The organism is Lentzea sp. NBRC 105346 (assembly GCF_030269605.1).
GTDB lineage: Bacteria > Actinomycetota > Actinomycetes > Mycobacteriales > Pseudonocardiaceae > Lentzea.
Genome location: NZ_BSTQ01000020.1, coordinates 166138 through 207349, shown reverse-complemented (window position 1 = coordinate 207349; position 41212 = coordinate 166138). Strand labels below are relative to the sequence as shown.

The 41212-nt window shown below is 66.7% G+C and carries 33 protein-coding genes, 1 tRNA gene and 1 pseudogene (1 of these 35 cut by a window edge); 14 read left to right on the top strand and 21 right to left on the bottom strand.

Annotated features, from left to right (window positions below; all coding sequences use genetic code 11):
* Nucleotides 1-150 precede the first annotated feature (150 nt).
* Both QSK35_RS35635 and QSK35_RS35630 read right to left on the bottom strand, forming a co-directional pair.
* Nucleotides 151-999: an SDR family oxidoreductase gene (locus QSK35_RS35635; protein ID WP_285752103.1), complete on the bottom strand. Its 849-nt coding sequence runs from the start codon at nt 997-999 to the stop codon at nt 151-153.
* A gap of 132 nt (nt 1000-1131) precedes the next feature.
* Complete coding sequence (locus QSK35_RS35630) at nt 1132-1773, bottom strand: PadR family transcriptional regulator (protein ID WP_285752102.1); 642 nt, start codon at nt 1771-1773, stop codon at nt 1132-1134.
* Nucleotides 1774-1924: 151 nt separating this feature from the next.
* On the opposite strand from QSK35_RS35630, the gene QSK35_RS35625 reads away from it, so the two are divergent.
* The 4 genes from QSK35_RS35625 (at nt 1925) to QSK35_RS35610 (ending at nt 7282) form a co-directional block, all read left to right on the top strand.
* Nucleotides 1925-2440 carry a sigma-70 family RNA polymerase sigma factor gene (locus QSK35_RS35625; protein WP_285752101.1) on the top strand — a complete coding sequence of 172 codons (516 nt, stop codon included), beginning with the start codon at nt 1925-1927 and terminating at the stop codon, nt 2438-2440.
* Between the two features lie 109 nt (nt 2441-2549).
* Nucleotides 2550-4871: an ATP-binding protein gene (locus QSK35_RS35620; protein WP_285752100.1), complete on the top strand. Its 2322-nt coding sequence runs from the start codon at nt 2550-2552 to the stop codon at nt 4869-4871.
* 5 nt (nt 4872-4876) lie between these two features.
* Nucleotides 4877-6871, top strand: a complete 1995-nt coding sequence (locus tag QSK35_RS35615; RefSeq protein ID WP_285752099.1) for a helix-turn-helix transcriptional regulator — start codon at nt 4877-4879, stop codon at nt 6869-6871.
* A 90-nt stretch (nt 6872-6961) separates the two neighbouring features.
* Nucleotides 6962-7282, top strand: a complete 321-nt coding sequence (locus QSK35_RS35610; RefSeq protein ID WP_285752098.1) for a glycoside hydrolase family 130 protein — start codon at nt 6962-6964, stop codon at nt 7280-7282.
* Here QSK35_RS35610 and QSK35_RS35605 read toward each other — a convergent pair.
* Together QSK35_RS35605 and QSK35_RS35600 are read right to left on the bottom strand one after the other, a co-directional pair.
* Nucleotides 7202-8281 carry a fatty acid desaturase family protein gene (locus QSK35_RS35605; RefSeq protein WP_285752097.1) on the bottom strand — a complete coding sequence of 360 codons (1080 nt, stop codon included), beginning with the start codon at nt 8279-8281 and terminating at the stop codon, nt 7202-7204. The genes QSK35_RS35610 and QSK35_RS35605 overlap by 81 nt on opposite strands.
* Nucleotides 8282-8459: 178 nt before the next feature.
* Complete coding sequence (locus tag QSK35_RS35600) at nt 8460-9125, bottom strand: hypothetical protein (RefSeq protein ID WP_285752096.1); 666 nt, start codon at nt 9123-9125, stop codon at nt 8460-8462.
* Nucleotides 9126-9131: 6 nt separating this feature from the next.
* Between QSK35_RS35600 and QSK35_RS35595 the strand changes: the two genes are divergently transcribed.
* Entirely contained in the window at nt 9132-9614 is a 483-nt protein-coding gene (locus QSK35_RS35595) for a transglutaminase-like domain-containing protein (protein ID WP_285752095.1), read from the top strand.
* Nucleotides 9615-9712: 98 nt separating this feature from the next.
* Here the strand turns inward: QSK35_RS35595 and QSK35_RS35590 are convergent, their stop codons facing one another.
* The 3 genes from QSK35_RS35590 to QSK35_RS35580 all read right to left on the bottom strand — a co-directional run bounded on the left by QSK35_RS35590 (nt 9713) and on the right by QSK35_RS35580 (nt 10806).
* Nucleotides 9713-10096 (bottom strand): HPF/RaiA family ribosome-associated protein, encoded by a 384-nt coding sequence (locus QSK35_RS35590; RefSeq protein WP_285752094.1) that lies wholly within the window; start codon nt 10094-10096, stop codon nt 9713-9715.
* A gap of 50 nt (nt 10097-10146) precedes the next feature.
* On the bottom strand, nt 10147-10317 hold the full coding sequence (locus QSK35_RS35585; protein ID WP_285752093.1) for a hypothetical protein: 171 nt from the start codon (nt 10315-10317) through the stop codon (nt 10147-10149).
* 132 nt (nt 10318-10449) lie between these two features.
* Nucleotides 10450-10806, bottom strand: coding sequence for an HPF/RaiA family ribosome-associated protein (locus QSK35_RS35580; RefSeq protein WP_285752092.1), 357 nt, complete (start codon nt 10804-10806; stop codon nt 10450-10452).
* 903 nt (nt 10807-11709) lie between these two features.
* On the opposite strand from QSK35_RS35580, the gene QSK35_RS35575 reads away from it, so the two are divergent.
* The gene (locus tag QSK35_RS35575) at nt 11710-12870 is read left to right on the top strand and encodes an AI-2E family transporter (protein ID WP_285752091.1); all 1161 of its coding nucleotides are present in this window, start codon (nt 11710-11712) and stop codon (nt 12868-12870) included.
* A gap of 41 nt (nt 12871-12911) precedes the next feature.
* A complete protein-coding gene (locus QSK35_RS35570; protein ID WP_285752090.1) occupies nt 12912-13952 on the top strand; it encodes a fatty acid desaturase family protein in 1041 nt (346 codons plus the stop codon).
* A 414-nt stretch (nt 13953-14366) separates the two neighbouring features.
* On the opposite strand, the gene QSK35_RS35565 is transcribed toward QSK35_RS35570, so the two are convergent.
* The 7 genes and pseudogenes from QSK35_RS35565 to QSK35_RS35540 form a co-directional block, all read right to left on the bottom strand.
* Complete coding sequence (locus tag QSK35_RS35565) at nt 14367-14630, bottom strand: WhiB family transcriptional regulator (RefSeq protein ID WP_285752089.1); 264 nt, start codon at nt 14628-14630, stop codon at nt 14367-14369.
* A complete protein-coding gene (locus QSK35_RS35560) occupies nt 14627-15328 on the bottom strand; it encodes a hypothetical protein (protein WP_285752088.1) in 702 nt (233 codons plus the stop codon). The genes QSK35_RS35565 and QSK35_RS35560 overlap by 4 nt, the downstream gene beginning before the upstream one ends.
* An 888-nt stretch (nt 15329-16216) precedes the next feature.
* On the bottom strand, nt 16217-19435 hold the full coding sequence (locus QSK35_RS35555) for a type I restriction endonuclease subunit R (protein WP_285752087.1): 3219 nt from the start codon (nt 19433-19435) through the stop codon (nt 16217-16219).
* On the bottom strand, nt 19432-20343 hold the full coding sequence (locus QSK35_RS35550) for a restriction endonuclease subunit S (protein WP_285752086.1): 912 nt from the start codon (nt 20341-20343) through the stop codon (nt 19432-19434). Before QSK35_RS35550 ends, QSK35_RS35555 begins: the two co-directional genes overlap by 4 nt.
* A 201-nt stretch (nt 20344-20544) precedes the next feature.
* Nucleotides 20545-20790, bottom strand: a pseudogene (locus QSK35_RS42785) (hypothetical protein); the annotation flags it as partial.
* Nucleotides 20783-22363, bottom strand: coding sequence for a class I SAM-dependent DNA methyltransferase (locus QSK35_RS35545; protein ID WP_285752085.1), 1581 nt, complete (start codon nt 22361-22363; stop codon nt 20783-20785). The gene QSK35_RS35545 and the pseudogene QSK35_RS42785, both read right to left, overlap by 8 nt.
* Nucleotides 22364-22450: 87 nt before the next feature.
* Entirely contained in the window at nt 22451-24532 is a 2082-nt protein-coding gene (locus QSK35_RS35540) for a hypothetical protein (RefSeq protein WP_285752084.1), read from the bottom strand.
* Nucleotides 24533-24728: 196 nt separating this feature from the next.
* Between QSK35_RS35540 and QSK35_RS35535 the strand changes: the two genes are divergently transcribed.
* Nucleotides 24729-26375, top strand: a complete 1647-nt coding sequence (locus QSK35_RS35535; RefSeq protein WP_285752083.1) for a DUF6119 family protein — start codon at nt 24729-24731, stop codon at nt 26373-26375.
* Nucleotides 26372-26983 carry a hypothetical protein gene (locus QSK35_RS35530; RefSeq protein ID WP_285752082.1) on the top strand — a complete coding sequence of 204 codons (612 nt, stop codon included), beginning with the start codon at nt 26372-26374 and terminating at the stop codon, nt 26981-26983. The genes QSK35_RS35535 and QSK35_RS35530 overlap by 4 nt, the downstream gene beginning before the upstream one ends.
* A 282-nt stretch (nt 26984-27265) precedes the next feature.
* Here QSK35_RS35530 and QSK35_RS35525 read toward each other — a convergent pair whose 3' ends face one another.
* The 3 genes from QSK35_RS35525 to QSK35_RS35515 all read right to left on the bottom strand — a co-directional run bounded on the left by QSK35_RS35525 (nt 27266) and on the right by QSK35_RS35515 (nt 29765).
* Nucleotides 27266-27661 (bottom strand): hypothetical protein, encoded by a 396-nt coding sequence (locus QSK35_RS35525; RefSeq protein WP_285752081.1) that lies wholly within the window; start codon nt 27659-27661, stop codon nt 27266-27268.
* A gap of 845 nt (nt 27662-28506) precedes the next feature.
* A tRNA-Arg gene (locus QSK35_RS35520) sits at nt 28507-28582 on the bottom strand.
* Nucleotides 28583-28709: 127 nt separating this feature from the next.
* Nucleotides 28710-29765, bottom strand: coding sequence for a LacI family DNA-binding transcriptional regulator (locus QSK35_RS35515; RefSeq protein WP_285752080.1), 1056 nt, complete (start codon nt 29763-29765; stop codon nt 28710-28712).
* Nucleotides 29766-29819: 54 nt separating this feature from the next.
* Between QSK35_RS35515 and QSK35_RS35510 the strand changes: the two genes are divergently transcribed.
* On the top strand, nt 29820-31061 hold the full coding sequence (locus QSK35_RS35510; RefSeq protein WP_285752079.1) for an MFS transporter: 1242 nt from the start codon (nt 29820-29822) through the stop codon (nt 31059-31061).
* Here QSK35_RS35510 and QSK35_RS35505 read toward each other — a convergent pair.
* The gene (locus QSK35_RS35505; RefSeq protein WP_285752078.1) at nt 30944-31480 is read right to left on the bottom strand and encodes a DUF3558 family protein; all 537 of its coding nucleotides are present in this window, start codon (nt 31478-31480) and stop codon (nt 30944-30946) included. The genes QSK35_RS35510 and QSK35_RS35505 overlap by 118 nt on opposite strands.
* Nucleotides 31481-31521: 41 nt before the next feature.
* Here QSK35_RS35505 and QSK35_RS35500 point away from each other — a divergent pair, with 41 nt between their 5' ends.
* Nucleotides 31522-33471: a bifunctional copper resistance protein CopD/cytochrome c oxidase assembly protein gene (locus QSK35_RS35500; protein WP_285752110.1), complete on the top strand. Its 1950-nt coding sequence runs from the start codon at nt 31522-31524 to the stop codon at nt 33469-33471.
* On the opposite strand, the gene QSK35_RS35495 is transcribed toward QSK35_RS35500, so the two are convergent.
* From QSK35_RS35495 to QSK35_RS35485, 3 genes are read right to left on the bottom strand one after another with little or no spacing between them, the layout of a single operon-like run.
* Nucleotides 33446-34237, bottom strand: a complete 792-nt coding sequence (locus QSK35_RS35495) for an ABC transporter permease (protein ID WP_285752077.1) — start codon at nt 34235-34237, stop codon at nt 33446-33448. The two genes, QSK35_RS35500 and QSK35_RS35495, sit on opposite strands and share 26 nt — an antisense overlap.
* Nucleotides 34238-34250: 13 nt before the next feature.
* The gene (locus QSK35_RS35490; RefSeq protein WP_285752076.1) at nt 34251-35174 is read right to left on the bottom strand and encodes an ATP-binding cassette domain-containing protein; all 924 of its coding nucleotides are present in this window, start codon (nt 35172-35174) and stop codon (nt 34251-34253) included.
* Nucleotides 35167-35781: a TetR/AcrR family transcriptional regulator gene (locus QSK35_RS35485; RefSeq protein WP_285752075.1), complete on the bottom strand. Its 615-nt coding sequence runs from the start codon at nt 35779-35781 to the stop codon at nt 35167-35169. The genes QSK35_RS35490 and QSK35_RS35485 overlap by 8 nt, the downstream gene beginning before the upstream one ends.
* A gap of 221 nt (nt 35782-36002) precedes the next feature.
* Between QSK35_RS35485 and QSK35_RS35480 the strand changes: the two genes are divergently transcribed.
* The 3 genes from QSK35_RS35480 to QSK35_RS35470 form a co-directional block, all read left to right on the top strand.
* Nucleotides 36003-36440, top strand: a complete 438-nt coding sequence (locus QSK35_RS35480; RefSeq protein WP_285752074.1) for a single-stranded DNA-binding protein — start codon at nt 36003-36005, stop codon at nt 36438-36440.
* Between the two features lie 344 nt (nt 36441-36784).
* Nucleotides 36785-38461, top strand: a complete 1677-nt coding sequence (gene ettA, locus QSK35_RS35475) for an energy-dependent translational throttle protein EttA (RefSeq protein WP_285752073.1) — start codon at nt 36785-36787, stop codon at nt 38459-38461.
* A gap of 49 nt (nt 38462-38510) precedes the next feature.
* Nucleotides 38511-41212, top strand: partial view of a hypothetical protein gene (locus QSK35_RS35470; protein ID WP_285752072.1) — the 5' portion only. Its footprint extends 610 nt past the window's final position; 2702 of the gene's 3312 nt are visible here — the first part of the coding sequence; it begins with the start codon at nt 38511-38513; its stop codon lies beyond the right edge, outside the window.

The following is a 41212-nucleotide window of genomic DNA, read 5'->3' as shown; positions in this document are numbered from 1 at the left end:
CGGGCAGACTATGAGCCACGGCCACCACTTGTCATGATCGAGTTCTTTGGACGGAACCCGAAAATGATCAAGCGGTGGCCGTGCTCATGTCAAAGATCAGGAGCTTCCCGGTTAAAACACCAGCGCTTGGAAAGCTCCCCCCATAGCGTTCTAGGCGAAAGCGTCCTTGTTGTCGATCGCCCACTGCTCGAAGCTGATCGGCGCACGAGCGGTGACGTCCTGCACCGTCGACCAGAGCAGCTCACCCGGCTTCTTCTGCCCGGCCTGCTTGGTCAGGTCGACCAGCGCGGCGACCGCCTCGGCCGGCATCCACTGCGCCATCATCTGCGCGTAGACCTCTTCGGGGATGTCCTCGAAGCGGATCTCCCGGCCGAGGACCTTCGCGAGGATCGCCACGCGCTCGGCGGTGGACTCCTCGATCGGGCCGCTCAGCGGGTAGATCTTGTTCTCATGCCCCTCGCCGGTCAGCGAGGCTACCGCGACCGACGCGATGTCGCGCGGGTCGACGTCCGGCCGCTTGACGAAGCCGAACGGCGCGCGCACGACGCCTTCGTTCTTGATCGACTCGATCCACTCGAAGGCGTTCGAGTGGTAGCCGCCCGGCCGCAGGAACGTGTACGCCACGCCGGAGTCGCGCACGGCGGCCTCGGCGGACAGGTGGACCTGCGCGATCAGGTTGTTCGGGTCACCGCCGGCCGACGCGGACGACAGCGCGACGATGTGCGGGATCCCCGCCTCCGCGATGGTCTTCGCGACCATCTGGTGCTGGCCGGGCGCGGCGCTGTTGTTCAGGAAGAGGTGGACCTTGTCGACCCCCTCCAGGGCGGCCTTGACGTCCGCCTCGTTGCCCAGGTCGCCGCCGAACACCTCGGCACCCTCGGGCAGGTTCGCGGTCTCCGGCTTGCGGGTGAACGCACGGACCTCGTGCCCGCCCGCCAGCAGCTCGTCGACGATGAAGCGCCCCACGTTGCCGGTGGCGCCGGTTACCAGGATCTTCATGGACTGCCTTCCTCGGTGGCAGCCCAGCAGGGGCCGTATCCTCGAAATGCGATATCTCGGACGTACGGCCCACACTGGACCTCGTTCGGATTGCCGTACTCCCGGCGCGGTGTTGCAGCACCGCGCCGGGAGTCACTTCTTCTTGCTGAACTTCTCGCTGACGATCGACCCCGGCGGCGCGTCACCGCTGTGCCATTCGCGCCACTGCTCGATTCCGTCGATCGCGTCGTTCTCGATGGCCGTGACGAGCTGCTCGACCCACTCCAGCTCGGCCCGCGTGATCGCCGTCCGGTAGGACAGCTCGATCCAGCTCAACGCGGGCAGCCCCATCTCCATCAGCATCTCCGTGGTGCCGCCGAGCGCGTCGATCTCCTGCCGCAGCAGCTCTGCGCGTCGCCGCAGCAGCACGACGACCTCGTCCGGCTCGATGATGCCGATCAACGACACCCCGGCCTCGAACCGCGGGTACTCCTTCACGGGCTGCCCGATCAGGTCGCGCAACCAGCTGTAGAGCTCCTCCCGCCCGTCCTCGGTGAGCCCGTAGACCGTGCGCTCGGGTCTGCCGCCTTCGCGGCGCGCCTCGAGCGCCTCGATGAAACCGTGCTGCTCCAAGGAGTCGACCACGGTGTACAGCGAGCCGTAGTTGAGCTTGACGCTGGTGTCCTTGTGGCGTTCCCGCAGCGTGGTCGCCACCTCGTACGGGTGCTGCGGCCGTTCCCACAGCTGCGCCAGCACCGCCAGCGCCAGCGGGTTCGACCTTCGGTATCGGGCCATGGGTTACTCGCTTCCGGATATATGGACCAGAGTACACGGACCCGGAGCCTGCGGCTCGAAGATCGTTCGAGGTTTCGTCACGCCGCGTGTCACGCAACTCGCGCCGGATTCCCCCGATGTCTCGCGCGGGCTGTTTGCCCAGGCTGAAGGCATGACGACGAACGAACTGATGCGGACGATCTACGACAACCACGGCCGCGCGCTCGAGCGGTACGTCACCAAGCTGCTGGAGGGTGACCGGCACGCCGCCGCCGATATCGTCCAGGAGACCGCCGTGCGGGCGTGGCAGAACGCGAGCGGCCTCGACGTGTCCGGGCCGACGTTCCGGCGCTGGCTGCTCAAGGTCGCCAGACGGCAGGTCATCGACCGGCACCGCAAGCGGCTCAACCGGCCCGTCGAGGTCGGGGGAGACGTGCCGGACTGGGCGGTGCGGGTGTCCGACTCGTCCGAGCGGACGATGGCCGCGATGGTCGTTTCGGACGTGTTCTCGGGCCTTTCCACTGATCATCGCGAGGTCATCGCGGAGCTGTACTTCCGGGGTGCGAGCGTCGCCGACGCGGCCGGTGCGCTGGGCGTTCCGGCAGGAACGGTGAAGTCCCGCAAGTACTACGCGCTGCGTGCCATGCGGTCCGCGCTGGCCGACCGGGGGCTGACAAGTCCTATGTAGACAGTCGTCGCACATTACCGCTCGGTCACGTGGTATTGCCCCGATGCCTCGCGGGCCGGTATGACATGAGGAACGCTCGTTGTCGACCGGTCACGAGGAGCGGGGGTCGATGTCCGCTTCGGGGGAGCGGTGTGAGGTCTGCGGTGCCGCGCTGACCGGACACCGCACCGGAAGACCCGCCAGGTACTGCTCCGCCACGTGTCGCCAGCGCGCATACCGCCGCCGGGCGGAACCCGTTGCGCCGATTGCCGTTCCGTCCCTGCCCGCGGCCCTGGACGCGTTCGTCGGCCGGGAACGTGACCTCGCCGAGCTGGAGTCGCTGCTCGGCCGGTACCGGCTCGTCACGCTGCTCGGTCCTGGGGGAGCGGGCAAGACGCGGTTGTCCGTCGAGCTCGCCACGCGGTTGCGCACGCCCGCGCACTTCGTCGAGCTCGCGCCCGTGACGACCCCCGCGCTCGTCGCCCGGACCGTCGCGGACGCGCTCGGGATCGTCGAGGAGATCGGCCGTCCGGTGCTCGACACGGTCGCGGAGGCGTTGTCCCGCGACCCTTGCCTGCTCGTGCTCGACAACTGCGAGCACCTCGTCGTTTCGGCCGCGCAGGTCGTCACGGCCTTGCTGCGCCGGTGCCCTTCGTTGCGGGTCGTGGCCACCACCCGCGAGTCGCTGGAGATACCGGGCGAGGTCGTCGTGCGTATCGGCGAGCTGCCGGTCGAGGACGCGGTCCAGTTGTTCGTCGAACGCGCCACCGCCAGCTCGCCGGACTTCGAGCTCACCAACGACAACTTCGCGGACGTCGCGGCCATCTGCGCCGAGCTCGACGGCATGCCGCTCGCGATCGAGCTGGCCGCCCGGCGGATCCGGTTGTTCGGAGTCGCGGAGATCCGCTCGCGACTGGCCGACCGGTTCGGGCTGCTCACGTCCGGGCCGCGCACCGCCGCCCGCAGGCACCGCGACCTGCGCACCACCATCGAGTGGAGCTACGACCTCCTCGAGCCGGACGAGCAGGCGGTGCTGCGCCGGCTGTCCGTGCTCGTCGGCGGGTTCAGCATGGCGACCGCTGCGGCGGTGTCCGATGTGGACGATGTGCTGGACGTGTTGTCGGGGCTGGAATCCAGGTCGCTGGTCGTGCCCGGACCGCGGTTCCGCCAGCTGGAGTCGATCCGCCTGTACGGGTTGGACAAGCTGCGCGCCGCGGTCGAGGAGGACGAGACCTACGACCGGCTGGCGGCCTACTTGCTCGGTCTGGCGCGGCCGCTCGTCGGCGACGGCATGCTGCACTGCTACGAGGAACTGGCTCCGCTCGACGCGGAACGGGACAACCTGGCCGCGGTGGTGGAATGGGCCGCGTTGCGCGGTGACGACCGGCATCTGGCGCTGGCCACGGCGCTGGGCCGGTGCTGGCGGCAGCACGGTTACGTCTCCGACGGTTCGGCGATGATGCTGGCCGCACTGGACGCGGCAGGCCCCGACCACCCGGACCGCTCCACGGCGCTCGTCACCGCGGCGAACCTCGTCATCTCCGCGGGCGACCACGCCCACGCGGCGTCACTGGCCGCCGAGGCCGTCGAACTCGAATCGGGCGGCCACCCGGTCCGCCTGGTGAAGGCGTTGAGCGCATTGGGAAACGCCCAGCTGGCGGTCGGTGCGCGCGATCAGGCGTTCATCACGGCCCGACGGGCGCTCGCGCTGGCGCCGTCGCTCACGAACCCGCTCGACCGCGCGGTGTGCCTGCACAACCAGGCCTATCAGCTGCTGCAGTGCGGGCACGCGGACGAGGCCGCCGCGCTGATGGAGCAGTGCCTGCCGTTGTACCGCGAACACTCCCCGCACCCGGTGCCGCCGGAGTGGCTGCACTCGGCCGGCGCGCTGGCGCTGGCGCGCGACGAGGTGTCGTTGGCGGACAAGCACTTCCGCGAAGCACTGGAGCGATACCCGCGCGACGGCCGCGCGGACGCGCTCCCGGTCACCGCGATCGAGTCGCTGGAAGGCCTGGCCGCCGTGGCCGCGAGGCAACGCCGGTTCGTGCGCGCGGTCAGGTTGGATGCCGTCGCCGAGTCGGCCCGGCACGACCGCAAGCTCGGCCGCGAGGCGACCGGCGACCGCCAACGCGCGGCGACGCTCGCGCTGGCCCGTTCGGGCTTGTCGCCCGCCGCCTTTCGTCAGGCAGAGCTGGATGGCGCGGAGATCGCACGGCATGGTGCCGTCGAGTTCGCGATCACCGACGCCATGGTCGCCGGGCCGACGGAGCTGTCCGAACGCGAGATCGCGGTGGCACGACTGGTCGCGCTGGGACACAGCAACCGGCAGATCGCGGCTCGGCTGCGAATGAGCGAGCGTTCGTTGGAGACCTGCTTGCGTGACATGAGGAAACGCCTGCGGCTGCGCACCCGTGCCCAGCTCGCGGCCTGGACCGCCGCGCATCTGCCATGACGCTGGTGGGGCGAGGTGCGGAGCTGGCGAGGCTGGCGGAGCTGTGCCGGACGTCCAGGCTGGTCACCTTGCACGGCCCCGGCGGTGCGGGCAAGACGCGGTTGGCGCGCGAGTTCGCCTCGGACTCCTACTGGGTCGACCTCGCGCCGTTGACCGATCCCGGCCTGCTGCCGTCCACGGTCGCAGCGGTGATCGGTTGCCCTTCGGAGGCCGTCGAGGTCGCGTTGCGCGGCCGGAAGGCGTTGCTGGTGCTCGACAACTGTGAGCACTTGGTGGACTTTGTCGCGCCCTTCGTCGTGGCTCTGCTGACCCGGTGCGCCGATCTCACCGTGCTCGCCACGAGCCGCGAGGCCCTGGACGTGCCGGGTGAGGCCCTGCTGCGGCTCGGCCCGCTACCAGTGCCCGACGCCGCCCGACTGTTCGTCGAACGCGCTGGTGGCGCGGTCCCGTTCAGCCCGGCGGTGTCGCGGATCTGCACGGAGCTGGACTGTCACCCGTTGTCCATCGAACTGGCGGCGACGCGCGCGGGCTTCCTGGGGATCAGCGAGATCCTGGAGCGTCTGCAGGACCGCTTCACCCTGCTCGTGAACGAACGCGGCGAGCCCAGGCATCGAGATCTGCGCAGCACGATCGGCTGGAGCTACGACCTGCTGGACCCGGCCGAACAGGCCTTGTTCCGCCGCCTTTCCGTGCTGCCCGGCGGTTTCGGCGCGGACGTCGTGCTCGGGTCGGCCGACCTGGTCGACAGCCTGGCGGCCAAGTCCCTGGTGGTCGCTTCCGGCAGCCGGTTCCGGCAGCTGGAGTCGATCCGTCTGTTCGCGCACGAGCAACTGGTCGCTCGTGGTGAACTTTCCGCCACCCGTGATCAAGTCGTCGCCTGGTTGGCCTCCCTGGCTTCCACTTATGCCTCCCAGGCGTTCCCGACGCTGGATGTGCTGGCCCCGTTGGACGCCGAACGCGACAACCTGCTGGCGGCTCTACACTGGGATCCCTCTTTTACGCCGCTGCTGGCCGCCGCGTTGGCGGCCTGCTGGCGCGAACGCGGCCAGTTCACTCTCGGTCGTGCGCTGCTCGACCCGTTGCTCGACGTGGACGGCCCGCACCGCAGTACGGTCCTGGCCCAGGCCGCCGTACTCGCCACCGACGTCGGCGACGGCCCGCGCGCGGTATCGCTGGCGACTTCGGCTTGTTCACTCGACTCGGGCGTCGCGCTGATCCGCTCGACCAGCCGCCTGGCCGGTGCGCTCCTCGCCGCAGGTGACGCGCCGGCCGCCGCCGTCAACGCCCGCTCAGCGCTGTCGCTCGCCCGCCGGTTCGGCCGTCCGTTCGACCTGGCCGTGTGCCTGCACAACCTCGCCTACATCGCCCTGCACGCCGGTGACCTGGATGAGGCCTCCGCTTGTCTGGAGGAGTGCCTGCCCGCGTGTCTGTCGGCGCGCGAACCCTGGCTGCGAGTCGGAGCACTGCACAGCGCGGGCACCCTCGCCCTGGAGTCGGGCGACCTTTCCGCGGCGGAGTCGTACTTCCTGGACGCCCTGCGGTTCGAGACGTCCCACCTGGCCCGCAAGATCCACTCGGTGGAGGGCCTGGCCGTGGTCGCCGCCCTTCGGGGTGACTGCGGACGGGCCGCCCGGCTGGGTGCGGCGACCGCGAGACTGCGGCTCGACTGGGGAATGCCGCCGCGTGCGGTGGATCCGTGGGACCAACGCGTCCGCGAAGCTCTCGCTCAGGTTCCCAGCTCTTTCGCGGCGCCGTTGACCGAGGACGAGGTCGTGGCCTACGCGTTGGCCGTTCCCCTCGGCCCGCTGACGCCGCGCGAACGCGACGTGGTGCGGTTCGTGGCGGAAGGCCGTTCCAGCAAGCAGATCGCGGCCCGCCTGCGGATCACCGAACGCACGGTCGAGTCCCATGTGGACAACGTCCGCACCAAGCTCGGCCTGAGCACGAGGGCCGAGCTCGGCGCGTGGTGGTCGCGGTTCAGTAGGAGGACTGGCCATTGAGCCCGATGACGGCCTCGACGAAGTCGCTGTACTGCTCCCGCCAGGCTTAGGGAAGCCAATACAGGCGGTTCGACCAGCCTGGAAGTGGACGTGGGTTCCGTTGACGGCCGGGCTGCTGCCGCAGAACTCCTCGAACTGCTCGGGTCCGCCAGTCCCGGTCTTGCGGGGGCGGTGCTGGCGACCCTGCCCGAACCGCTGCTGCTGCCCACCGCCACCGAACGCGACGGCTACGTGCCCAACGTCGTCTACTCCTGCGGCGTCCTGCTGCACGACGACACGCTGGTGATCCCCTACGGCGCGAGCGACGCCTCGATCGGCCTGGCGACCACGTCACTGCGTGGCCTGATCGCCGCCCTGACCGGGGAAAGCCAGCCTCAGCACGCGCTTCCACACGCTGGCGGTCTGCCGTAGCAGCGGCCCGGTGGTGTACGGCAGGCCGAAGCGTTCGCAGAGCGCGCGCACCCGCGGCGCGATCTCGGCGTACCGGTTGCTCGGCAGGTCCGGGAACAGGTGATGCTCGATCTGGTGACTGAGGTTGCCGGTCATGAGGTGGAACAACGCGCCGCCGTCGATGTTCGCCGACCCCGCCAGCTGACGCAGGTACCACTCGCCGCGGCTCTCGCCGTCGAGCTGGTCCTCGGTGAAAACCACTGTGCCATCAGGGAAGTGACCGCAGAAGATGATCATGTGCGTCCACACGTTGCGGATCGTGTTCGCCGTCAGGTTCGCGAGCAACGTCGGCAGGAACGACGGGCCCGACAGCAGCGGGAACGCGACGTAGTCCTTGATCACCTGACGGCCGGCCTTGCCGAGGACACCGCGCAACTGGGTCAGCGCCTCGCGCCAGCTCTTCTCGCCCCGCCAGGCCCGTTCGAGCTCGACGTCGTAGATCGTGATACCCCACTCGAAGAGCATCGCGAGCGCCACGTTGTAGAACGGCTGCGCGAGGTAGACGGGATGCCACGGCTGCTCCGGGTGGATGCGCAGCGCGCTGTAGCCGATGTCGCGATCCTTGCCGAGCACGTTGGTGTAGGTGTGATGCACGAAGTTGTGCGAGTGCTGCCACGCCTTCGCCGGGGTCGCGAAGTCCCACTCCCAGGTGGTGGAGTGGATCTTGGGGTCGCACATCCAGTCCCACTGACCGTGCAACACGTTGTGGCCGATTTCCATGTTCTCGAGGATCTTGGCGGTGGCCAGCACCGCTGTGCCCGCGAGCCAGGCCGGCGGCAGGATCGACACGAACAGCAGTGCCCGCCCGCCTGCCTCCAAGCCCCTCTGAACGGCGATCACCCGCCGGATGTACCGCGCGTCGTCCTCACCTCGGGCGGCTATCACCTCGTCACGGATCCGGTCCAGCTCAAGGCCGAACTCGTCGATGTCGCACTCGGTCAGCCGCTCGGTCGTCGTCATGCGCTGCTCCTACGGGTCGATCTCGACCGCGCCGACCGCTGCCGGCACACAGGCCTGGACGCCTTCAACCTACGCCTACGTAACCGTAGGTACCGGTTGCGCGGGTTTCCTGGAGGTGAACAGTTCTTCTTTGCCTCAAAGGAACTGTCTCGCGAGGCAGTTGTGCGTTCTCGCACATTCAGGGCAAGTCAGCAGCTGCCAGTCCGGCGGCCAACAAGGCCGCGCTCACCACCGCGCTGAAGAGTTCGACTGATACCAGTCGCCGGCGAGCCCATCGGGCGCACACCAGGTTCACCGCGGCGTGTGCGGAAGCGGTGACCAACACCCACCACAGTCCTGCGGCCAGCAGCAGCGTGGCGCCGAGGTGGAACGAGGTCGCCGTGATGCCACGGACACCACTATGTGCGGGATGGGTGCTGATGAACCCACCCTGCGACCTCAGCTGTTCCGCCGCTTCGCGTCCGATGGGCCACCTGAACTGCGCCAGCCGCGTGGCGACGACGAAAACGAGTTCTGCCAGCGCCCAACCAAAGCCCGCCCAGAGCGCGGAAGCGGATCCACTGACGACGACCAGCACGAGCGCGAGCCGGACGCCTTCGTCCGTGACCGCTGAGGTTGCCGCGAGGATCGCGCGGCTGCGTTCAGGATCTCGAAGCCTGCGAGCGGAGCCGAGCACCGGCAGTCGCGCCGCCAATGCGACCAGCCACCCGAGAACACCCAGCAGCGCCCCGCCGGCCTCTGAGACACCGAGCACTATCGCCAGGACTGCCGCGAGCAGCACGAGAACGGCCGACATCACGGCGGCGCCCGCCAGGATCCTCCCGCTGACCCGAGCAGAACCCATCGCGGGGTGTTCTTCTACGCCTGCAGGTCCATCGATGATTCCAACGCTACTCCGCACACAGCCGCACCACGCGCCAGCACGCCTCTGGCCGAGTTCGAGCGGTGCGGGGACGGGCCGCAGTCCACCGCGCTGTCCACCGCCGCGGACGTCAACGCCACCGGCATCGGGGTCTGCCGAGACTTCGCACACCTGGCGATCTCCTTCTGCCGCGCGCCTCAACATCCCCGCCCGGTACGTCTTCGGCTACCTGCCCGATCTGGCGTGTCGCCGGACGGGGCACCGATGGACTTCGCGGCGTGGATGGAAGTCTGGCTGGGTGACCGCTGGTGGACGTTCGACCCGCGTAACAACGCGCCCCGCAAGGGTCGTGTGGTCATCGGCCGCGGCAGAGACGCCGCCGATGTCGCGATGGCCACCACGTTCGGCGGTCCGCGGCTGGAGTCGATGGTCGTCCACGCGGAGGAGGACTGCGCCCCGGCCTGGCGGTGACGAGGCTTGAAGGCACAGCCGGCCGCAGGGTGTCTGCGCCGCCCCGCTCAGCACGTCTGGACGTCAACCGTCTGAGCATCCGTGCCGGCCACGTGGTCCTAGTCGCCGTCGGGTAGTCCGGGCACCAACCTCAGTGTGCGGTTGCTGCGTGGATCAGTGCGCGTCTCGGCCTCGTCGACCTGCCGGATCAGCTCGTTGCGAACCTCGCCCAGCGCCGCGGGCAGATCGCGCGACGAGGACGTGGCGACGAAGTGCAGGCGAGGCCGGCAGTTGATCCAGCATTCCAGGGTGACTCGCTGGTTCGCGCCCTGACGGTCCTTCAGGCTGATTTCCAGATCGACCTCGCCGTTGCGGAATGACCGCAACCTCCGGCCGAGCGCGGCCAGGCGTTCCGAGACCCAGCCGCGTTCGGATGAGAGAAATCCGGTGGCGAGGTGTAGGCGCTGGGCGACGGCTTCCGCGCCTTCACGAGTGTCGGGCATGCGCTTGCCAATCCTTTGTGGAGTGTGCGCTGCTGTTGCCGGTCAATGACTTACCGGTGGTTCAGGCTGTCCTTTCGCGGTGCCTGCACAGGTTCGAGGAACAGGTTCGCGCAGGACAGCTGCTCGTCGGGGGAACCGGGTTTTGCGAGTGAGTGGTGTTCTTCGGGGTGACTGAACAGCTCGTCCACCGTTTCGGGGCGCGACACGTTCTGGTTCATCATGGTTCCGACTTTCTTCGCGTCCCGTGCTGAAGCCGAAGTTCGCGATGACGACCTCGCCACCTCACGACATGCTGCTTCTTCCGTATCGTCCATTATGGATCGGCAGTGGCTGGCACCCCGGCGCCTGTGCCGCTAGCCGAGCTCGGGCGGTGTCGGGACGGACCGCAGCGCGCGGTTGCTGCGCGGCTCGGTGCGGGTCTTGGTCTCGCCGACCTGACGGATCAGTTCGTCGCGGACCTCGTTGAGCGCCGCGGGAAGCTCCCGCTGGGACGAGGTGGCGACGAGGTGCAGGCGATGGTTGTGGTTGATCCAGCACTGCAGCATGACGCGCTGCTCGGCGCCCTTGCGGTCCTTGAGGCTGATCTCCAGTTCGATCTCGTCGTCGCGGTATGACCGCAGACGGGAACCGAGCGCGGCCAGGCGATCCACGACCCAGTCGCGTTCGGACGAGTGGAAGCCGGCGGCGAGGTGCAGTCGCTGTGCGATCACTGAAGCATCTTGGGGAGTTGCGTTCATGCGCTGTCGCTGACGGTGCTCACTGAAATCTCTCCTCATGACCAAGGCGAACCGACTGCCCGACGAACGAGCTGGAAGCTGGCCTCAGCCGCAAACCTGAAAACGTCGAAATAATCTCTTTCGCATACTCTATATCACCCGCGCGCACTATCACCTGAAATTCACATGAGAATCCGGCGATGGCAACCCTCCGGCCACCCAGCGACACAGCGCCGTCCCGCATCGGACCCGTCACAGGGCATCTAGCAGGGAGAACGGATCGATCGGTGGTGTCGCGACTGAAGCTTCGCAGGTGCCCACCGACGACACGAACAACGCGAGACGTTTCAGTCGATCGCAAGTGGAACGGTGTATGGTTGATTTTGTCGAGAACATCTCGCACCTGAGCGGTCAAGCTCAGGCTGTACTCGGCGAAACCTGAACCGGCCGTTTTCTCCGGCCGAGACTGGAGTCCGGCATGACGCCGGCCACTCACCAATCCATCGTCCCGCCGCCAACGGCATCCGGGTCCGGCTCGACGGGTTCTGGACCAAGCCGGCCCACACCGTGGACATGAAGCGATGATGCGCGCCGCACACCGCGACAACACCGACCCCGTCGAGGACCTGTTCACTTCGACGGCCCTCCAGACCCGAGTACCACGGCCCAGAGAGAGTGAGAAGAGATGACAGCATCGACTTTCGTGTCCCTGTACGAGCGCAGGCTCAAGCTGGTTCAGGACACTCTGACCGAGCAGTGAGTGGTTCGCGAGCGCCTACTGCCCCAGCCGGGTTTGCGCCCGGCGCGGCAGGGAAATCCGAGCAGAGACAGGCAGCCACCTGCCGACTCACCGATGACCCCAGACCCCGGCGTCGGAAATCGACACTGGAGGCGTTGGTGAGCACCGACCGCGGTGACGTGCCGCCCGAACGAAGCCTGATTCCCGCTGTGCTGCGGGTCAGCGCAGCGCTGAGCTGGCGCTTTCTCGTCGTGGTCGCGGCGCTCTACGTCGTCGGTGTCATCTTCGGCAAGTTGGCGGCACTCGTCGTGCCGCTTGCGATCGCGCTGCTGCTGGCCGCCCTGCTCGCACCGGCCGTCGGTTTCCTGGTGGCGCACCGGGTTCCCCGAGGTCTCGCCACCGCGCTGGTGCTGGTGGGCGGGCTGCTCGTGCTCGGCGGGATGCTGACGTTCGTCGTGGTGACCTTCGTCAACGGCATTCCGGACCTGGCAGCGCAACTGGCCCGCAGCATCGACGCGATCTCCGCCTGGCTCGTCGACGGCCCGCTGCAGCTGAGCGAGACGCAGCTGCGCGACTTCGCCGACCGGATCGTGAAAACGTTGCAGGACAACCAGTCCGGCATCACGACGGGCGCCATCACCACCGCCGCGACAGTCGGCGAGACCCTCGCCGAGATGCTGCTGGTGCTGTTCGCGCTCGCGTTCCTCCTCTACGACGGTCCCCGGATCTGGCAGTTCCTCATCCGCGTCGTTCCCGACGGACCCCGCAGGCGGGTCGACGTCGCGGGCCGGCGCAGCCTTGCCGCACTGGTCAGCTACGTCCGCGCCACCGGAGCCGTCGCGGTGGTGGACGCGATCGGCATCGGCATCGGACTGGCCGTGCTGCGCGTACCCCTGGCGGTTCCGCTGGCGGCGCTGGTGTTCATCTGCGCGTTCGTCCCCATCTTCGGCGCGGTGGTGGCCGGTGCCGTCGCCGTCCTCATCGCACTCGTCGCGAACGGCCCTCTGACCGCGGTGATCGTCCTGAGCATCGTCATCGCGGTGAACCAGCTGGAAAGCCACATCCTGCAACCGTTCCTGCTCGGACGCGCGGTGAAGCTGCACCCGCTCGCCGTGGTGCTGGCCATCGCAGCAGGCCTGCTCGTCGCAGGCATCGCAGGCGCACTGCTCGCCGTTCCCCTGCTGGCGGTGCTCAACTCCGCGATCCGCTCCCTGCGCAGCGAGGCCGACGAACACGTGTCACCCGCCGACGTGCACACCAGCCAACCCGAGGAGTCCGGCCCGGACGAACCCGGCCTGGACACCGAAGCCGAGAAGTGAAACCCACAACGGCTCACCGCGGCCACCCCCGGAGCAGGTACATGACCTCAACGCACGACGTCCTGACAGACACGGCTGACCGCCCTCGCGGCAGCGACTTCGCCCGCCTCACCAAGGAACTCAGGGCTGCCGGCCTGCTGAACCGCCGACGCGGCTACTACCTCCTGCGGATGGCGGTCAACGCGCTGCTGCTCGGCGCGATCGCCGTGACGTTCGCGATGCTGGGCGACTCCTGGTGGCAAATGCTCACGGCAGCCGTCCTGGCCGTGGCCTCAACACAACTGGCGTTCATCGGCCATGACGCGGGACACCGGCAGATCTTCCACAGCCACCGCCACAACAACGTCGTCGGGCACCTGCACGGCAGCCTCACCGGCATCAGCTACCAGTGGTGGGTCGCCAAGCACAACCGCCACCACGCCAACCCCAACCACGAGGACCACGACCCCGACATCGAGATCCACGCCCTCGCGTTCAGCCGCGCACAGGCCACCCAGAAACGCGGGCTGTACAGCTGGATCACCAAACACCAGGCGTTCCTGTTCTTTCCACTGCTGCTCGCCGAGGCAGTCGTGCTGCGCATCTCCGGACTGGTCGCGTTGTGCCGCAACGAACTGCGCAACCCGTGGAGGGAAGCAGCTTTCCAGATCCTGCCGGTGGCCGCCTACCTGACGGCCGTGTTCCTCGTGCTGTCACCGGTGAAGGCAGTCCTGTTCATCGCTGTGCACCAGGGCCTGATGGGCATCTATCTGGGCTGCTCGTTCGCACCCAACCACAAGGGCATGCCCATCATCGCCAACGGTCAGCGCCTCGACCATCTCCACAAGCAGGTGCTGACCTCCCGCAACGTCACCGGCGGACGGTGGGTCGACGCCCTGCTCGGCGGCCTCAACCACCAGATCGAGCACCACCTCTACCCGCACATGCCCCGTCCCAACCTGCGGCGCGCACAACCCCTCATCGAGAACTTCTGCCTCCGGCACGGCATCCCCTACAGCAAAACCACGCTGCGCCGCTCCTACGTCCAGGTACTCCGCCACCTGCACGACGCCGGGGCACCGCTACGCCACCCGGCACGATGAACCGCCAGCCCGAATTGCTGACCAGGCGAACTGGACAGCAGTGCCCACCGGTTGACTCAACCGGTGGGCACTCGTGTTGACGCCGATGGTCCTTCGCACCACGACGGCGTTGGGATGCTCTGGAGGCCGGGGTAGTGCCTCAGTGTTGTATGTGCCCCCAGAGGGCACATACAACACCGTTCTGACCTGCGGTTTTCTGCCTGTCTGCCTTGATGGCTCTCAGCAGGGGAACAGGACTGACGTGCACAAACGCTTGATCGATCTGGTGCCCCCGGCAGGGCACACAACAGATGGGAACAGCTTCGATCAGCGGTTCAGTGAGTGGACAACTGGTGGTCGAACACCGCCTGTCACTTGATCGAAGTACCACTCGAATCTGCTGATACCAGGCGGAGCCGCCCGCCGTTGATGAGATCAGGCGACCTTGTCGCGGCCGATGATCATCAGAGCTGTGCGATCAGCCTTGTCCATGCCGCCCCACACTCCTTCTCGTTCGCCGTGGACCAGTGCGGTAAGAGCGCAGGTCAGGCGTACTGGACAGGTGCGACAGACCTCCTTGCACATGATCGAGCTGTTGCTGTCCGGTTCGGCGTCAATCCAGCCGGCGCGGTCGGCTGTGTTTCGACACGCGGCGTGTGCATGCCAACGTGGAGCGCGCAGTACGGCAACCACGGTCATGCTGCCGGTCGGGACGATCCGCTGAGCAGATAGTCGACGAGGTGCCGCGAGGCGCTGTTGAGCTGGCACGCCACCTGGTGGCGGCTCAAGCCGAGCCGCTTTGCTGCGGTGGAGCGATCGTCGTGATCGATCATCACATCGGAGACGAGGTCAGCTTCCTGCGGTGTGACCACACCGGAGAGCATCGCCTCGGCGAGGACGAGGTCTGGATGTCCACCGGTGGGGCGGAGGTCGCTGATGCTCTCGGTGAGTTCCGAGCGAGAGATCGCCAGCCGCATCTCGCGGTTGCATGTTTCGTGGCCGCGACGGAACGCAGCCCAATAGAGCTGCGCATAGATCTTCTGGGCCCGCGCGTCCGCGACGTCGAGTGCTTGCAGGAATCCCTCGAGGATCTCGGAGTCGAGATCGCTGCGGTCACCGGGGAAACGATCGCCGAGTTTGCCCGCGATGTGCTTGAGCCCAGGAATCATCATTCCCGCCGCCACCGTGGTCCACGGCTCCGGCGTCGCGTGAGCCCGCTTGACCAACTCCTGCCACACCGCGTTCTTGGTCACCCAACTCGTACGCCGCTTGAGCAACAGCACCCGGACCTGGTCCAACGGCATTACTTCCACAGGCAGGCCGCAACCGAGCGTCGCGCAGTCAAGCGTCAACGGGTTCGGGCCAGTCGTCATCGCCACGAACCGCCGCTCGATCACATCCAGGTGTGAAGGGGAGAACGAGGTCATCGGGAAAGACCTTTCAGGGGGACGGGTACATTCCACCTCCTAACCGCCCTCAACGGCGCTCGATGACAAGGATTCACCGGAACGGATGGCGTGTCGTCCTTGTTGTCGCTCAAGTGTTTAGCCGCTCGCACGACCGGGAAGGGCCTTTGGCCGAGCCGTTTCGTCGCTGCCTCAGATGGTCTGTCGAGGTCAGATCACGTTTGCCCTGCCCTGCCTGGTATCGAGGGACTCCGAAACAGCTTGTGTCCCTTGGAGAAGGCGATTCCCTTGCTGCCGGACGGTGCCACCGCGATCGCTGGACCGAGCGTGCATCCACAGACATAAACCCGCGCGCTCGCAAGGACCACGATCGTGGGGTCAGGTCTGACGCGATGTGTCCAGTCCAGGCCACGTCGCATGGCCACGCACCGAAGAGGTACTCAGCGTGGCGTACCTGATCGAGCAAGGAGCTGCTGTCATCTGCGGAGTCGCACCCGTCGAACGCGAAGCAAGCCACGGCCGCTTGAGGAGGAAAGCTCGACTTACCACCGCGCGCACGCTGCATCGCGCGCAGCCGGACTGCTCTGGTTCGTGGTCGGCTTCGGTATCTCGGCGTTCCTTGCCCTGACCATCGGCCGGCCAGGCGCCGCGGTCGGGCTGAGTCTGATGGGTTGCCTCGTTTCGGTGGGCGCAGTCGTGGTGCAGCGGAGGCCACCACACCGCTTGCTTGACTCGCTCAACGGCGTCGACCTCGCCGGCTCGTCAGTGTGCATCGTTTCTGTGACCACGTCAGCCGCCGGGCCTTACGCCGCACACCTGTGGTCGGTCGTGCGCGCGGGAACCGGACACGGTCGCAGACGGGAGCGGCGTCTGCGACCCCTATGGCGCCTCTGGCGCCCACTCGTTGGCGAACGTCTCCATCTGTTTGATGACCAGGTCGACCGCCTCACGCTCCTCGTCGGGTGGGTAGTCGAACTTGGCCAGCAGGCGACGGATACGGGTGCGCAGCTTGGCGCGCACCGGTTCGCGGGAGAGCCAGTCGATGCTGAGGTTCTTGCGAATGTCCGCGACCAATGCGCGTGCTATGTCTGCGAGTACGTCGTCTCCCATCAGAGCTTGTGCCATGCCCTGATGCGCGACGGCGTCGTAGAACGCCAACTCGGCGTGGTTGAGCGGTGGATCGAACCGTTCGCCGCGCCGAGCGTCCGCGGAAACCTCCTTCGCCATGGCGACCAACTCGGCGATCATTTCAGCGCTGGTGAGCTGCTCCCTCATGTAGCGGATCATGAGGTCCTCGAGACGTTCGGCGAAGCTCTCCCTGCGAACGATGTTGTGCTTGGTCACCTCCCGCATCTTCTGCTCGATGAGGCGACGCAGGGCTTCAGCAGCCAGGTGGGGTGTTTCCGAGGCTTGAAGCTTGCGCAGGGCTTCCTCATTGAGTCGGGCGAGGTCAAGGCGTCCAATACCAGCCTCGGCGTACAGATCCGTGATCTCCTCGGCGTCGACGACAGAGGCCGCCAGCTGCGACAGGTACAGGTTGACCTCGGCGGCTACCGGCTTGCCGCTCGCCTCCCGATCCGCGGCGTCAAGCTTGACCATCCATGCTCGCACCTCGACAAAGAAGGCGATGTCGCGACGCCAGTTGTCCAGGTCGCTGAAGCGTTCCGAGATGTCCCGGCTCATCGCACACAGCCGATGGAACCGCTCCAAGCGGGTGGCACTCTCGCGGAAGCGATTGGCGAGCGTCTTCGCGCCGGCTTCGATCTGATTGCCTGGAGTACGCGGGTCCCGCAGATAGTTGGCAACGAGACGCAGAGCGCGGATGCGCGACTTGGGGTTGGACGTGTCGGCGAGCAGTGACCGCCAGTCGACCCCGGCGAGCTGACCGCAAATTACGCTGTGCTCGTTGCGAACCTCGGTGATGGCGCGTTCGACGTCGCGGCCGAGCGTCTGATCCTCCTGATCGCTCGGGGTGTACTCGACGAGGGCCTTCTTGAGGTTCTCGGTCAGCGGCGCGTAGCCGACGAGTAGGCCGTCCTGCTTGCCGCGGAACCGGCGGTTGACCCTCGCCAAGGCCTGCATGAGGTTCGCGCCCTGCATGGGCCGGTCCATGTAGAGAGTGTGGATCGGTGGGGCGTCGTACCCTGTGAGCAACATCGAGTGGACGATGAGCAGCTCTAGTTCATCCTCCGAATTTCTGGCGCGGCCCTGAACCGTCTTGTGCTGCGACGGTCGCAAGGCGTGCTTCCGCAGGTGTGCAGGGTCGCTTGGATCACCGTGGAAGACGATCTTCATCTTGCCCTTGTCCACGGAGTCGTTCACCCACTCGGACGGCAGTTCCTTGGCGAGGGCGTCGAAGACCTTGACACAGACTTCGCGACTGACGCAGACGATCATCGCCTTGCCCGGCCCGCCGATTTGCGGGCGCATCAGCTTGGAGCGTTGTTCCCAGTGGGCGACAAGGTCTTTGGCCAGAGTCTCAATCCGATCGGGTGCGCCATACACGTTGCTCATCTGGATCGCGTAGCGCATGGCCCGGCGGCGCTCAGCGTCGTCCATGTCGGCCGTCAGGGCGTCGGCCTGTTCGTCGATGGTGTCGGGATCGACGTCCGGAGGCAACGAGACCGGAATGAGGCGCGGCTCGTGATACACGCGCACGGTGGCTTCGTCGTCGACGGCGCGCTTGAGGTCGTAGACGTCGATGTAGTCTTTGCCCGCACCGAAAACCTCACGCGTGTTGGCATCGGCTTTCGTCAGCGGAGTTCCGGTGAACGCGAGGAGCGTGGCGTACGGCAAGGCGTCGCGCAGATGACGGGCGTAGCCGTCCAGGCTGTCGTAGTGACTGCGGTGCGCTTCATCGACGATGACGAGGATGTTGCGCCGATCGGAGAGCAGCGGGTGGTCCGCGCCGGCTTCCCGTTCCTCCTTGGTACGCCCGAACTTCTGCAACGTCGTGAAGATAATGCCGCCGGTCCGGCGGTTCATCAGCTCCCGGCGGAGATCTTCTCGTGTGTCTACCTTGGTCGGAGTCTGGCCAAGCAGCGTCTCGCTGTCTTTGAAGGTGGAGTGCAACTGATCGTCGAGATCGTTCCTGTCAGTGACCACAACGATGGTGGGGTTGTTGAGCGCCGGGTGCTTCGCGGCGAGCGCGCACACGCACACCATCTCTTCCGACTTGCCGGAGCCTTGAGTGTGCCAGACCACACCCGCCTGACCGGTGGTGCGAGATGCCTCGACAATCGCGGCGACAGCTTTCAATACCGCGTGGTACTGGTGAGGCTTGGCGATGCGCTTTCCAGCCGGGATGAAGTTGACGAAGTTCTCGGCCAGGGACAAGAACCTGTGGTGGGTGAAAAGTCCATGTAGCGCAAGGAACAATGCCTCGACACCGTCGTGGTCCGGTGCGTTGGTATCAATGCGCTTTCCATCGTCGTCGACGTTCCATGGCGCAAAGTGCTCGTAGGGTGTGAACGGCGTGCCGTACTTGGCGGTGATCCCGTCCGAGATCAGGCACAGTACGTTGTAGCGGAACGCGATGGGGAACTCGTCCTTGTAGGTACACAGCTGCGCGTGCGCATCCTTGAGAGTGGCGTGCTCGTCGGCCGCACTCTTCAACTCGATGACGGCGAGCGGCAGGCCGTTGACGTAGAGCACGATGTCGAATCGCCGCGCGTGGTCGCCGTCGACAACTGTGACCTGGTTGACAGCATGGTATGTGTTCGCCTCCGGCCGGCGCAGGTCTACTAGACGGATCGTGGGAGTGTGCTCCGCCCCGAACTCGTCGGTGTAGGTGACGGCGTGAATGCCGGATGTCAGGTACTCGTGGGCCTGCTTGTTCTCCGGCAGCGCTTCACGGGACCTCGGTGTTGTGGCGATGTTCAGCGCTTCCCGAACTGCATTCGGCGGCAGTGCAGGGTTGAGCCGCTCGATCGCGGCGCAGAGTTCGTCATGGAGGATCAGGTCGTCCCATGTTGCCCGGCCGCCGGAGCCGGGGGCGATGTCCTTGCCAGCCTTCACCACCCAGGCAAGCTCACAGAGCTCGTCTAAAGCGTCGTGCTCCCAAACAGCCTCAGTCATTCTGCCGTCGCTGGTGTTCATACGGCGTCCTCAACGATCCGCTCTGCATCCCGGATACGCAGCTTGCCAGACATGAGCTGTGGGAGCAGTGTGTCGCGAAGATCGACAAGGATCCGATTCTCGTGGAGCCCGTGTGTGGCCCGCGCATCGACAGCCGATAGCTCATCGGTGAATCGTTGCCTGACCTCGCGAGGCGGCAGCGTTACGGGAAGTTCACTCATAATGGACGTGTTAAGATTCGGCATGGTCGCTCCAATGGCCCGCTGAAGAATCCATTCTTGAACCTCTGGCTCTCCCAGGTAGTGGCTCATGAATAGTGGTTCTACTGACGCCCCTGTCCGCACTCGAAGGCATCCTGTTCCGCAGAGCCATCCAGATTCATGTGGTCGGACCAATGATCGCCGTTTAACATCGCCTCGGCGCGAGTACACAATATCCCCCTCCTGCAGGAGGTATTTCGAAAGGCGATTGATGTCGTGAAGAGATACGCGCGCTATGCCGTCTTCGGTGATTATGTTGTCGCCGATGTTCTGAGGCATCACGCTTGGGGTGCCAGACTCAACGTAGTCAGAAGCATGTAGCTGGCTGCCAAATGGTCCGGTCTGAATTCCGCCACCACCTGTGGCGCATAGGGCGCCTAGGGTTGTTCGCGTCCAGCCTGGTGGAAGGATTGGCGATTCCTTGGTAAGTGAGCCAAGATTATGATCTTGCCACAATTTCACCATCTTCGTTCGAGCGAGTTTGTTGGCAATGCTGGCGATAGCTTTATTGTTCTCGATCTTGTCGTCCAGTGCGCCGAGTAGGGCTACTGTGGCATCCTGTTCAGTGCGTTCGGGGATGCAGACATGGAAGGCCTTTGCTTCTGGGTAATAGACCGTCTGGTGGGTGGTTCCGTGTGCGAACCGTCGAACGGAATCCTGTTCGGACATGAGGATGTAGTGTAGGTATTTATGTGATATCTGAGGTCCGCAGATCCAATTGACAAAATCCTGGCTTGTTGCCATAGGGGTGCCAATGGTTACGACATAGCCGACCGAGGCTGTGCGTGACAAACATACGGTGTTAGTTGGAAGTAGTCTTGCAGATGAGTTGGCGAGACCCTCTTTGGTAATTGACTGCGTTGTTGAAGTTATTGTGCGCCCATGGTTTGCTGTTGCGTCTCGAATGCCGACCCATGGGATATCTCCGTCCCAGTATTCGGGCCTTCTGCGGCTAGGCGTGTGCCCACTTTCAAGCCTGGCAATCTCTGAGAGTTGAACCCATGTAAATCCGGACGCGGTCGGTGTACCTGGGTTTCCTACGCTTAGTGCCCAGCGGCCCGCAATTACGCCGGTCGTCGCGGCGCGTCCACCTGTCTGCGTCTCGACCCTAGCCATTGATCCTCCCCAGCTGATCGCGAACAATGGCGTCGAGTCGGACTGACTCATCGAGTTGCTCGAAGAGTTCCTTGGTTAGCCGCGCGATGCGCTCCTCGACTGGCTCGGAGTCTAGATCTTCGTTGACCTCCGTTGCGCCTACGTACCGGCCAGGTGTGAGCACATGGTCATGTTTCGCAATCTCCTCCATCCTTGCGGAGTAGCAAAACCCTGGCACGTCTTGGTAGCTGATGCGCTTGGTTTTGGCGGACTTTGTGCCGCGCCACGCGTGGTACGTGTCGGCGATCTTCGCAAGGTCCTCGTCGGTCAAAATTCGTTCGGTGCGGTCGACCATTTTGCCTAGGCTTCGGGCGTCGATGAAAAGCACCTCACCTCGACGGTCGGCGAGTGCTTTGGCACCTTGAGGGGTCTTGTCCTTCGTGAGGAACCACAGACAAGCGGGAATCGCAGTGGTGCGGAACAGGTTGGAGGGGAGTGCCACCATGCACGCCACCAGGTCGGCCTCGACCAGGGCTGCGCGGATCTCGCCCTCGCCAGACTGCTTGGAGGACATCGAACCGTTAGACAATACGACGCCAGCGCTACCGCGCTCACCAAGCTTGGAAACAATGTGCTGCAACCAGGCGTAGTTGGCGTTGGACTGCGGAGGCGTGCCGAAGCGCCACCGCTTGTCGTCGGCCTTCCGCGCCCAGTCGGACATGTTGAACGGCGGATTGGCCATGACGAAGTCGGCCTTGAGGTCCGGCAACTTGTCATCGTCGAAGGTGTCGGCCCAGCGGTCACCGACGCCCTTGGGATCCATGCCGTGGATGGCGAGGTTCATCTTCGCCAGGCGCCACGTGCGCTCGTTGGCTTCCTGCCCATACACCGCGATGTCGTGGCTGTGGTCGCGACCGGCGTGCGCGGTGACGAACTTGCCCGCCTGCACGAACATGCCACCTGAACCGCAGCACGGGTCGTACACCCGGCCCTCGTACGGTTCGAGGACCTCCACCAGCAGCCGCACCACGCTTGCGGGTGTGTAGAACTCGCCGGCGCGCTTGCCCTCAGCGCGGGCAAACCGCTCCAGGAAGTACTCGTAGACCTCTCCGAGAACGTCCTGGGCCGGGCGATCACCGTGACCGGCGAAGCGCGCATCGCTGATGAGGTCAACGAGTTCCTTGAGGCGCTTCTTGTCGACGTTGTCCCTGTTGAAGATCTTGACGAGAACGCCAGTGAGGGACGGGTTGGCCTTCATCACCTCGTCCAAGCCATCGTCAAGGAGCTTGCCGACGCCGCCTTCCGCGCTTGCCGCGTTGTCGGCGATGTACTTCCAGCGGGCAGTTGGCGGAACCCAGAAGACGTTCTCGCTGACGTACTCGTCCCGGTCGTCGAGGAACGCCTCGCGGCGTTGCTCGGGGATGTCGGTCAGACTCTCGGCGATCTGGGCGCGTCGTTCGGCGAACGCGTCGGAGACGTATTTGAGGAAGACCAGGCTGAGGACGAACTCCTTGTACTGGGCGGCGTCCATGGAGCCACGTAGCTTGTCCGCGGCCTTCCACAGGATGTCCTGGATCTCCTTCGTGCTGGACATGCCAGGCAGTTCGCCTTGGCCGTTGCCAGCTCGCTTACGCGGAGGCATCGTTCCTCTTCCTCTAGGTTCCGTGTGGTCGGGGCACAACTACGGGCGGTCGATGGTCAGGGTGCCGTCTGCAATGCCGGCGATGGTCAGGCTGCGGACTTCAGCGAGCGCTTCGTCTTGCGTACGCAGGAGTTCCTGTCGTTGCTCGATCTCTGCGAGCAAGCCGTCGAAACGTTTGACCTCCGCCGGGTCCAGATCTGGGATCACGAAGTCTTCCAGTCGCTGCGCCGCGCGAACCGCGCTGGGGCTGCGGCCGGTGTTTCTGGCCGCGTTGAGCAGCGCGGCAAGGACGCGTGGCGTCAGCGGGCGCACCGCATACGGGTTGACGCGGAGCACCCGAGCCGGGAAGGCGACGACCGAGAAGCCGTCGTGGTCGACCTCCGCGCCGAAGTGAGGCGTCGTCGTATAGACGATGTCGCCAGGCTCGGTAAGGCCGGCGCGTTCGTACATCCCTGCCAGGACAACACGGTCAATACGTCGCGCACCGAACGGGCTGTCACCGCGCACCTCCTCGGGGCCGAGCACCTTGTGATGGCCCTCGGAGCCGATGTGCTGAGGATCGAGACGGTTACCCTTGATCTTCTCCAGGCGCCCTAACGCGATGAGTGAACCGATAGTGGCCATCGAGGGTTGTTCGGCTACACGCCGGACGACCTTTCCACGCAGGTGACCATGCTCATCGACATGTCGTCTTGCCTTCAAGTCGGCCTGTTCGAGCCGACCTTCCGCTTCGGCGATCAAAGCGGGCCGCTCCATCACCGTTTGGGCCAGGAGCGCGGAGGGTGGTGGCCCCGGTGGGATGAGCGCGTGGCCGAACGTGATGTCAAGCTGCGCGACTGGGACTATGCGGCCATAGCGTGGATCGTGCCCGTCGCGGCGGAATCCTTCGGTGCGCCACAACACGATGTCCTCGGCCAGCCGGGTTCGTACCCGTTCGTCGAACGGCTGGGAGCCGATGTCGGAGACCAGTACGTAACCGCGAGTGGGAGCAGTTGGCTCTCGAGTTAGTACCCAAAGGGCGCTGCGATAGCCAGGCCGATATGGGCTCATGCCGCCGGGCAGGTTGACGACGGTCTCGAGGATGCCGCTGCGGAGCAGGTCAGACCGCAGCCGGGCCTCGTCGGTGCCGGGCAGCGCGTCGACAAGGGCGTCAGCGGGACCGATGACGATGGCGGTGCAGCCAGGGCCGAGCAAATCGCCGATCTTCTCGATCTCCTCCAGCACAGTCAGCTTTGAACGGCGTTCCCCGGCCTGATAGGGGAGTCGGGTGACGATCACATCCGGGGCCGCCAGCCGTTCCTCGAGTTCGGTGCCGATCTGCACATCGAGGTTCAGTTCGTCGACGCCACCGATCAGCAGGCGGCGGCGGGTGAGCCGGGCGAGCCACTCCTCAGGTTCTGCGGCGAGCACACGGATCTGAGTCTGATCGTCGATCGCACGAACTAACGCTGCCAGCAGGTCCCCTCCGCGGGCATGGGGATCCGCGACCGTGAGGGGTCCCCTGTGTTCGCCCGCCAACTGCGAATCGACTAGCTGGGCGAGTAGGGGCCGCAGCTCCGGCGTGAGCGCGTCGGCGGCAAGCTCGGGCACAGAGAGGCGAGCACGTGATGTCAGCAGCCACTCAAACGCACCCGCGTCGGTGTACGCGGCTTCGACCAGGTCGTCAGCAAGGCCCGCAAGCGCTAGGGCAGAACCCTCGGTGGAGCGCAGTTCGCGAAGCAGAAGTTCGTCATCCGGGTCCATTCGTTCGCCCCGTTGACGCAGCGTCCTCCAGGTTTCTTCCGGATCCGTCGGACCACCTCGGAGGCCGTTTGGAAGCAAGGGCATCTCGTCAAGGTGGCGCAAGCACAGCAAGCTGCTGACGACTTCGATGACCGTTCGCGCGCCGAATCGGGCCGAGTGTGTCGCGATGCTGTGCAGGGCGAGCTCAGCTCGAAGCTGGGTTGCGTCCGCATTGCCCAGTCCTCTGGTGACCAGCCAGTCCACCACCTCGTGGCCGTGAAAACGCAGGTCGCTATCCAGTCGGACGGGCGCCGGGAAGTCCACGTGCCGCCGCCGCCAAGTCGAGACGACAGGGCGCTTGACCTGCGCCATGGAGGCGATCTCGGAGAGCGTGACCATGGGGGAATCAGGGGTCGATCGCATCGTTTCGCCCCCTTCGGTCTTGAACTACAGCGAGTTCGACTCTATTCAGGGCGGCAGCATATCGCGAGCGCGGACATTGATAACAGGGGATATCAGCAGATTCGGCGGTCTGCTGCCCATGTTCGGGCAACCTGCTCCTTGCACACCACGAACGGATGCAAGGAGAGAGCCCATGACGACCAAGCCGGCTACGCGGCGGAGCACGGTCTACCTGCTGCAGGACGATCTGTCGGCCAAGGCGCCGCTGCGCGACGCGCTGAACCTCAAGTACGAGCGAGACCACGATTTCGAGGTTCAGGACGTGCTCGTCGGTACCACCCCAGCGCTCTTGTACGCCGGCGTGATCGGCCGGGATCGTCCGCCGGAGTGGGCCGATGCTGTTTGCCGCCTCACCGAAGCGTGCCCGGCGGTGGAGAACAAGACGGCGGCGGGCGTCCTTGTTGTACCGATCGAGACCACGGTGTTCGCCGTCGCGTACGGCATGGGACACCTATTGCTTGATCAGTCCCGCGTGGTGTCCGGCTTCGGGTTCGGCTTCGCGCTGCGGGTTCTCAAACCCGATGCTGTTCGCCAAGTAACCCACAGCATGATGGACGCGCGTGGGCGCACCGACCGGAAGTCCGCTGCCCAGGACCAGCACATCCACGGATTCGGTATCGAGGAGTACGGAGAGGTCGTCAGCAGGCTCGCGGGCAAGCTGGGCGAGACCTCACTCACGCTGAGCAAGGGGCGGAAGCAGTCGGTGCAGATCTCAGGTACCGACGCCCTCAAGATCCATCTCGGTTCGGAGCCCGACGACTTCCTTGCGGATCTCGCCGAAATCAATCGCATCGCGACCACTCAGTCACCGGCGCCCGAGTTCGACGCCATCTCGAGGGTTCGTCCGCTGAAGCCCCAGGACGAGCGCAGGCGTGAGCTCGACCGTCGTCTCGACTTGCTGCTCGTAGACCCGACGCGCGGCAGCATCGCGGTGACTGTGCCCACGACTCTCCTGGACGAAGAGGATGGTGCGATGTCGTTCTGGCTCAAGGCAGGCTCACGACGGGAGTCCGTTCGGGAGCTGGACCTTGAGCACATTCTGGCGAAGACGCGGCGCATGCCTGAGGGTGAGCGTCTGCCTGCGCTCACCGATGGCTACATCCAGATGTGCCGGGACGTCGATGGTGAGAACGTCGCGAGTCCAAGGATTCCGGCCAACAAGTGGCTGGCCGCGGAAGTCTCGCTCGGAACCAGCCACTTCTTCTACCACGAGGGCCGCTGGTACGAAGTTGGTGATCGTCACCTGGAAACAATCCGAAGTCAGGTCGACGAACTGCTGAAGGGCTCCACCGGGCCGTCACTGATCGACTGGACCGCGGATCTCGTGGATGAGAAGGCGTACAACGAGGAGGCCGCCAAGCATGGATTCGTGTGTCTGGATCGGGCCCTCATCAAGTCCGAGCTGCATCCGCACGGCTTTGAGGCTTGTGATCTCTTCGGCTCGGGCAACGAGCTCGTCCACGTGAAGCGCGCCGAGTCCACTGCACCGCTCAACCACCTCTTCGCGCAGGGGAGGGTGTCGGCAGATGCGCTGAGGTTGGACGGCGACGCGCGACGCAAGCTTCTCGCAAAGGTGCGCGGGCAGAATCCCCAACACCTGGTCGGAGACGACTTCATGCCGAAGAAGGTCGTCTACGCCATTTCCCTCAAGAGCGGCAAGCCGCTCACTGTGGACAACCTGTTCACCTTCGCTCAGGTTTCGTTGCTGCAGGCGGTGATGGCTCTTCGGAACTCCGGCATCGAGGTTGCCGTCGTCAACATCCCTAGCCGGGCACAATGATCGACACGCGTGTCGACCTCGAAGGGAACCATTGGATGTCTCCAGAACAGGAGCAGGAAGACGAGGCTTCGCAGTCTGATGAAGAGGTGCAGGACGACACCAACACGTTGATCACAGAGTGGGAGACGCGCACCGCCCGGCTCAGGCACGTCGCGGACCAGGCGAGATGGCTCGCCGCGCGGCTGACTTCGGACCGTGGGGGCGATCTTGAACTGGTCGTCCAGGACTTCAGGGATCTAGCGGGAAGCGCTGAGCGGAGTGAGTTCGAGAGCCTGCTTCTCAGCACCGTCGGACTCCACCACCGAGGCGTCGGGGTGTTGGATCCCGATCGCGGCCCAGTTCCCCTGTCGTCCCCGTTCGTGCGGCGCATGCCGGATGAGCAGGCAGAGATTGAGGCTCAGCGCAGTGCGAGGCAAGTTCGGCACGTTACCGCGTATGTGAACCACGTCCAACAGGCCATCGAGCACTTCGTACATGCGTGGACCGCGTTGGTGGATGGTGCACTTAGTTGCGACTGGGACATGCTCGATGACGAGTTCCCCAAGCTTGCAGTTCTGCTGGACGAGGTGAACCGAGCTTGGGCGATCTGGTACTCGGTGAGCCGATGACGATGTGGCGCCGAAGTCCTTGGCCCCTCAGGAATTCGGAGGCCTCGCGTGCCAGTCGACGCCGACGCCGTACGAGTAGCCGGACCGGTGTACGTCCGGGACGTCGCAGGCACGGGCACTGGTGGGTGAGTTCGTAGGCGTCGGCGATCATCCCCGTGAGCGTCGTTGGCTGCGATGGCGGTGATCTCGGCGTGATTGCACGAGCTGGTGTTGAATGCATGACGAGGGCCCTGGGTGCTAGTGACATCCAGGGCCCTCGCCGTGCGGAGGTACTACGATTTGCTACTCATGCCTCATGCTTTGGAGTGCTTCGCCGTTCGCCTTGAGGAACCAGAACGACCAGCCATTGCGGTTGGGGTGCACGTTCGGGTTGAGCGCCCGTACGACTCCGATTGCTGCGCCGCTCGGGCTCTTGAACGAGCGGCCGGCAAGCACGCCGTCGGTGATGTCTACGCGTTTCGTGGCGCGGTGAAAGATCGCTTCGATGTGTTGCCCTTCGTAGTCTGCATATATGGCTACCGTGTCGGCGGCCGAAGCATCGCCAGTCGCAGCCGGCGGGGGTGGTTGAAGGAACCTGTCGAGAAGACGTCGCACAACCTCTCCTTCCGAGATCTCCCAAGCGCGGGCCAGGAGGGCGACGCGCTCGTAGTCGTGATCGGGCAGGTGGATCGACCTCACCGTACTCCTCCTTCTCTTGTGAGGGAAATGTAGCATCTCTGAGTTGCGGTGGCTACCCCAGTGTCGAATCGCTGATGCCAGCTGGCAGAACACGCGGACAACTTGGACCTTGGCGATCTATGCGGACGTTACGGCGGCGTGTCACACCTGCACCGCTTGCGGGCGGCCTGGCGGATCGCCTCGGTGTAGGTGGCCGAGCCGTCCCAGCGGACTACTCCCCGCGTGCTCACGCAGCCACGTGGTCGGGGTGGTGGCTCTACGGCTGGGGAGCACATCGACACGGCGATGGGTGACCGCGTCGAATGGCACGTCGCGTAGTTGCGGCCACGCGCGATCGCGAGTCGTCGACACCGAACACCTTTACCGTCCCCATCTCGGGATCTGGCAACGCGTGCACTAGCCGCAGCAACGTGCCCCGGCTCGCCGCGAGCCCCAGCTTGGCTGCTAAACGCGACTCTGCCCGGCGGGTCAGCGCTAGCCAGATGTGCTCCAACACCGTGCGGCGCGACGAGGTTCGGCGAGCATGCCTAGCGGTCAGGTCATCGACCTGCTCGGCGAACGTCGCCACCCGACAACTCGTGTTGCCGCAGAAGAACCCGCGCACCCGAAATCGCTACACGACTGACTGGCCGGCCATCGCTACATCGGTAGGGGCCGCGTACGGACGGTCCCGACCCTGGATGGGGTCCAGGGGCTTGCCCCCGCCGGAGCAACATGCAGACGGTCCCGGCCACCTACGGGGTCCGGGGGCTTGCCCCCGGCTGGGGTCTGGGGGCTCGGCCCCCAGAAAACACCCAAAGGCGACCCGGTCCGCGCATTCCGCGAACACGAATCGCCTTCGTCTTTGGTGCCCCCGGCAGGATTCGAACCTGCGACCTCGGGATTAGAAGTCCCTCGCTCTCTCCACTGAGCTACGGAGGCTTGCGGAGTTGGTGACCACACGCCGTAGCGGTGGTGCCCCCTCCATCGGACACATCGTCCGGAGTCGATCGACCGTTTCCGGCCTGCGCCCAAAAGAGTGATCAAAACGGTCTAAACGTGACGCGTATCACTTCTTAGGGGCGCACGACGCTCTCGAGACGAGGGAAACGTCGAGCCGCGCTGGGCGCGGCGGTCTGGCACCTGCCAGTAACGTCAGGGCCAAACGGCCCGCAAGACGGCCCTTCTCGGCCAGGGGTTGACGCACAGTAGTCAACGGTGGGTCGGACACCGAGGCTTCCGGGACGTCGTCGAAGCCGACGACGGACAGATCGCCCGGTACCGACAGGCCGAGATCACGTGCGGCCTGCAGGGCGCCGAACGCCAGCTGGTCCGACGCGCACAGCAAGGCGCTCGGGCGGGGGCTGCGGGTCAACATCCACCGCGCCCCTTCGCGTCCGAGTTCGCGGTCACTGCCGCTCGCCTCCCACACCGGGACATTCTCCGGTGTGACACCGCCATTCTCCAAAGTGTCGAGGTAGCCGGTGAGGCGGTCGTGGCTGACGCGGAAGGGGATGTCCGAACGGCGCAAACCGAGAGCCGGTCCTCGGAACCCGTCCGGGTGAAGCGCGAACGTCAGGATGCCGAACCGCCTGTGGCCCAAAGCGAGCAGGTGGGCCGCCGCCGAACGGGCACCGGCGTAGTCGTCGATGAACACTCGGGGAACGCCTGGCAGCACGGGTTGGTCGATCACCACCAGGCCGCGCGGGCCGACCGCGTCGAAGGCGGCCGCGGCCGACGGCAGGGAGTAGGCGACCAGCACGTCGGCCTGGGCTCGGGCCACCATCGAGGGACTGGGGCCGCCGGGCATCAGTACCAGGCTGTGGTCGTCGAGCATGGACGACAGGCCGTCGAGCACGATCGACAGCGCCGGATCGGAGAACGCGCCGGACAGCGACTGCGGCAGCATCACGCCGACGGCCAGGTTCTGGCGGGTCGCCAGGCTGCGGGCCACCGGGTCCGGGCCGGCGTAACCCAGGGAGCGTGCGGTCTCCAGGATGCGCGTACGCAGCGACGCCGACAGCTGGTCGGGCCGGTTGTAGGCGTTCGAGACCGTCGCGCGAGACACCCCGACTGCGGAGGCGACGGTGTCCAGCGTCGGCCTGCGCGGTCGATCCGAGTCCACGGACACACCTTAAAAGACTGGACGGAACTGAAGCGCTTCAGTCAGTCTGGATGCATGCCTCGACTCGCTGTGTTCGTCGTGTTCGTGCTGAACGGCTTCGTGTTCGGCACGTGGGCCGCACGCGTCCCCGCGCTCGCCGCGCAGGTCGGGGCGAACGAGGCCACGCTCGGGCTGGCGTTGCTCGGCGCGAGCACCGGCCTGGCGATCACGGCCCCGATCGCGGCACGGCTCTGCGCGACCTACGGGTCGAGGCCGTTCATGCTCGGCAGCAGCGTGCTCAGCACCATCGCCCTGCCGGCACTCGCGCTGGCGAACGCGCCGCTGCAGCTGGGCATCGCGCTGTTCTTCCTGGGCTCCACGGTGGCGACGGTCGACGTGTCGATGAACGTCGCCGCGGTGGTCGTGGTCCGCGCGTTGCAGCGACCGCTGATGCCGCAGTTCCACGCAGGCTTCAGCTTCGGCGGACTGATCGGCTCACTCGGCGCGGCCGGAGCCGCCCAGCTCCAGTGGAGCCCGATGCGCCACTTCCTGGTGGCCGCCGCGATCGGACTCGTGATGCTGCTGAGCATCGCCAGGTTCGCGCCGGGTGGGGTCGGCGACCGCCACACAACGGAAGCCAGGACACCCGTCCTCAAAAGCCCGGTCCTCTGGCTGCTCGCGCTCGTCGCCCTGTGCTCGGCCATTGCCGAAGGCGCTTCAGCGGACTGGTCCGCGCTCTTCCTCGTCGAGGAACGCGGCATGAACGACGCGGCGGCCGCCTACGCCTACGCGGGCTTCTCGGTCACGATGGCCGTCGCGCGGCTCTTCGGCGAACCCATCCAGCGCAGGCTCGGTCCACACCGGCTGCTCGCGGCCGGCGGGGCGGTCGCGGCGACCGGTCTGGCGTTGGCGGTGCTCATCCCGGCCCCGGCGGCCGGTTACCTCGGGTTCGGCCTGGCCGGACTGGGGCTCGCCTTCGCGTTCCCCGTCGTGATGGACCTCGCCAGCGAGTCGGGCAAGCGCGCGGACGGCACGGGTGGGGAACGAGAACTGGGCCTCGTGACGACGATCGCCTATCTCGGGTTCCTCATCGGCCCGCCGCTGGTCGGCGGGCTGGCCCACGCCACCTCGCTCGAGGTCGCGCTCGGCATCGTCAGCGGCATCATCGCGTTGATGATCCCGGCGGCGTGGCTGGCGCGTCAGGCCGCGGGCAGGCGGGCCAGGGCCGCCGACGCCAGCGGCGTCAACGTCGCCGTGACCTTGTCCTCCGAGGCGCCCTGCAGCGCGAGCGCCACTAGCAAGGACTTCTCCGGCTGAACGGCGACGACCGCCGTGCACACCATGTCCGGGCCCTGCTGGGTGCAGGTCAGCCACGTCGAGTACTTCTCGACGAACACCTCACGGCCGAGCGACTGCTTCTTCTTCGTCTCCGCGTACGGGAGGTAGATCGCGGCGACGACCGTGCCGCCGTTCATGCTGAACTGGCAGGACTGCGGGATCCGCTGGTCCTGTCTCTGCGGGTCCGCCTTCGGGGCGCCGAGCGACTTGAGGTCGTCCTTGGACAACAGCGTGCACGGGTCGACGTCGGCGACCTTGCGTGTCGAGGGGATCTTCGGCGCCTCGGGGTCCGTGGACGACGAGGGCAACGGACCCGGCACGGCGTCACCCTGGATCGAGTACGCGCAGCCGGACAACACGAGGGCGAGCAGGAGCAGAAGCGGACGAGAACGGCTCACGTGGATCAACAGTAGAGGTTGCGTACGCTCCAGACGTGGCAATGAAGCGCACCGGTCTGATCCCGCTCCTAATCTGCGGTTTCGCCATCGCCGCGCTGATGGCGGCCGGCTTGAGCACCCTGTCCGGCAACCAGCAGTTCGGGCTGCTGATCGTCCGTGTGCTCACCGAGACCGGCGCGGTGTTGTGCATCGGATCACTGTTGCTCGCGGCGTTCCTCGTGCCACCGCAGGAGTCCGGCATGCTGGCCGCGGACGGCTACGGCGGGCTGCGCATGGCCGGGTGGTCGGCGCTGCTGTGGCTGCTGGGAGCGGTGCTCTCCGTGCCGTACACGACCGCGGACGCCGTCGGCCAGCCCGTCACGGAGCTGTTCGACCTCGCTGAGCTGATCCAGACCGCGGGCCTGATCGAGCAGGCGAAAGCGTGGGCGATCACCGCAGTGATCGTGAGCCTGATCGCGCTCGGCTGCCGGCTCGTGCTGTCGTGGGGCTGGACGGCCGCGCTGTTCTTCCTCGCCGTCTTCGCGCTCATCCCGGTCGCGGTGACCGGTCACTCGTCCTCGGGCGGCTCGCACGACCTCGCCACGAACAGCCTGCTGTTCCACCTCGTCGCCGCGGCGCTGTGGGTGGGCGGGCTCATCGCGTTGCTGCAGCACGGCCGGCGCGGTGGTGATCACCTCGCGCTCGCGACGACGAGGTTCTCCAGGCTGGCGCTGGTGTGCTGGATCGTCATGGCGATCTCGGGCGTGGTCAACGCCTTCGTGCGCGTGACGTTCACGGACCTCTTCACCTCGACTTACGGCTGGCTGCTGCTTGGCAAGACCGCCTGCCTGATCCTGCTCGGCGTCATCGGTTACTTCCAACGGGAACGTGGCGTCAAGCAGGTCGTCGGTGGCGCGCCGAACGCGCTGCTGAAGCTCGCCGGCGTCGAGATCCTGGTGATGATGCTGACGATCGGCCTTGCGACCGCGTTGAGCCGCACGCCGCCGCCGGGTGACGCCCGGCCGACGCCGAGCACGGTCGAGTTGCTGATCGGGTACGACCTCGGCGGTGCGCCGACGGTGGGGCGCATCCTGTTCGACTGGCGGTTCGACCTGATCTTCGGCACGGCGGCGCTGGTGCTCGCGGGCCTCTACCTGGCGGGCGTGCGCCGGTTGCGGCAGCGCGGCGACTCGTGGCCGGTGGGCCGGACGATCGCGTGGCTGTGCGGGTGCCTGACGGTGCTGTTCGCCACGTCGTCGGGGATCGGCCGGTACGCGCCGGCGATGTTCAGCGTCCACATGGAAGCGCACATGCTGCTGTCCATGCTGGCGCCGATCCTGCTGGTGCTCGGTGGTCCCGTGACGTTGGCGCTGCGTGCGCTTCCCGCCGCGGGCAAGGAGAATCCGCCTGGGCCGCGCGAGTGGCTGCTGGCGTTCGTCCACTCGCCGGTGGCGCGGTTCCTGACGAACCCCGGTGTGGCGCTGGCGTTGTTCGTGGGTTCCTTCTACGCCTTGTACTTCTCGGGCCTGTTCGACTCGGCGTTGCCGTACCACTGGGCGCACCTGGCGATGAACGCCCACTTCCTGCTCGTCGGCTACGTCTTCTACTGGCCGGTGATCGGCATCGACCCGGCGCCGAACCGGCTGCCTCCGTTGGGACGCCTGGGTTTGCTGTTCGCGTCGATCCCGTTCCACGCGTTCTTCGGCGTGGTGCTGATGAGCTCGCAGAACGTGATCGGTGAGAACTTCTACCGCTCGCTCGCGCTGCCGTGGACCCAGAACCTGTTGGAGGAACAGCGGTTGGGCGGCGGCATCGCGTGGGCGGCGGGGGAGTTGCCGCTGCTCGTCGTGATGGTCGCGTTGCTCGTGCAGTGGGCGCGGTCCGACGACCGCGACGCCCGGCGGTTGGACCGCAAGGCCGACGCCGACAACGACGCCGACCTCGCGGCCTACAACGCGATGCTCCGGATCCTTGCTGAGCGCGACTCTAAAGCGGGCGGCGGAAACCCCTGATCGCGATGACCGCGCAGACCACGGCGATCCCGAGGCTCGTCGTCAGCGCGCCGATCACGCCGGTCACCGGCTGGGCGAGCGCGAGGCTGCGTGCCGCGTCGACCGCGTAGGTCAGCGGGTTGACCTTCGCGACCACCTGCAGCCAGCCGGGCAGGCCCTGGATCGGCACGAACGCGCTGGAGGCGAACATCAGCGGGAACATCGCCAGGAAGCCGATGGTCTGCATCAGCTCCGCGTTGCGCAGCCACGACCCGATCGCCAGGAACAGCCAGCTCAGGCCCCAGCCGACCACGAGCGCGAGGCCCAGGGCGGCCAGCGTCCCGAGTACACCACCCGCCGGGTTGAACCCGTAGACGAGCACGCCGAACGTGATCATCAGCAACAGCTGACCGGCGACGCGCACCAAGTCCGACAGGTTGCGTGCCAACAGGATCGTGCTGAGCCGGATCGGCAGTGAACGGAACCGCGCGATCACGCCGTCCTTCATGTCGGTCACCAGGCCGACGCCGGACTGCAGCGACGACTGCATGGCCGTGTTCACCAGGATCGCGGGCAGCAGATAGTTGACGTACGTCATGCCCGGCGCGAAGTTCGCGGTCGCGGTGATGCTGCTGAAGATCTGGCTGAACAGGGTCAGCATGATCACCGGCTGCAGGATGCTGAAGAAGATCAGTGCGGGTGAGTTCACGAACTTTCGCAGTGAACGGCCGGTCAGCACCTTCACCTGCGTGAGGTAGCTGCTGCCCTGCCACGTCAAAGTCGCCATCGATATCCCCCTCTTATGCGGCGGCCAGCGCCATGTAGACGTCGTCCAGGGTCGGCTCGCCCAGCGCGATGTCGTGCGGTTCCAAGCCGCGCTCGTCGAGTGCGCGCACCACGTTCGCGAGCTCGCGTGACGCCGTCACGGGCGTCGTGATCGTGCGGCCCTCGGCCACCGGATGCATGCCGATGCCGGTCAGCGCCTCGACCGCGGTGTCCACTTCGGACACCGAGTCGAGCGTGACGGTCACCGTGCGCTGGCCGACCTGCGCCTTGAGCTCCGCGCTCGTGCCGGCCGCGACGACCTTGCCCTGGGACAGCACGGTGATCGAGTCGGCCAGGCGGTCGGCCTCGTCGAGGTACTGCGTCGTGAGCAGCACGGTGGTGCCGTCCGACACGAGCTTCTCGACGGTCTCCCACACGCCGAGCCTGCTGGCCGGGTCGAGGCCGGTGGTCGGCTCGTCCAGGAACAGCACCTCAGGCCGTCCGACCAGGCTGGACGCCAGGTCGAGCCGGCGGCGCATGCCGCCCGAGTACGTCTTCGCGGGACGCTTCGCCGCATCCGTCAGGTCGAACTGCTCGAGCAGTTCGTCCGCGCGGTCGCGGGCCTGGCGCTTGCTCGCGCCGAGCAGCCGGGCGATCAGCACGAGGTTGTCGAACCCGCTCAGCGCCTCGTCGACCGACGCGAACTGCCCGGTCAGCCCGATGCGGCTGCGCACCTTGTAGCTCTGGTGGACCACGTCGAACCCGGCGACGCGCGCCTCGCCACTGGTCGGCGGCAGCATCGTCGTCAGCACGTTGACCAGCGTCGTCTTCCCCGCGCCGTTGTGGCCGAGCAGACCGAGCACGCTGCCCTTGGGCACCGCGATGCTGACGCCGTCGAGCGCACGCACGTCACCGAACGACTTGCTCACGTCGGTGGCCTCGATCATCAGCTCACTCATCGTTTCCCCCTCTTTTCAGTGCGCCGTGCAGGAAAAGCTCCACGAGCTCCGTCGGTTCGGCGACCACCTCGCCGAGACCCCTGCCCTGCATGCGGTTGGTGAACACGAGCCCGAGGAACAGCCGGGCGGCGTGTTCGGGTTTGACCCGCACGGGCTCGTCGGCGAACAGTTCCGCGACCGCCTCGGAAAGCCGGCGCATCTCGAGCGGCGGTCCCTTCTCCTCGCCCAGCTTGTGCGCGGGTGGCTGGTAGCCCGTGTCGCGCAGGGCGCTCATGACGCCCCACATGCGGTCGAGGTACTCCCGCACCGCGTTGATCGACTCCGTCAGCCGGGCGTTCAGCGGCTGGTCGTGGTCGATCTTCCGGATTCGCTCGATCTCCACATCGGACTTCAGCGCCTCGCTGACGCAAGTGGCGAGCAGCTCCTGCTTGTCCTTGAAGACGCGGAAGACCGTCCCCTCCGCGATGCCCGCGGCGGCGGCGATCTGACTGGTCGTGACGTTTGTGCCGTCCTTGATCACCAGCGGCAGAGCCGCGTGGACGATCGCCTCTCGGCGGTCCTCCGGGCTCATGGCGGGTGCGCGGCGGCGGCGTGGTTCCTCGGACACGGCTCCAAGTTTATGAGTGAGTGCTCACTCATGTCAATGAGTGAGCACTCACTCATCTCGCCGTACCACACCGGTCCGACAATTCCGCGCGATCGGGGCCCTGAAGATCGCGACTTGTCCACAACCCGCGAGTTATCCACAACTTCGCAGCTCACCCCGGTTCCGGCGATCGCCCCGGTGCAGGGTGGGACCCCAGCACCCCACACCCAGAGGAGGGCGTCATGCCTTGGAACGAAACGCCGGTCACCATCGTTGGCACTGTCATCACGGACGTCGTGCACCGGCAGGTCGGTGACGGCTCGATCAGTCTCGCCAACTTCCGCATCGTCTCCACGGAACGTCGCTACAACCGCGAGACGAGTGAGTGGGTCGACGGTGACCAGTTGTTCCTGGGCGTCACCTGCTGGCGCCGGATGGCCGACAACGCCCGAGCGACCCTCGCCAAGGGCGATCCGGTGGTTGTACATGGCAGGCTTCGCCAGAAATCCAGCGAAGCGGATGGCGTGCGACGGCAGTTCTACGAGATCGAGGCGACCGCGATGGGCGTCGACCTCAGCCGGTGCCGCTCGCTCGGTTCCATGCCCGAGATCGTCGCGCCGCGCACCGAGGAGGAAAGCGTGGCCGCGGCTGGGGCCGAACCGCAGTTGACGCCATTCTGATCGGATCCCACGCACCTCCTGGTTTCGCCTGGGCCGGCAGGTGGAACGGGACGGGCGCGGCCGACGTCAGAAGGCGCGGCGCGCCGCCGGGCCGGCCGAACGAAAATCCGCGGGCCGGTCCGGCGGAACGCACCCGATCCGGCGGGGCGTCCGGACATGATGTGCACGCACAGCGAATCGCGAAGGAGGGAAGGTCGAAGATCGGCGCCGGTGAGGGCCGGTCGGCGAGGTTCGTTCATCTTCGAACGGAAACGGGCTGGTCACGCAACGACGTGACGCTCGATCCGGGGGTGCACAGCCGACCGAGGTCAGGAGCCCGAAGGCACCGCTCTACGATCGCGGCCATGGCCGAGTTCATCTACACCATGAAAAAGGTGCGCAAGGCGCACGGGGACAAGGTCATCCTCGATGACGTCACGATCATGTTCTACCCCGGCGCGAAGATCGGTGTCGTCGGTCCCAACGGCGCCGGCAAGTCGAGCGTGCTCAAGATCATGGCGGGGCTGGACACGCCGGGCAACGGCGAGGCCTACCTGTCTCCGGGCTACACCGTGGGCATCCTGCAGCAGGAACCGCCGCTCAACGAGGACAAGACCGTCCTGGGCAACGTCGAGGAGGGCCTTGGCGAGATCAAGGTCAAGCTCGACCGTTTCAACGAGATCGCCGAGCTGATGGCGACCGACTACTCCGACGAGCTGATGGAGGAGATGGGCAAGCTCCAGGAGGAGCTCGACCACGCGGACGCGTGGGACCTCGACTCGCAGCTCGAGCAGGCGATGGACGCCCTGCGGTGCCCGCCGCCGGACGCGGACGTCAAGGTTCTCTCCGGTGGTGAGCGACGCCGGGTCGCGCTGTGCAAGCTGCTGCTCAGCAAGCCCGACCTGCTGCTGCTGGACGAGCCCACCAACCACCTGGACGCGGAAAGCGTCCTGTGGCTGGAGCAGCACCTCGCGAACTACTCGGGTGCCGTCCTCGCCGTCACCCACGACCGGTACTTCCTGGACAACCTCGCCGAGTGGATTCTGGAGCTCGACCGCGGCCAGGCCCACCCGTACGAGGGCAACTACTCCACCTACCTGGAGAAGAAGGCCGAGCGCCTCGCGGTCCAGGGCAAGAAGGACCAGAAGCTGCAGAAGCGGCTGAAGGACGAGCTGGAGTGGGTGCGGTCCGGCGCCAAGGCGCGTCAGGCCAAGTCCAAGGCTCGTCTCGGACGCTACGAGGAGATGGCGGCTGAGGCGGAGAAGACCCGCAAGCTCGACTTCGAGGAGATCCAGATCCCGCCGGGCCCGCGTCTGGGCAACGTCGTGGTCGAGGTCGACAAGCTGAAGAAGGGCTTCGGCGACCGGGTGCTCATCGACGGCCTTTCGTTCACGTTGCCGCGCAACGGCATCGTGGGCGTCATCGGTCCGAACGGTGTCGGAAAGACGACCCTGTTCAAGACCATCGTCGGCCTCGAGCAGCCGGACGACGGCACGGTGAAGATCGGCGAGACGGTCAAACTGTCCTATGTCGACCAGAACCGCGCGGGTATCGACCCCAAGAAGAACGTGTGGGAGGTCGTGTCCGGTGGGCTCGACTACATCCACGTCGGCAACGTCGAGATGCCGTCGCGCGCGTATGTCAGCGCGTTCGGCTTCAAGGGGCCGGACCAGCAGAAGCCGGCGGGCGTGCTCTCCGGTGGTGAGCGCAACCGGCTGAACCTGGCGATGACGCTCAAGCAGGGCGGCAACCTGATCCTGCTCGACGAGCCGACCAACGACCTCGACGTCGAGACCCTCAGCTCGATGGAGAACGCGCTCGAGCAGTTCCCTGGCTGCGCCGTGGTCATCTCCCACGACCGCTGGTTCCTCGACCGGGTGGCCACCCACATCCTCGCGTGGGAGGGCACCGACGAGAACCCGTCCCAGTGGTACTGGTTCGAGGGCAACTTCGAGGGCTACGAGAAGAACAAGATCGAACGATTGGGAGCCGAGGCCGCGAGGCCGCATCGGGTCACGTATCGCAAGCTGACACGCGACTGAGGCGCGTCAACTCGTGGCGGCGCGGGGCGACACGCAGGTGGACGTCGAGGTGAGCACGTTGATCGTGCCCGCCTGGCGGCTGCGTTGGCGGGCACCGGAGTTGGCTCTGGTGCTCGGCGAGCGCGTACTCGCGCTCGCTCCCGCCGGCCTCGACGAGAGCGACCGGCTCAAGGCCGAGGCGCTGGTGGTGTTCGCCAGCAACCGGATCGGCCGCGGGGTCCGGATCGCCGACCGCGCACTGGACGCGCTCAAGGCCGCCGAGGCCGCGGGCGAGCAGCAGACCGCGTGGTTGCTCCGCATCGAGCTCGCCGGGTGTGCCCGGTCGGTCGGCGCGCCGCTGACCGGGTTCGCCGCGGTGCGGCCGGTGCTGGAGGCCGAGGGCGTGCCGTACGGCCTGCGGGCCGCGGCGCTGGTCGAGGCGAGCGAGTGCATAGTCACCGTCGGGCGCGGTGACGAGCCGGCGCACGCGCTCAAGGAGGCGGATCGGCTGTACGCGGCCGACACCGTCCTCGACCCGGACACGGCGTTGTTGCTACGGGCACTGCTCCGCGCGGTGTCGGCAGCCCAGCTGCGGCGGTGGGGTGACCTGCCCGCCGCGATCGAGGCCGCGCGCGAAGGTCTGGAGCTGCTCGACCAGGCCACCGCGGGCGCGGACAGCGGACAGGCGCGCGGCCGGCTCACCCTCGAGCTGGTCTGCGCGTTGATGGACGCTCAGCAACTTGCTGAGGCGAGCGCGACGGGCACGCCTCTGCTCGAACGACCTGTGCGCGCGCCGTCGGCGTCCACGTCGGGCTGGCTACGCCTGGCGCTGGCGACCCGTGTGCACCTGCCCGCGGGCCGGGTCGTGATGGCGCGCGAGATGCTGCGGGAAGCCGCCGCCAGCGCCGAACGACACCAGCTGGACACGTTGCTGGCGGAAAGCCTGCTGGCCCTCGCGCACGTGCATGAGGTGTCCGGCGAACTCGCGGAGGCGTTGACGAACCTGCGGGCCGCGCACGCCGCGGAACGCCGCAGGGCGCGCGCCGTCTACACGGTGCGGGCCCGGCTCGCCGCGGAGTTCTCCGGCGTGCACCGCGAGCCGGCGAGCCTGCACCAGCAGCTGGCGGACCTGCTGCGCGCCGACGGCGGCCCGCCGCGCCTCGACCCGACGTTGCCGGCGGAGCTCAAGCAGCAGCTGCGCCAGTGGCGTCCGGTGCAGGTGCGCAAAGGTGACGGCCTGAAGGTCAAGCGAGTCCGCCGTGCTGCCGAAGACATGACCGTGGAAGGATTGTCGGCGGCACGTGCGCACGCGGCAGACCGCTGGCGCATGGTCCAGCCGTTCGGCGACCCCGAGGACAAGGCATCCGATCCGGTGGATCAGCAACCGTCCGACCGCACAGTCCCCGCCGCAGGCCTCATCGCGTCCGCGGGCGCGATGATCAGCGGCCGCCGCCGCGCGGCCCGAGTGGCCGCGGGTGACATCGAGGACGAGACTCCGCAGCCCGAACCTCCAGCCGCCGAGCCCGCCCCCGAAGCGCCGAAGCAGCCGGAGAGCGTGCTGGACATGCTCAAGGCGGCGGGTCTGCGCGAGGGCGGCAGACGCCGGGCGCCGGAACCCGACGAAGACGCGAACCCGCAGCAGTGGCGGGTCGACGCCTCAACGCACCACGGCTCGCACGCCGAGCCCGAGGAGCAACCACCCGCCCGAGAACCACTGGGGCAGAACTTCTTCGAACCGACGACGGCGACGCCTGACGACCTACCGCCCCGCCCGCCGCGCTCGGCGTACCCGACGGCGTTCGGCCAGGAACCGGCCGAGCCGCACGTCGATCTGCCGACCAGGTCTCCGGGGCTGGGTGCGACCTTCGGCCGGGAGCTGGCGCTCGGTCAGGAGCCGGCTGAGCCGCATGGTGACCTGTCGCCTCGGTCGTCGGGGCTGGGTGCGGCGTTCGGTCGGGAGTCGGCGCTCGGTCAGGAGCCGGCTGAGCCGCATGGTGACGTGCCGCCTCGGTCGCCTGGGCTGGGAGCGGCGTTCGGTCAGGAGCCGGCCGAGTCCGACCTGCCGCCTCGGTCGCCGGGGCTGGCGGCCGCTTTCGGCCGCGAGACGTTCGCGGAATCGACCCCGGATGCTTCCACCGAGCCGAGCTTCGGTGCCGGGAGCGGCTTGGCGGCCGCGTTCGGCCGGGGAGCCGCTCCGGACTACGGCCCGCCCGCCGACGCCGAGTCCTCGGGGCTGGCCGCTGCGTTTTCCCGCGACTGGGCCGACGAGCCGGCTTCGTACTCGCCCGGTCTGGCCGCGGCGTTCGGGCGCGACACCCCGGAACCCGCGCCGCCGGCAGAAGAGCCCGCCACCCCGCCGTTCAGCTTCGACCCCCCGCCGGACTTCGCGCCGCCGGTGGAAGTGCCCGCTCCCTTCAGCTTCGACGCCCCGGCTGAGCCCGCGGACAAGCCGGAGCCCTTCGGCTTTGAGGTGCCGTCGCCGTTCGGCTTCGACAGCCCTGCGGACCCGCCGCAGCCGTTCAGCTTCGATTCCCGTGCGGAACCCGCTGCCTCGGAATCGCCGTTCGGTTTCGAGTCCGCGGCTGAGTCCGCGGACAAGCCGGCGGACTCGCCGCAGCCCTTCAGTTTTGATACCCCTGCGGCCCCGCAGTCGTCGTGGGGTCTCGACGCCCCGAAGCCGGCGCCGTCTGGCTTCGACACCGGTGCCGAGCCGACGAGCAAACCGGCGCCGTTCAGCTTTGGCATCCCGGCGGAGTCGACGCCCGAAGCGGC

Coding starts and splice junctions, on each gene's coding strand:
- QSK35_RS35635 (WP_285752103.1), bottom strand. CDS start 999: ATGAAGATCCTGGTAACCGGCGCCACCGGCAACGTGGGGCGCTTCATC.
- QSK35_RS35630 (WP_285752102.1), bottom strand. CDS start 1,773: ATGGCCCGATACCGAAGGTCGAACCCGCTGGCGCTGGCGGTGCTGGCG.
- QSK35_RS35625 (WP_285752101.1), top strand. CDS start 1,925: ATGACGACGAACGAACTGATGCGGACGATCTACGACAACCACGGCCGC.
- QSK35_RS35620 (WP_285752100.1), top strand. CDS start 2,550: ATGTCCGCTTCGGGGGAGCGGTGTGAGGTCTGCGGTGCCGCGCTGACC.
- QSK35_RS35605 (WP_285752097.1), bottom strand. CDS start 8,281: ATGACGACGACCGAGCGGCTGACCGAGTGCGACATCGACGAGTTCGGC.
- QSK35_RS35600 (WP_285752096.1), bottom strand. CDS start 9,125: ATGGGTTCTGCTCGGGTCAGCGGGAGGATCCTGGCGGGCGCCGCCGTG.
- QSK35_RS35590 (WP_285752094.1), bottom strand. CDS start 10,096: ATGCCCGACACTCGTGAAGGCGCGGAAGCCGTCGCCCAGCGCCTACAC.
- QSK35_RS35585 (WP_285752093.1), bottom strand. CDS start 10,317: ATGATGAACCAGAACGTGTCGCGCCCCGAAACGGTGGACGAGCTGTTC.
- QSK35_RS35570 (WP_285752090.1), top strand. CDS start 12,912: ATGACCTCAACGCACGACGTCCTGACAGACACGGCTGACCGCCCTCGC.
- QSK35_RS35565 (WP_285752089.1), bottom strand. CDS start 14,630: ATGACCGTGGTTGCCGTACTGCGCGCTCCACGTTGGCATGCACACGCC.
- QSK35_RS35555 (WP_285752087.1), bottom strand. CDS start 19,435: ATGAACACCAGCGACGGCAGAATGACTGAGGCTGTTTGGGAGCACGAC.
- QSK35_RS35550 (WP_285752086.1), bottom strand. CDS start 20,343: ATGTCCGAACAGGATTCCGTTCGACGGTTCGCACACGGAACCACCCAC.
- QSK35_RS35545 (WP_285752085.1), bottom strand. CDS start 22,363: ATGTCCAGCACGAAGGAGATCCAGGACATCCTGTGGAAGGCCGCGGAC.
- QSK35_RS35540 (WP_285752084.1), bottom strand. CDS start 24,532: ATGGTCACGCTCTCCGAGATCGCCTCCATGGCGCAGGTCAAGCGCCCT.
- QSK35_RS35535 (WP_285752083.1), top strand. CDS start 24,729: ATGACGACCAAGCCGGCTACGCGGCGGAGCACGGTCTACCTGCTGCAG.
- QSK35_RS35530 (WP_285752082.1), top strand. CDS start 26,372: ATGATCGACACGCGTGTCGACCTCGAAGGGAACCATTGGATGTCTCCA.
- QSK35_RS35510 (WP_285752079.1), top strand. CDS start 29,820: ATGCCTCGACTCGCTGTGTTCGTCGTGTTCGTGCTGAACGGCTTCGTG.
- QSK35_RS35500 (WP_285752110.1), top strand. CDS start 31,522: ATGAAGCGCACCGGTCTGATCCCGCTCCTAATCTGCGGTTTCGCCATC.
- QSK35_RS35495 (WP_285752077.1), bottom strand. CDS start 34,237: ATGGCGACTTTGACGTGGCAGGGCAGCAGCTACCTCACGCAGGTGAAG.
- QSK35_RS35490 (WP_285752076.1), bottom strand. CDS start 35,174: ATGAGTGAGCTGATGATCGAGGCCACCGACGTGAGCAAGTCGTTCGGT.
- QSK35_RS35480 (WP_285752074.1), top strand. CDS start 36,003: ATGCCTTGGAACGAAACGCCGGTCACCATCGTTGGCACTGTCATCACG.
- ettA (WP_285752073.1), top strand. CDS start 36,785: ATGGCCGAGTTCATCTACACCATGAAAAAGGTGCGCAAGGCGCACGGG.